The following is a 56,264-nucleotide window of genomic DNA, read 5'->3' as shown; positions in this document are numbered from 1 at the left end:
AGCCGAAGATTTCCGCAAGAATGGCCAATTGTCGCAGGGACCGTCAGGCGTTGCGAACGATTTCCAGGCTGACCTGGGCCTTGCCGGCACCGAGCATCGCGATCTCGCGCGCGGCGGCGAGAGAAACGTCGATCACGCGGCGCTTCAGGAACGGACCGCGATCGTTGATGCGAACGATCACCGACTTGCCGTTGGCCTTGTTGGTAACGCGCAGCTTTGTGCCGAGCGGCAGAGTGCGGTGGGCGGCGGTCAGATCGCCTGGGTTGAACCGCTCGCCGCTGGCGGTACGATTGCCGGCGAGTTCCTTGCCGTAATAGCTCGCTTCGCCGCCGCCAATCGCCTCGAATTGCTGCTGAATTACGTCCTCGGAGGGAACCGCGACGGGGCTGGCGGGTTCTGCTTCCAACGTCGGGACAATGGTCGCGACGGCATCGATGCGGCTGGCGTCGGCTGCGACGGCGTGGCTCGGTCCGGTGGCCAGGAGGCCAGCAAGGACTGCGGTCACGGCGGCGGTCGTGGCGCCTTTGCGCATCGAAGAAAGCATATGGGAACCCCTCGGCTGTTGACGATGGGATCGGGCTAACCTGCGTTTCTAAACGAGTCTCGGTCGTTACGGCGACGTGAACCGATTCCGGGATGAACGGATGCGGTTCCGCTCGTCCTCGACAACTCATCGCATGCCTGCCACGCTTCGCCGATGCTTGAGAAGGAATTGCGGCTGGCGCTGATCTGTTACGGCGGAATCAGCCTCGCCGTTTACATGCACGGCATCACCAAGGAAGTCTGGCGGCTCGCCCGTGCCAGCCGCGCGCTGCACGCTGGCGAACCGTCCACGCGCGGTAGCGAGGAGGTCTATCGACGTCTGCTCGAAACGATCGCGGCCGAGTGCGAGATCGAACTTCATGTGCTCGTCGACATTCTCGCCGGCGCGAGCGCAGGCGGGATCAACGCGGTCTTCCTCGCCGAAGCGATCAGCAGCGGCCGTTCGCTGGATCCGCTGACGGACCTCTGGCTGGAGACGGCAGACGTCGACCGGCTACTCGATCCCGAAGTCAGCACCGTCTCGCGCATCGCCAAAGCGGCGGCGGTGCCGTTCGCCTGGGCGCTGTCCGCACGCCGCGGCGGCAACGTCGAGAAGACGGTGGAGCCGGAGCATCGCGAGGAAGTCCGCACAAAGCTCGCCAACTTCGTCCGCGCCCGCTGGTTCGCCCCTCCGTTCGGCGGCGCCGGCTTTACCGCGCTTCTGCTCGACGCGTTCGACGCAATGGCGGCGGCACCGGCCGGGCCGCCCCTGCTCCCCGACCACCAGCCGCTCGATCTGTTCGTCACCGTCACCGACTTCCACGGTTATCCCGAGCGGCTGCGGCTGCATTCGCCGGCCGAGGTGGTCGAGCGCGAGCATCGCCTGACCCTCGCTTTCTCCGATCCCGGCGGCCAGCGGCGACATCTCGGCGACGCAGCGGAGCTCGCCTTCGCGGCGCGGGCGACGGCAAGCTTTCCCGGCGCGTTCCCGCCGTTCAAGGTCGGCGAGCTCGACGCGGTGCTGGACGCCCGCGGCCGGCCTTGGCCGGGCCGCGACCGCTTTCTCGACCGCGCCTTGCCGCGCCACGCGGCAATCGGCGAAGTCGAGGCGGCGGTCCTGATCGACGGTTCGGTGCTCGCTAATGCGCCCTTCCGTCCGGCGATGCGCGCGCTGCGCAACCGTCCCGCCCGGCGCGAGGTGGACCGCCGCTTCGTCTACATCGATCCGAAGCCGGGCACCCGCGCCGTCCGGCTCGGCGCCAACGGTGACAGCGATCCGCCCGGTTTCTTCGCCACCCTGTTCGGAGCGCTCTCCGACATTCCGCGCGAACAGCCGATCCGCGACAATCTCGAAGCCATTGAAGGACGTTCGGCGCGAATTCGACGCCAGCAACGGATCGTCGCGGCCATGCGGCCGCAAGTCGAAGCAGCGATCGAGCGGGCGTTCGGGGCAACCCTGCTGCTGCTGCGTCCCTCCGCCAAGCGCCTCGCGGGCTGGCGGGCCAAGGCGCAGACCGTCGCGTCGCGGGAGGCGGGCTATGCCTATGCCGCCTACGGCCACCTCAAGCTCAGCACGGTGGTGGAAGAGGTCGCCGCTCTGCTGCTCGGCGATGCCGGGGACCGCGTGCGGCGCGAACAGATCCGGCAGGCGCTCTGGACATGGGTCCGCGCCCACGGCCTCAACGCGGCCGAGGCGATCACCGCCCTTGGTGCCCGCGAAGACGTGATCCTGTTCTTCCGCAATTTCGATCTGTCCTTCCGCGTACGCCGTCTTCGCTTCCTCGCCCGGCAACTCGGCGAGGCGGGCGCACGCGAGGGTTCGCCGCGCGAAGCGATCGAGCGTGCCCGCGAGACCGTATACCGCCTGATCGGCCGCTACACCGCCGCCGCGGCCGCGGTGGAGGGCGCGAGCTTCCCCGATGTCGAGGCGGCAACCGAGGATATGCTCGCCGCGCTGGCGGCGAAGCTCGGCCTCAAGGGGATCGACGATGCGGCGGATGCGGAGCTTACCGAGGTGCTCGGCCTGTTCCCGAAGTCCGAACGGCGGGCGCTGATTCTCGCCTATCTTGGCTTTCCCTTCTACGACATTGCCACTCTGCCCCTGCTGCAGGGTGAGGGCCTCGACGAGTTCGATCCGATCAAGGTCGATCGTATCTCGCCCGACGACGCCGGGGCCATTCGCTCCGGCGGTGCCGCGGCGACCCTCAAAGGCATTCAGTTCAACAGCTTCGGCGCCTTCTTCAGCCGGGCCTATCGCGAGAACGACTATCTTTGGGGGCGGCTGCACGGCGCCGACCGGCTGATCGAGATCGTCGTCTCCACGCTGCCCGACGGCGTGCACCTGCCGCCCGGAACCGTCGCCGCGTTGAAGCGCGACGCCTTCAGAGCGATCATGGCCGAGGAACGTCCGCGCCTCACTGCGATCGCCACCTTGTTCGAGGCGCTGGACGAGGAGATCGGCTGACCCTGCCCAAGCGGTGCCGAGCATGAGGTTGCACGCCGCCGCCAGCCGCCATAAGCAGGGCGGGACGCGCACGGGAGGCGCTGGAACGGATGCAATTCCTCAAGACCCTGTTCTGGGTGGTTCTGGCGGTGATCGCCGTCCTGTTCGCCAAGGCCAATTGGCTGAACGTCGAACTTCGTCTGTGGGGCGGCCTGGTCGCGGACGTGAAGCTGCCGGTGCTGATGCTCGGTTTCCTGCTGCTCGGCCTGCTGCCGACGATGCTGTTCTACCGCGCCCGCATCTGGGCGCTGCGTCGCCGGCTGGAGCCCCACGAGCGCAACGCCGCGATGACCGCTGCGTCGATCGGCGCCCCCGCGCCCTCGCCGGCGGCCCCCGTTGCGGTGGACAATGGCGAGCAGCGCCTCGCCACCGACAGCAAGGTGTGGCCGACGCCATGAAGAGCCCGATCTACGTCGCCATCGACACGCCCGATCTCGACCGCGCCAAGGCGATCGCCGCCCGTGTGCGCAACCATGTCGGAGGCTTGAAGCTCGGCCTGGAATTCTTCTGCGCCAACGGCCGGCAGGGCGTCCGCGAGATTGCCGACCTCGGCCTGCCGATCTTCCTCGATCTGAAATTGCACGACATTCCCAATACGGTCGCGAAGGCGGTGCAGGCGCTGCGGCCGCTCGATCCGGCAATCCTGACCGTGCACGCCGCCGGCGGCCGCGCGATGCTGGAGGATGCCAAGGCGGCGGCGCCTCAAGGGACCAAGGTCGTCGCGGTGACGGTGCTGACCAGCCTTGACGGCAGCGATCTCGAAGCAGTCGGCATCTCGGCCGATCCGCATGCGCAGGTCGAGCGCCTGTCCGCCCTTGCTCGGGAAGCAGGTCTCGACGGCGTGGTCTGCTCCGGCAACGAAGTCGCCGCCGCGCGCAAGGCTTGGCCCGACGGGTTTTTCGTGGTGCCGGGCGTTCGCCCCGCTGCGGCCCATGCGGGCGACCAGAAACGGGTGATGACGCCGCGCGCGGCGCTCGACGCCGGCGCCAGCATCCTCGTCATCGGCCGGCCGATCACCCAGGCGCAGGACCCTGACGTCGCCGCCCGCGCGATCGAGGCGACGCTCTGAGCCGGCGGCCCGGCTCCGGCGCACGGTAGACAAGACTCCCTTCCTGCCCCTATCCGACGTTCGATCAAGGAGCCCGAGTCCGGTCGACCCGGCGCGCGCGCCGCGCCGTCGATCCGAGGCTCTCAGGAGACATTCGACATGAGCTGGCTGAACCGAGTCCGCAACAGCATTCCGTTCCTGCCCAAGCGGGAAACGCCCGACAATCTCTGGCACAAGTGCCGGCAGTGCAACGCGATGGTGTTCACCAAGGAGTGGGAGGACAATGATTCGGTCTGTCCGCGCTGCGATCATCACGGCCGGATCGGGCCCAAGGCACGCTTCGACCGCCTGTTCGATCCCGGCTATAGCGTGCTGCCCTCGCCGCAGGTCCGGGAGGATCCGCTCAAGTTTCGCGATTCCAAACGCTATCAGGATCGAATCAAGGCGGCCCGGCAGGCGACCGGCGAAAGCGACGCGCTGCAGAATGGCCGCGGCACCGTCGACGGCAAGCGCGCCGTCATCGGCGTCCAGGATTTCGCGTTCATGGGCGGATCGATGGGCCTCGCCGTCGGTGCCGCCTTCGTCGAAGGCGTGCGCGCCGCCATCCGCGACCATGCGCCCTACATCATCTTCACCGCCGCCGGCGGCGCCCGCATGCAGGAAGGCATCTTGTCGCTGATGCAGATGCCCAAGACGACGGTTGCGATCGCCGAGCTGCGCGAAGCCGGTCTGCCCTACATCGTCGTGCTCACCGATCCGACCACCGGCGGCGTCACCGCGTCCTACGCAATGCTCGGCGACGTCCAGATCGCCGAGCCCGGCGCACTGATCGGATTTGCGGGGCAGCGGGTGATCGAATCGACCATTCGCGAGAAGCTGCCCGAGGGCTTCCAGCGCGCCGAATATCTGCTGGCGCACGGCATGATCGACATGGTCGTTCACCGCAAGGAGCTGAAGGCCACCCTCGCCCGCCTGATCGACTATCTCGTCCCGGAAAGACAGGCGGCGTGAGAACCCTCCCCTCCCCTTCAGGGGACGGGTCGGGGGCGGGGCAGAGCCGGGTACCAATCCGCCGAACCTGCGACTTCCGACTCCCCCTCTCCCCGGTCCTCTCCCCTGAAGGGGAGAGGGAGAAGAGGCCGTAATGGCCGATCGTGCCGTTTCGGACGATCCGGCGGTCCAGCGCCAGCTCGACCGGCTCGCGACGCTCTCCCCCGGAGCAGACATTCTCGGGCTCGAACGCATCTCGGCGCTGCTCGCCCGGGTCGGCAACCCGGAGCGCGACCTGCCGCCGGTCTTTCACGTCGCCGGCACCAACGGCAAAGGCTCAACCTGCGCCTTCCTGAGGGCGGCGATCGAAGCGGCGGGGCTCAGTGCTCACGTCTACACCAGCCCGCATCTCGTCCGCTTCAACGAGCGCATCCGGATCTCGGGCTCGTTGATGGAGGATGCCCTCCTCGCCATATTGCTGGAAGAGGTGCTCGACGCCGGAGCCGACATCGGCGCCAGCTTCTTCGAAGTGACGACGGCGGCCGCCTTTCTCGCCTTCGCCAGAACGCCGGCCGACGCGTGCATCGTCGAGGTCGGGCTCGGCGGCCGGCTCGACGCGACCAACGTCGTGCCCGCGCCGGCTGTTTGCGGGATAGCCCAGCTCGGCCTCGACCATCAGGCGTTTCTAGGCAACCGGATCGAAGACATCGCGGCCGAGAAAGCCGGCATCGCCAAGCCCGGCGTGCCACTGGTCACGCTCAACTATCCCGAGCCCCTCGCCGCGCGGATCGACGCCGCAGCCAAGCAGGCGGGCGCCCCATGGCTGCCTCGCGGCAGCGTGTGGGACGCGGCAAGCTACCGCCAGCGCCTCCATTATCGCGACGAAGGCGGCAAACTCGACCTTCCCCTGCCCCGTCTGGCCGGCGCCCATCAGGCTGCCAATGCCGGGCTTGCGATCGCCATGCTCCGTCACCAGCAGGCTGTCCCGATCCGCGATTCCGCCCTGCGCGCCGCGATGGGCTGGGCCGACTGGCCGGCGCGGCTGCAGCGGCTCGAGGACGGTCCGCTCCACGCCCTGCTGCCCAGGGGCGCCGAGCTCTGGCTCGACGGCGGCCATAATCCGGCGGCGGCCCGCGCGATCGCCGATTTCTTCCGCGGCCACGTGCCAAGCGATCGCCCGTTCCACGTCGTCTTCGGGCTCTTGTCCAACAAGGACGCGGCGGGGGTGCTGAAGCCGTTCGGCAACCGCGCGATGACGCTCCACGCCATCCCGGTGCCGGGGCACGAGCATCACGCGCCTGCCGACCTCGTCCAGGCGGCGCGGGGCGCAGGCATCAGCGCGGTGGCGGCAAGCGACGTCGAGAAGGCGCTCGGCTGGATCGGCCGCCATGCCGATCGCAGCCAGCCGCCGATCGTGCTGATCATGGGGTCGCTCTATCTCGCCGGCGACATCCTGCGCCGCAACGAGCAGCCGCCAATCTAGGCGCTGCGCAGCTCGGCGAGCGTGCGAGCGGCCCAATCATACATTTCGGCGTCGCGGCTGCGCTCGAAGCGGTCGATGCGCTTGGCGCGCCGTTCCGCTTCCTCGAGCACCGGTACGGCCTCGGCGTGGCGGTCTAGGCGGATGAGCAAGGCGGCTTCCCGACACTGCGCCTCGGCGCCCGCGAGGCGTTCGCCGACGTCCCGGTAGAGCGCCAAGGCGGCCTCGCTCTCGCCGAGATCGTCGAGGCTGCGCGCCAGCAGCAAGGCGGTGCGGTCATTCTCGCTCGGCGATCCCGACGGCGCGAGGCTTTCGAGCAACTCCCGGGCGCCCGTGGCCTGCCCGGTTTCGAGTTCGGCGCGGGCCAGCTTGACCTTGGTCGCCCGGTCATTGCCGCCGGCACTCTTGGCCAAGGCCTGGTTATAGTGGACGATCGCATCGTCCCACGCGCCCGCGTCCGCCAGAGCATCGCCGAGCGCGATCCTGTTCGCTGCGGTGTCGGCCGTCTCCAGCGCCTCGCGGGCATTGCGGATGTCGCGTTCCGGATCGAGCTTCCGGCTCGCCGCCGCCTTGACCGCCCGCACCTCGCGCCGGCCGGCATATGCGGGCAGGATCTCGAACCAGGCGTAAGCGAGGCAACCGAGCACCGAGAAGAACAGGATTACCATCAGCCACATGGAATTGCGATGGTTGCGCACGCAATGCACCGCGCACGCGATCTGCAGCAGCAGCGACAGGCCGATCAGATGCATGAATATCCCCCCAAGACGCCGTTCAGGCCGGCTTGACCTCGCCCGGCGGCGGTGCCGCGTCCTCCGCCTCGCTCTTGGGCTGGCGCACGGTCTCGACGACGAACCCCTTCCGCCACAATGCCCACAGCAGGATCATGCCGGGAAGCGCCACCACCATCGTCATCATCCAGAAGCCGGGCCAACCGAGCTTCTCCGCGGCGATCCCGGCCGGCGAGGACAGCCAGGTGCGGCCAACCGCTGCGAAGGACGAGAGCAAGGCGAACTGGGTCGCCGTGTAGGCGAGATTGGAGAGGCCTGACAGATAGGTGACGAAGACGGTGAGGCCCATGCCGCTGGTCACCTGCTCGGTGACGACTGCCGTGGTCAGCCAGAAGTTCGAATGCCCCTGCATGGCCAGGATCGCGAACACCAGATTGCTGAACATCATCAGCAGGCCCGAGATGAACAGAGCGCGCCCCATGCCGAGCCACGCCATGAATGGCGCCGCGAGGCCCGTACCGACGATCAATCCCCAGAAGCCGACGCCCTTGTTGATGACGATGAACTCGGTATCGCTGAAGCCGAGTTCGACGATCATCGGGTTGAGCATGATCTGCCCCATCGCGTCGCCGAGCTTGTAGATCAGCACGAACAGCAGGATCAGCACCGCGCCGCGGCGGCGGAAGAATTCGCGGAAGGGCCCGACGATTGTGGTTTCGAGCCACAGTCCGAAGCTCTGCCGCGGCTCGGTGGCGAGCACCCGATCGTGGAGGCCCGGCCCGGCCCACAACGCCGCGAGCGCCCCCGGCAGGACACAAAGGCCGGTAAAGCCATAAGCCTGGGCCCAACCGAGATTCCATCCCTCGGGCGAGGCCATCGCGATGGTGCCGACGCCGGCGATGAACGCGCCCAGCCGATAGCCGAACTGATTGTTGGCGGTGCCGTGCGGCAATTCCTCGTCGGACAGGATCTCGATACGATAGGCATCGACGACGATGTCCTGGGTCGCGCCGAGGAACGAGGTTGCGATCGCCCAGAAGGCAAAGGCGCCGAGATGATTCGCCGGATCGCTCGCGCCAAGCATCCACACCGATCCGAACAGCAGGGCCTGGATGAAGAACAGCCATGCGCGTCGCTGCCCGAACAGACCGGTGAGCAAAGGCAGCTTGACCCGATCGATGAACGGCGCCCACAGGAACTTGAGCGTGTATGGCGTGGTGAGGCCCACGGCGAAGCCGATTGTCTTCTTGTCGATGCCGACCTTGGTCAGCCAGAAGGTCATCGTTCCGAGCAACAGGGCAAGCGGGAACCCGCTCGAAATGCCGAGCAAGAGGGCTGCGATCGGACGCGGCCGCACATAGGGCGCCATGGTTGCACGAAATCCACCGCGACCCGCGGTGGCAGAGCCTGCTATATCGTTCATGGCGCCTTTTTAACGAAGGATCGCCGGCCGCCTAGCCATTTCGTCCCGGCTCGCACGGGCTTGCCTTCCGCGCAGCGCGGACGCAGTCTCGGGGACATGGACATGCAGAGCAGCCGTCGCCCGACATCGGGCCAGATCGCGCTTGCCGAGGTGGTTGCACGCGGCGAAAGCATGCATGGCGATCGGATCACCACGATCCCCGCCTCCGTCTACACCGATGCCGGGCGCTACGCGGCCGAAGCGGCGGATATCTTTGCCCGGATGCCGCAAGTGATCGCGCCCTCGGCGTTGCTGCCCCGCGCCAACATCGCAGTGCCGCACGACGGATTCGGCATCCCGCTGCTGCTCACCCGTGATCGGGACGGCACCGTCCATGTCTTCTACAATGTCTGTCGCCACCGCGGCACGCGGCTGGTGGAAGGCGCGGAGCCGCAATGCGCGCCCCGGCTCGTCTGCCCCTACCATGCCTGGGCCTATGCTCTGGATGGAAGGCTCGCCGGGGTGCCGCGCGGCGACAGCTTTCCGGGCCTCGACAAGGACGGCTTCGGGCTGCGCGAGCTGCCCTCGGTCGAAGCCGGCGGGCTGATCTGGTTCGCCCGCGATGCGGCGGAGTTCGGCGATGCGCGGGCGCTCGCCCCCGAATTCGACGCCTTCGGGCTTGCCGACCATCATCTCTATCGTCGCAATGTCCACGACGTCGCCGCGAACTGGAAGCTGATCATGGACGCCTTTCTGGAAGGCTATCATGTTCAGCGCCTGCATGCGCCGACGATCGGCAAGTTCTTTGCCGACGGAGTCACTGCGGGCGATGCGATCGGCCGCCACCAGCGCTCAGCCGTCGGCCGCGCCGAACATCTCGCGGCGATCGATCCGGAGGACTGGCCTTCGCTGAGGAGCAGGATCACCTTCGCCTACCAGCTCTTCCCCGGAACTGTGGTGGTGGTCAGCCCCGATTACGTGAACCTGATGGTGCTGATGCCGCAGGCGGTCGACCGCACCCTGGTCGAGGATTTCATGCTGATCCCCACTCCGCCCGCCTCGCCCGAGGAAGAAGCACATTGGGCGAAGAGCTGGACCTTGCTCGACCAAGGCGTGTTCGGCGGCGAAGATTTTCGGGCGGCGGCGCTCGGCCAGCAGGGGCTCGCCTCGGGATCGATCGAGCTTGTGACGCTCGGCACGCTCGAGACCGGGATCCGGCTTTTCCACGACGAGATCGAGAAAGCGCTCGCCTAAGCCGTTCGTTTCAGACCGGATGCTGATAGAGGCTGAGCCCGGCCGGGACCCTCTTCACCTCGCCGCCCTGCAATTTCCTGTCGAGCGCGGCGAGGGCGTTCTTCAAAATCTTGTCCGTATAGGGCTTGGCCAGGCAGCCGATCCCGAGGCTGTGTGCCTCGACGGGGCAATTGCCGGTGACGAACAGCACCGGCACGTTCTTGGCCGCGGCGGCGCGAGCGACGTCCATGCCGTCGCCGTCGCCGCGCAGCTTGATGTCGGACAGAACGAGATCGATCGCTTCCTCGGCGAGCACGCGCACCGCCTCGGCAAGACTGTCGACCGTCGCGATCACCTCGTAGCCCGCATCCGTCAGCAGATATTCGTTGTCGAATGCGATCAGAGGCTCGTCCTCCACGATCAGGATCCGCCGGATAGCTCTTTCGCGTTTGCCGAACAGCATTATATGCGCAGTCGCCCTCCGTTGATCGGTGTAGGTGCGTAACGAGCGAAGAGGCTGCCGGTGCCGCAGCCAAATCGTCGATCTGGCGCGATTTTCCGCCTATCCGGCTTCAACGTGGAGACCTCCCCTGCAACCGCCCCGCCGCCCCTCCGGACCCAAGAGCCCCAAACCCCCGCGCCGCGGCGCCGCAGCCCGTGGCAGACCCCGCGATGCGGCTGGTGCGGCCGAGCGCCCGATCGGCAGAATCGCCCTCCCGAAACGCGCGGCGTCGTCCGATCGGGCGGCCAGACCCAAAAGCGACGAGCAGGCCCGGCCCGACCGTCAGCGGCAGGAATCGCCGTCCCGTGATCGCCCCGACCGGGCCGCTGGGAAGCGGAGCGGAGCGGTGCGAGCCGACCGTGCACCCCGTTCCGAAAGCGCACGCGATCCTGCCGATTCGCGACCGGCACGGCGCGGCGTGCGGGGTGATCATGCCGACCCGCGTCGCGGCGCCGAGGGCGAGCGCGAAGCTCGTGCCTCGCGGGCCGAGGGTGGTGGACGCGCAGATCGTTCCGCCGTGCGTCGCGGCAGCGAAGGCGAACGCGCCCGGCCAGGCGCACGCACGCCGCGCGGAGACAGGCCGGAAGAGCGATCCGCTCCCGTCCGAGGCCGACGCGGGCCGGCCGAAGCCAAGCCTGCGGGACGCGCCGAGCGCGCCGAGCGCGGCGCGAGCGATGCTGCGCCGCCCGCCAAGAGCCGCCGGGTGCGTGCCGACGGATCGGCAGCCGTATACGGCACCGGCAGGCCGAACGTACGGGCGGAGTCGCGCTCCCGCGGTGAGCGAACCCGGGAGCGTGGCCCGGCCGCGGTCGCACCTCGCGAAACCCGGTCGCGCGGCGAGGGACGACTGGCACCGGCGCGGCGAGCCTCGGTGGAGCCGGTCGCTGCCGAGCCGGCGGCGATCAAGAGCGCGCCGCAGCGTATCGCCAAGCTGCTCGCCCGCGCCGGGGTCGCCTCGCGTCGCGAGATCGAACGGATGATCGAGGAAGGCCGGGTCGCGATCGGCGGAGTCGCGGTAGAGACTCCGGCGACGATCCTCAGCAGCCTCCAGGGCGTCACCGTCGACGGCAACCCGGTACGCGCGCCGGTTGCTGCGCGCCTGTTCCGGTACCACAAACCGACCGGTCTGCTCACCACCGAGCGCGATCCGGCCGGGCGTCCGACCATCTACGACCGCCTACCGCGCGAGCTGCCGCGGGTGGTTCCGGTCGGACGGCTCGATCTCAACACCGAGGGTCTGCTGCTGCTCACCACCGACGGCGAGTTGAAGCGCCAGCTCGAATTGCCATCGTCCAAGATCCCGCGCACCTACCGTGCTCGTGCTTTCGGAGAGATCAGCCAGAGCCAGCTCGAGGATCTGATCACCGGGGTGGAGATCGAGGGCATACGCTACGGATCGATCGATGCGAATCTGGAGCGCCGAACCGGTCGCAACGCCTGGATCGAAATGACGCTGACCGAAGGCAAGAATCGCGAGGTCCGTCGAGTCCTCGAATATCTCGGCCTCCAGGTCTCTCGCCTGATCCGGGTTCGCTACGGTCCCTTTCACCTCCAGGACCTGCCCGCCGGCGGCGTCGAGGAGGTTCGGCAGCACGAACTCGTCCAGTTCCGGAAGGAATTGAAGTGAGCGGAAGCTGTGATCCTCCCCGTTCCGGGGAGGGGAACCGCACGCAGTGCGGTGGAGGGGGCTGGTTGCAGCGCCGTGCGAGTGGAGACCCCCCTCCACCCCCGGCTGTGCCGGCGGTCCCCCTCCCCGTTCCGGGGAGGATCTGATGCGCATCATCGCCGGCAAATGGCGCGGACGGGCGATCGCTGCGCCCAAAGGACAGGCGACCCGTCCAACCTCCGATCGGGCACGCGAGGCCTTGTTCTCGATGCTCGCCAGCCGCGTCGGCAGCTTCGAGGGGCTGCAGGTTGCCGACATCTTCGCCGGCTCCGGCGCACTCGGCCTCGAAGCGCTGTCACGCGGCGCGGCCCATTGCGTGTTCGTCGACAATGATCGCGCGGCCCTTGATGCGATTCGCGCCAATCTCGACGCGCTCGGCGGCGATGGCGACATCCGCGCAGGCGCAGCGGAGCGAATCCGCCTCGTCCAGCCGCTCGACCTCGTCTTCCTCGATCCGCCTTATGGCAGCGGTCTCGCACTCACCGCGCTGGCCAACCTTCCGGTGGCGCCCGGCGGCTTCGCGAGCATCGAAACCGCGCGCGACGAGACCGTCGAGATGGAAGGCTTCGAAAAGGAGGTCGAGCGCGTCTACGGAAAGGCGAAGATAAGCCTGCTTCGTCGCACGCCCTGAATCAGCCCGAGCGGCAAGGGAGATCGGTGCATCGCGCTTGCCGCGCGGGCCCATGTTCCCTACCTGTTCAGGCGTGACCCAAAGCATCGCCACCGCCCACGAGCCCGGTTACCTCCGCGGCCTCAACGAACCGCAGCGCGACGCCGTGCTGACCAGCGAAGGGCCGGTGCTGGTCCTCGCCGGCGCCGGCACCGGCAAGACGGCGGCGCTGACCGCACGGCTGGCCCACCTGATCGCCACCCGTCGTGCCTGGCCGTCCGAGATCCTGGCGGTCACCTTCACCAACAAGGCCGCGCGCGAGATGAAGGAGCGGGTCGGGCGCATCGTCGGAGACGCGGTCGAGGGCATGCCCTGGCTCGGCACCTTTCACTCGGTGGCCGCCAAGATGCTGCGCCGTCATGCCGAGCTGGTCGGGCTGCAGGCGAACTTCACCATCCTCGACACGGATGATCAGCTGCGGCTGCTCAAGCAGCTGATCGCCGCCGCCGACATCGACGAGAAACGCTGGCCGGCGCGGCTGCTCGCCGGCTGCATCGACCGCTGGAAGAACCGGGGCTGGATCCCAGCCCAGGTCGACGCCGGCGAGAGCGAGACCTATGCCAACGGCAAGGGCGCCGAGCTTTATGCACGCTATCAGGAGCGGCTGAAGACGCTCAACGCCTGCGATTTCGGCGATCTCCTGCTGCACATGCTGACCATCCTCAAGACCAACCGCGAAGTGCTGGAGCTTTATCAGCAGCGCTTCAAGTATATCATGGTCGACGAATATCAGGACACCAACCAGTCCCAATATCTCTGGCTTCGATTGCTCGCCCAGGAGCGCAAGAACATCTGCTGCGTCGGCGACGACGATCAGTCGATCTACTCGTGGCGCGGTGCCGAGATTGCCAACATCCTGCGCTTCGAGAAGGACTTCCCGGGCGCCAAGATCATCCGTCTCGAGCAGAATTACCGATCCACCCCGAACATCCTCGCCGCCGCGTCCGGCCTGATCGCAAACAATGGCGGGCGTCTCGGCAAGACCCTTTGGACCGAGCATGACGAGGGCGAGAAGGTCCAGGTCGTCGGCGTCTGGGACGGTCCTGAGGAAGCGCGGCGGATCGGCGAGGAGATCGAGGCGCTGCAACGCCGCGGCGGCCACATTGCCGACACTGCGATCCTGGTTCGGGCCCAGTTCCAGACTCGCGAATTCGAGGATCGCTTCATCGCGATCGGCCTGCCCTACCGGATCGTCGGCGGCTTCCGCTTCTACGAACGCGCCGAAATCCGCGATGCCCTGGCCTATCTCCGGATCATCGCCCAGCCCGCCGACGACCTAGCCTTCGAGCGGATCGTCAACACGCCCAAGCGCGGCCTTGGCGACAAGGCGGTGCAGAAGATCCATGCCGTCGCGCGCGCCTCCGGCCTGCCATTGCTCGGCGCCGCCGCGCAGATGCTAGACACCGACGAGCTCACGCCGCAGGCGCGCCGGGCGCTCGGCAATTTCGTCGGCGATTTCGCGCGCTGGCGGAGCAAGCTAAGCGAGCTTCCGCACGGCGAGCTCGCCCGCCTGGTCCTCGACGAGAGCGGCTACACGGCGATGCTTCAGGCCGATCGCTCGGCCGAGAGCGCGGGCAGGCTCGAGAACCTTGCCGAGCTCACCCGGGCGATGGAGGAATATGAGACGCTCGGCGCCTTCCTCGAACATGTCAGCCTGGTCATGGAGAATGACGCCGAGCGCGATGCGGAGAAGGTCACGATCATGACCATCCACGCGGCCAAGGGCCTGGAATTCGGCACCGTCTTCCTTGCCGGCTGGGAGGAAGGCGTGTTCCCGTCGCAGCGTTCGCTCGACGAGGGCGGCAACAGCGCGCTCGAGGAGGAACGCCGCCTGGCTTATGTCGCGATCACCCGCGCGCGGCACAAATGCTTCATCTTTCACGCGGCCAACCGTCGCATCTACGGTCAGTGGACCTCGTCCATCCCATCCCGCTTCGTCGCGGAGCTTCCCGCCGCAAATATCGAGCAGGAAAGCAGCATGTCCGGCGGCGAAAGCCTGTGGCGAGCGAACTGGTCGGAACGCGCCGATCCGTTCGCCGACGTCGCCCGCGGCAACAGCCGCGGCCCCGGCTGGCGCCGCGCCGTCACCGGCGGCTTCGACCGCAACCCGCCCCGCATCGTCGAGGTCAAGGCGAGCGCCGTCTCGCTCGGCAACAAGGGCCGCGACGACATCAGCCTCGGCCAGCGGGTCTTCCACAGCAAGTTCGGCTACGGCAAGGTTGCCGAGATCGAAGGCAACAAGCTCGAGATCGACTTCGAACATGCCGGACGCAAGCGGGTGCTGGACAGCTTCGTCGATCTGGCATGAGGTAAGGGGACGGCTGAAAGCCCTCTCCCCTTCAGGGGAGAGGGTTGGGAGAGGGGGAGAGTTCGTGCGCGACCACAACCTCATCGAATATGCGAAGAAGATGCGCCGCGAAATGACCTCGCCGGAGCAGGCGCTTTGGCTCGCATTGCGGGCTAAGCGTTTCGCCGGCGCGAAATTCCGTCGGCAGGTCGTGATCGACAGATACATCTTTGACTTCGCATGCCGCCGGCCACTCATGCTGGTGATTGAAGTCGACGGTGACACGCACGCGGAGAGCCGCGCCTACGACGCAAGCAGGACAAGCACGCTCGAGGAACGCGGCTACCGCGTGGTTCGGTTCCTTAATTCCGACGTCATGAGCAACCTTGAAGGTGTCCTTCTCGCGATCGGCGAAGCACTTGGGACTCCCCCTCTCCCCGACCCTCTCCCCTGAAGGGGAGAGGGGGGAAGTCCTCGTCAGAAAACCGCATCGGGATCCCCGCCCATCATCTGCGCCCGCACCAGCGGCAAGGGTGGACCGCCATAGCTCAGGAAGCGATCGTGGAAGTCCTTCCAGGCACTGCGGCCACCGTGGCTGCGTGTCCAGTCGTCGCGAAGCTTGCGGATCATCAATTTGCCCATCGTGTAATTGAGATAGGCCGGATCGTAGGTCCCGCGCGCCGCCTGCTGCCGGGCATTGCCTTCGTCCTGATAGCATTGGTCGAGGAACAGCTGCCGCGATTGCTCCATCGTCATGCGGCCGGTGTGCATGCCGATCGCCGAAAGAAAGCGGCAGTCACGCAGCAAGGCGTTGGAAATCTGGCCGATGTGGATTTCGGGCGCGCCGTTGCCGAGCCCGGCCTCCCACATCATCTCCTCACTATAATGGCCCCAGCCTTCGGCATAGGCATAGCCGACGAACACCTTGCCGAACGTGAAGCGGCTGCGGTTGGCGTGCAGGAAGTTGAGGAAATGACCCGGCCACACTTCGTGGACCGAGGTGAAGAGAAGATCGGCCTTGCCGGGCACGAAACCGTCCTGGACATCATTGGGCCAGCTCGGATCGGGCGGGGCGATATAGTAGGTCGAGGGCAGACCGCTCTCATAGGGGCCTGGGATATCGATATAGGCGAAATTCTGCCGATTATAGGGCGGCGCCTCCTCGACCTGCGCTTCCTCCGTGCCCGGAATCGACACCAAATTCTTGTCCTCGATGAAGCGCTTCAAGCCGGCGAGCTGATCGCGTGCGCCCTTCACTGCGCCGCCCGCGGGCTTGTCGGCATTCATCTTCGCCATGCAGGCCGCCATCGTCGCGCCCGGTGCATAGGTGCCGCACGCGTTTCGCAAGGCGCGCTGGTTGCGGTCGAGGTCGGCTCGGCCGATCGCCTCCAGCTGATCGAGCGGCAAATCGACCATCTCGGTGTCGCGCAGCATCTGCGCGAACCTGTTCGCGCCGAGCGCGAAATCCTCGGTTGCATTCGCGCGCTGGGCTTCGAGCCAATCCGCCAGCCCCCTGGTCGCGGTTACCGCGTCGCGGGTTGCGCGATCCAGGTCGGCCTGCAGCTTCGCGTCCTGCACCGACGCGAAGGCAGCCTTGCCATCAGTCGGGAAGTATTCGGCATAGCCGCCGAAGCCCGCCTTGCCATACTCGATGAACGAGAGCGGCAACGGCGTCTTCAAATTGGCACGGATGTTTCGCGCCGCCGCCGGGATCGCCTTCAGATAAGCGATATAGGCGCGCAGCCGGGTCTCGGCCGGGGCGTAATTACGGGTGACATAAACCGCAGGCCCCATCGCATCGACGTAGTAAGTGGGATTGCGGTGGGGCTGGTCGGCGGTTGAGAGCCAGAACAGATCCCCTTTGGCCCGCGCGATAAGATACGCGCGCTCGAACCGTTCTTCATCGGTGAGCGTCGCCGGATCGAAGCGCTCCGCCGTTTCGATCGACCCGTGCAGAAAGGCGATGCTGGCGGCGAGGCCTGTCCCGCTCCAGTCGGGCAGGCGCCCGTCATATTCATGCCGCCCCTGACTGACCGCGAAGGCGGGATTGTGTCGAAAATAGCCGTCGATGAAGCTTTGCGAGAAAGCCGACCAGCGCGAGGGCAGCGGCTGCGCCGCGGCCGCAGGCTCGCTCGGAGCCGTGGCGCAGCCGCCAGCCGTAAGGGCGACGGCGGAGAGAAGCAATCGGGCGAGACGAGCGGCCATCATTCACTCCAGCGGGGGACGCGAGTGGCCATTCCTGCACCCTTGGTCGGCCGCGCGCCAGCCCCGCAGATGGTTGCACCGTGTCGCCCTCGGTTGCCGCAACGTCTCGGCGCCGCTACATGGCCGGGCAATGACCTCCCCCGCGCCCGCGCACCCACTCGCCGTCCCCGATTTCCGCTTCTACTGGACGGCGCGGCTCGCCTCCACGGTCGCGCAGATGGCGATGGTGATCGTGATCGGCTGGCAAGTCTACGACATCGCTCGAGCGACCATGACTCAACGCGAGGCGGCCCTGCAGCTGGGGTTGATCGGAGTCGTCCAGTTCGTGCCTTTGTTCCTGCTGACGCTGGTTACCGGGTGGGCGGCGGATCGGGTCGACCGGCGCTTCATCGCCCGTGCTTCGATCGCTCTCGAGCTGCTCTGCGCCGGGACGCTCGCCTGGTTCACCTACACCGGACGCACGACCTTGCTGGAGCTGTTCACGATCGCGGGTCTTCTCGGCGTCGCGCGCGCCTTCGCGGGACCGGCGATCGGCGCGCTGGCGCCGAACCTGGTGCCGCGGGAACTGCTTCCGCGGGCAATCGCGCTCAGCTCCATGTCCTGGCAAGGCGGCGCAATCGCCGGCCCAGCGCTCGGCGGCTATCTGTATGCGATCGCCCCGTATGCGCCCTATACCGTCAGCGCTCTGCTGTTCCTGGTCTCGCTCTTCTGCATGTTCATGATCGGACCGAAGCCGCGGACCGCAATCGTCGGCTCCAAGAATCCGTGGCGGCAGATGATCGACGGGCTCCATTACGTACGCCAGAACCGGCTGGTGCTCGGGGCGATTTCGCTCGACCTTTTCGCCGTGCTGCTCGGCGGCGCGACCGCGATGCTGCCGGTCTTCGCGCGCGACATCCTCCATGCCGGGCCGGAAGGGCTCGGCCATCTCCGCGCGGCACCGGCGGTCGGCGCCACGCTCACCGCAATCTATTTTTCGTGGAAGCCGCTCAAGACCAATGTCGGCGTAAAGATGCTGGGCGCCGTCGCCCTGTTCGGCGCCGCCACCGTGGTGTTCGGCTTTTCGCGCCACATGCCGTTGTCGCTGATCTGCCTTGCCCTGCTCGGCGCGGCCGACATGTTCTCGGTGTTCGTCCGCCAGTCGCTGATCCAGCTGTACACGCCCGACGAGATGCGCGGCCGGGTCGGCGCCGCCTCGACCCTGTTCGTGTCCGCCTCCAACGAGCTCGGCGAAGCGGAATCCGGTTTTCTCGCCGCTTTGATCGGCCCCGCTACAGCCGTCATCGCGGGCGGGTTCGGCGCAATTGCGGTGACATTGTTGTGGGCCAAGATCTTCCCCGAACTTCGCCTTGCGCGAACCTTCGATCCCCCCGAAAAAGGCGATGAGCCGAAGAAGGAGATAAAGATATGAGAGCGGGCAGCATTCTCGATACGATCGGCAACACCCCGCACATCCGGATGAACCGGCTGTTCGGCAATGCCGAGGTGTGGGTGAAGTCGGAGCGGTCCAATCCGGGCGGATCGATCAAGGACCGGATCGCGCTGGCGATGGTCGAGGATGCCGAGCGCTCCGGCGCGCTCAAGGCCGGCGGCACGATCGTCGAGCCGACCTCGGGCAATACCGGCATCGGTCTGGCGATGGTTGCCGCGGTGAAGGGCTACAATCTCATTCTGGTGATGCCGGAGAGCATGAGCATCGAGCGCCGCCGGCTGATGCTCGCCTACGGCGCCAAGTTCGATCTCACCCCGCGCGAGAAGGGCATGAAGGGCGCGATCGAGCGGGCCAAGGAACTGCTCGGCGAGATCGAGGGCAGCTGGATGCCGCAGCAGTTCGAGAATGCGGCCAATATCGAGGTTCACACCCGCACCACCGCGCAGGAGATCCTGAACGACTTCCGCGACTCGCCGATCGACGTGCTGATCACCGGCGTCGGCACCGGCGGCCACATCACCGCCTGCGCCGAAGTGCTCAAGAAGGAATGGCCGAACCTCAAGGTGTTCGCGGTCGAGCCCACCTTGTCGCCGGTCATCTCCGGCGGCCAGCCCGGCCCGCATCCGATTCAGGGCATCGGCGCCGGCTTCATCCCCGCCAATCTGCACACCGATGCGATCGACGGCGTGATCCAGGTGGATGCCAACGACGCCAAGGAAATGGCGCGCCGCGCCGCCCGCGAGGAAGGCACGCTCGTCGGCATCAGCTCGGGCGCAAGCCTTGCCGCCGTCGCCCAGAAGCTGAAGGAAGTGCCAGAAGGCACCCGCATCCTCGCCTTCAACTACGACACCGGCGAGCGCTACCTCTCCGTACCCGACTTCCTGCCGGAGGAATGATCGGAGCGCGTGACCCGTTCTCGGGTCACGCGCCTCCCCGCCGACGCGCCGCGAGCCGCCGCGCGGCAATCTCGGCGGCAAGCATCCGGGCTGTTTCCAGTGGCAGATCAATGATGCTTGGCGACTTGGTGAGCGAAGCGCCAGCCGTGTCGATCATCACGCTGGCGACTCCGAGCCGGCGCTGCAGCCACCCCCGAACGATGCTCACCGTCTGCATGCTGGCTACGGGAACCACGAACAGCCGTTGCTTCAGCACCCCGCGCGCGACGAACAGCAGATCGCCATCGAGCGCATAGCGGTGAAAGCGGCGTTCGATGGCAGCGACCAGGCCGACGACCGGCAGTCCGGCCAGGAAGAACAGGGCCGGGCGCCACCAGAATGCCGCAACCACGATGACGATGGTCGGCGGCAACAATTTGCGGATCAATGCGCGGACGACATGCCGCTGCGACACCATCTGCAGCGTGGGCGGCGGCGGCAGCCGGAAACGCACGGTTTCGTCGAGGATCAGGTCGATTTCGTCCCGCTGCGCGAATGGCGCGGCGACCTGATGGCCGCTTCCGTCGGCGCCTTCGCCCAGCGTCTGGAACGACAGCCAGAACCAGCCGAAGCGGCGCCGGACCAATCCCGTTTCGACATAAGCGAGCTGGATCCGCTTCTTCGCGATCACGGCCTCTGTCCGAGTCAGCAGCCCGCGCTCGCGACGAAAGCGATCGCCCTCGGCGGTCAGACGAAATCCGAAATCGCGAGCGAGCACGCGCAGGATCGAGGTGATCACGCCGAGCAGGATCGCAAGAATCGTGACGAACGCGATCGCCGCCAGCGAAATCGAACTGTGTGCGGCCTTGTCCGCAAGGCCGATCCAGCGCCCGGCATCGTAGATGTCGATCCCGAACAGCGCCTTCAAAGGATCGTCGAAGGCCTGCAAGGCTGCGAACACGCCGCCGATATAGACGAGCGAGAAATCGAACAGGCCGAAGAGGAGGACGCGATCGAGCGGCATGGTGAACAGCGGCCGTTGAAGCAGGTCGTCCGCCTCGCCGCCGGCCGCAAGCTCCACGGCCGGAGCGAGATGTCTCCCGGCATCGTCGCGCCAGGCGCGCACCGCTTCCCGCAGCCGAGCGGCTTCGCCGGTGCTGACGCTGTCGAGTACGCCTTCGTCCTTGCCGCCCGCTCCCGTCTCGATCTTGACCTTGGCGAGACCGAACAGGCGCGCCAGCAAGGCGCGCTCGATATCGACGTCCTGAATCCGATCGAAGGGGATCGAACGGCGGTTGCGGTTGAGCAAGCCGCTTTCGATGACGATCTCGTGGGCACCGACACCGTAGCGAAAATGGTACCAGTGCAGCCATTGTCCGAACAACAAGGCCGCGCCGATCACGGCGGCAACCGCGAGCCCGCCGAGGAGCCCCCGATCGGATGCAAAGGCGACGGCCGCAGGTATCGCCAGCACCGTTCGCGGCGCCGCGCGCAGGAAGCGCAGCGCGATCGCGCCGGGATGGATGCGCCGATCGGCAGCGACGTCGCTCACCACGCCTCCTGCCGGATCCGCGCACGGATGTCGTCGCGCATGCTTTCGGCGGCCTCGCGGCTGAGCCCAGGCACCACGACCTGGCTGTTGGCGGTACCGGCGGTATGGAGAACCAGCCGGCTGACCCTGCAAGCCCGCTCCAGCGGCCCCTGCGCAATATCGATATGTTGCACGCGATCGAGCGGCACCACGGTCTCGATCTCGGTCAGGATGCCATGCCGGACATGGAGTTCGTCCTGGGTGCGTTGATAGCCCCAGGCCCGGAAACGCCGTGCAGGCGAGATCGCAACCAGCCAGAGCAGCGGCACCAGCACCGGCAAAGTGATCGCACCCCGCGGCACCACGCCTTTTTCGTGCAGCAGCGCTTCGCCGACGGCGGCTGCAGCGAAGACGGCGAGCGCAAGTGCGAATGCGCGCACCCGCATCACCAAGAGCTGGCCCCGCTCCAACGGAATCATGTCGTCCCCTTCCCCCAGTCGCGCCCAAGCGTAGACGGCTCCGCCGGTTCCTGTCGAGCGCGCCAGTAGGAACTCGATCCGATACGATTGCGTTAAGCCTCCGAAACAAACAGGAGAGTTGCCATGAGTGATCATGATCGCGAGCGCGAGACGACGATCATCCAGACCACGGAACGCCGCGGCGGCGGTGGCACGATCATTGCCGTCGTGCTGCTGATCGTCGTTCTCGGCCTGCTCTTCTTCTTTTTCGGCGGCAATCTGATGAAGAGCGGCCCCGAGAAGACCGACATCAACGTCGACATCTCGGCGCCGACCGGCGGCGACTCCGCCAAGTGATCCCTTTTCCAGTCGCGTGCCCCCTGCGGGGCAGCCCGTCAGGAGGAGCATATAGATGAGCGACTACGATCGACCCCCGGGACAGGCGCCCGATCCGCCGCCCATTCACGATCATGTCACCGAGCGGACGACGATCGTCACCACGGAGACCGGCCATCGCAGCAGCGGCGGGTGGATCGTCGCGATCCTGCTCGTCGTCGCGCTGCTGGCGATCCTGTTCCTCGTCTTCGGCGACCGTTTCGGCCGCGCGGCCGAAGATGTCGGAGTCAACGTCAACATCGATGCGCCCAAGGTGGAGATACCCGACACGGTGAAGATCGAGGTCCCGGAGAAGGTCGAGGTAGACCTTCCAGACGCGGGGAAGGACAACGGCAACAGCGCGAAATAGTTGAACGGCAGCTGCCGAGCCCGTTCAGCAGCGGCTAAACCGAGCCGCGGCATAGGAGGATTGCCGATCGCCGGTGCCCGGCCGGGTTGCGTATGGGCCAGGTGTCGCGATCGGTCCCTCGTTTAGTGTTTGAGGGAGGGGCCGGTGCGCAGAACGTCGCGCCGGCCCCTACCCTCTAGGACGATCTTGTCCTGCTCAGATGTCCTCGTTCTGCCCGCTTTTCGTCTTTTCGGTCGGCGAATTAGCGTTTTCACCGGTCTTCTCCTCGCCGAGCTGGCCGGTGCCGTGATAGGGCATTTCGGTCTGGCCGCCGTGGCCCATCCAGCCTTCGTTCTTGCCGCCTTCCTTGCCGCTGTGCGGATTGGGATACGCGCCGCCGCCCGACTGGCCGCCGCCCGTCGAACCGTTGAAGCTGGCCTGCTGATCGGGGTCGCCGCGGGCGACATCGCCCGCCTGGCCCCAGGATTTGGCGTTGTCAGGCGTATCGGTGCTTGCATTGGGTGTTTCGGGATTGCTCATCGCTCGGCTCCTTCGCATCTCCAATGGGCGGGGCATGCACCCGGTTCCTTGGTCCGCCCTCGGTGGCCTCGCAAGCAAGGATCAGCTGCGCTCGCCACGCCGCAAACATGCGGCGCGATGACGCAACGCATGCCGCCGAGGGCCGTTATGCGCCCATGAAGCCGATGACGGAGCAGCATCTGGCGATCCTTCGACGCCACATGGTCGAGGTGATCGACATCCACTTCGATCTCGCCGCGGACGAGATCGGCACTGGCAAGCTCGATCCGCACCTTCGCAGCGCGCTGCTCGAAGCGCCTCGCCATCTGTTCGTACCGGCCCAGATCGCAGCCGCGGCCTATCAGGATTCGCCCCTCCCGATCGGTTTCGACAAGACGCTCTCGCAGCCCTTCATCGGCGCGCTGATGCTGGAGCTGCTCGACGTCGCGCCCGGAGACCGGGTGCTCGAAATCGGCACCGGGCTCGGCTACCAGGCGTGCGTACTGGCCGAAATGGGTGCGGAAACCTGGAGCGTCGAGATTGTCGAGGAGTTCGCGGAAGGCGCACGCCTCCGGCTCGCGGCCCTCGGCCATGCCGTCGAAATACGGGTCGGCGACGGCTCGCGCGGCTGGAGCGAGCATGCTCCCTTCGATCGGATCCTGGTCACCGCCGCAGCGCAGGAGGTTCCTCGGCCATTGCTCGATCAGCTCGCTCCCGCCGGCCGGATCGTCATTCCGCTGGGCGGCAAGGACGTCCAGCAACTGAGCGTCGTCGCAAAGGAGCAGGACGGCACGATCGACGTGCGCAGCATCATTCCGGTGCGCTTCACCCTGCTCGAGACGATGGCCTGATCCAGCACAGCATTGCGCCTGCAGCCTCCATCCGCCGACGCGCTCCCCTCTACCAATTTCCTCCATTCCTGCTTATGTGGGCACCAATCCCAAAGGCATGACATGCAGGCGGCGGCTTGGCGGCTCCCGCGGCGACGGAGTTTTGACGATGAGCGAAGCGGCCCTTCTGGCGCGGACCGATGATCAGCCCGCCGAGCGGCGCACCTTCGCGATCATTTCGCACCCCGATGCCGGCAAGACGACCCTGACCGAGAAATTGCTCTATTCGGCCGGCGCGATCCACGAAGCCGGCGAAGTGCGTGCCCGCGGCGACCGCCGCCGCGCGCGTTCGGACTGGATGGCGATCGAGCAGCAACGCGGCATTTCGGTGACCTCGTCAGTGATGACCTTCGAAGTCGGCAACATCCTGTTCAACCTCCTCGACACGCCGGGCCACCAGGATTTCTCCGAGGATACCTATCGCACCCTCACCGCCGTCGACAGCGCGATCATGGTGATCGACGCCGCCAAGGGCATCGAGGCGCAGACGCGGAAATTGTTCGAAGTCTGCCGCCTTCGCAACATCCCGATCGTCACCTTCATCAACAAGGTCGATCGCGAAGGCCTTTCTCCGTTCGCCCTGCTCGACGAGATTGCAGAGACGCTCCAGCTCGACGTTTCCCCGCGCAACTGGCCGGTCGGCATGGGCGGGCTCTTCCACGGCCTCTACGATTATGCCGAGGACAAATTGCTGCTCGCCGACAAGAGCGACGGCACCGTGCCCGGGCGGGTGGTGCAGCTCAGCGGCATGGACGATCCGCTGCTGGACGAAACGCTGCCGGCGGATGCCGTCGCCCACCTGCGCGAGGAAGGCGAACTCGCCCGCGCCGCCTATCCCGATTTCGATCTCCAGGCGTTCCTGAACGGCGATCTCACGCCCGTCTTCTTCGGCAGCGCGCTTCGCGAGTTCGGCATCCGCCAACTGCTCGATGGCCTCAGTGCGTTTGCGCCCTCGCCGGGGCCGCAGCCGGCGCGCAACGGACCGGTCGCGCCGTCCGAATCGCGGGTGTCCGGCTTCATCTTCAAGGTTCAGGCGAACATGGATCCGAACCATCGCGACCGTATCGCCTTCATGCGGGTCTGCTCGGGCGCTCTGAAGCGGGGCATGAAACTCACCAATCCCCGGCTCGGCAAGGCGATCAGCATCCAGAACCCGATCACCTTCTTCGCGCGTGATCGCGAACTCGCCGAGCTTGCCCGCCCCGGCGACATCGTCGGCATCCCCAATCACGGCACCCTGCGGGTCGGCGACACATTGTCCGAACGCGGCGACATCGCGTTCACCGGCCTTCCCGATTTCGCCCCCGAAATCCTGCGCCGGGTCCATCTCGGCGATCCGATGAAATCGAAGCAGATGCGCAAGGGCCTCTCGGATCTCGCCGAGGAAGGCGTGATCCGGATCTTCAAGCCGGCGCTCGGCTCCAACTGGATCGTGGGCGTGGTCGGCTCGCTGCAGCTCGACGTGCTCGCGACGCGGATGGAGGCGGAGTACGGGCTGAAGCTCGGCTTCGAGCCTTCGCCCTGGGAGGTCGCCCGCTGGGTCGCCGCCGACGACGAGACCGAATTGAAGCGGCTGATGGCCACCCATCGCTCCAGCATGGCCGAAGATGGCGACGGCGAGCCGGTGCTGCTGATGCGCAACGAGTGGGAAATGGGCCGCTTCGCCCAGGATTGGCCGAACATCCGCTTCGCCAGCGTCCGCGAGCGGAGCTGAGTCCTTCTCCCCGAGCAGGCTCGGCGAGGATTTTGTTGCGCGCATCTTCGCGTTCGGTATCAGCCTTTCCCAACCTCAAGTCCGGGAAAGCCAGCCATGAAAACCCGCGCCGCGATCGCCGTCGCTCCGAACCAGCCGCTCGAGATTCACGAGGTCGATCTCGACGGGCCCAAGGCCGGGGAAGTGCTGGTCGAGATCATGGCCACCGGCGTCTGCCACACCGATGCCTATACGCTCGAAGGCAAGGACAGCGAGGGCATCTTCCCGTCGATCCTCGGCCACGAAGGTGCCGGGATCGTCCGCGAAGTCGGCCCGGGAGTCACCTCGGTGAAGGTCGGCGACCACGTCATTCCGCTCTACACGCCGGAATGCCGGCAATGTAAATCGTGCCTGAGCCAGAAGACCAACCTGTGCACCGCGATCCGCGGCACCCAGGGCAAGGGGCTGATGCCGGACGGGACCAGCCGGTTCAAACTCGGCAACGACACGATCTACCATTATATGGGCTGCTCGACCTTTTCGAACTTCACGGTGATGCCCGAAATCGCCGTCGCCAAGGTCCGCGAGGACGCGCCGTTCGACAAGATCTGCTACATCGGCTGCGGAGTCACGACGGGCGTCGGCGCGGTGATCTGGACGGCCGGCGTGGAGCCGGGTTCGAACGTGGTGGTGTTCGGGCTGGGGGGCATCGGGCTCAACGTCATCCAGGGCGCCAAGCTGGTCGGCGCCGACAAGATCGTAGGCGTCGACATCAACCCCGCCAAGCGGGCGATGGCCGAGGCGTTCGGCATGACCGACTTCATCAACCCGCGCGAAATCGGCAACGACAAAGTCGTCCAGGCAATCCTCGACATCACCGACGGCGGCGCCGATTACAGCTTCGATTGTACCGGCAACACCGACGTGATGCGTCAGGCGCTCGAATGCTGCCATCGCGGCTGGGGCGAGAGCGTCATCATCGGAGTCGCCGAGGCGGGCCGCGAAATTTCGACTCGCCCGTTCCAGCTCGTGACCGGCCGGGTGTGGAAGGGCTCGGCGTTCGGCGGCGCGCGCGGCCGGACCGACGTGCCGCGGATCGTCGACTGGTACATGGACGGCAAGATCGCGATCGATCCCCTGATCACCCATCTGCTGAAGCTCGACGACATCAACGATGCGTTCGACCTGATGCACAAGGGCGAGAGCATCCGCAGCGTCGTCGTCTACTGACGATGGCAGCGTCGCCGCCGCCGAGCTACATTCTCACCTTCACCGCGGTGGACCGTGTGGGGATCGTGGCGGCTGCGAGCGGCTTCCTCGCCGAGCGGGACGGCTTCATCCTCGACAGCCAGCAATATGCCGACATCGAGAGCGGCCGCTTCTTCATGCGGGTTGCGTTCAGCCCGGCAGGGGAACGCTTCCCGGCGGACCTGGGCGCCCTGCGCCGCGACTTCGCACCCGTGGCGGAACGGCTCGGGCTCGACTGGACAATCGGCGACGGTAGCGCGCCGATGAAGGTGATGATCGCGGTGTCGAAGGGCAGCCACTGCCTCAACGACCTGCTCCACCGCTGGTCGACCGGCGGACTGCCGATCGACGTCACGGCCGTGGTTTCGAACCACGACGCCTGCCGCGCGCTCGCCGAATGGCACGGCGTGCCCTATCATCACCTGCCGGTGACCGCCGAAACCCGCGCTGCGCAGGAGGCGGAGATTGCCGCCCTGTTCGAGCGAACCGGGTCTGAGCTGCTCGTGCTCGCCCGCTACATGCAGGTGCTGTCCCCGGCGCTTATCGCGAGTCTCGGCGGGCGGTGCATCAACATCCACCACAGCTTCCTGCCGAGCTTCAAGGGGGCCAACCCCTATCACCGCGCGCATGCGCTCGGAGTCAAGCTGATCGGCGCGACATCGCATTACGTCACCCCCGACCTCGACGAAGGACCGATCATCGAGCAGGCGGTGGAGCGGATCGATCATCGCGCGAGCGTTGGCGACATGATCCGGATCGGCCGCGACACCGAGGCGCAAGTGCTCGCCCGCGCCGTCGCCTGGGCGGCCGAACGCCGCATCCTCCTCAACGGCCGCAAGACCGTCGTCTTTCGATAGGACACAAGATGATTCTCGACACGCTTTCCGTCACCCGATCGTTCGGCGGCACCGTGCACGTCGTCCGGCACGACAGCCTCGCCACCGGCACGCCGATGACCTTCTCCGTCTTCGTACCGCCGCAGGCGGAGGGCGGCGCCGCCTGTCCCGTCATCTGGTATCTGTCGGGGCTCACCTGCACCCATGCCAACGTGACCGAAAAAGGCGAGTATCGGCGTGCCTGCGCCGAGCTCGGCCTGATCTTCGTCGCACCCGACACCAGCCCGCGCGGCGATGCGGTTCCGGACGATCCCGCCTACGATTTCGGCCAGGGTGCGGGCTTCTACGTCGACGCCACCCAGGCGCCCTACGATGCCAATTACCGGATGGAACGCTACGTCGTCGAGGAACTGCCGGAGCTGGTCGCGTCGGCCTTCCCGATCGACCGCGATCGTCAGGCGATCACCGGTCATTCGATGGGCGGCCACGGCGCGCTCACCCTCGCCCTCCGCCATCCGGACCGATATCGCAGCGTCTCGGCCTTTGCGCCGATCGTGGCGCCAAGCCAGGTTCCCTGGGGCGAGAAGGCGCTCGGCGCCTATCTCGGCGTCGACCGCGCCGGCTGGCGCCGGCATGATGCGGTGGCGCTGATCGAGGACGGCGCACGCGTCGCCGAGATCCTCGTCGATCAAGGAGAGGCCGACAGCTTCCTCAGCCGCGAGCTGCGACCCGACCTGCTCGAAGCCGCATGCCGGGACGCCGGGATCGCCCTCACCTTGCGCATGCAGCCCGGCTACGACCACAGTTACTACTTCATCTCCAGCTTCATGGAGGATCATCTCCGCTGGCATGCCGCACGGCTCGCTTCATGAGCCCTTCTCCCTTGCTCCGCACGATGATCGATGCGGCGCGCGCGGCGGGCGAGGACATCGCCTGTGTCTACGCTGCCGGCTGCGCGATCGAGGAGAAAAGCGACGGCTCCCCGGTGACGATCGCCGATAGACGGGCCGAAGCGATCATCCTGGCGCGGCTGGCCGACGCCTATCCCGAAATCCCGATCCTCGCCGAAGAGGAAGCCGCGGCCGGGCGCATTCCGGCGCTCGACGGGCGTTTCTTCTGCGTCGACCCGCTCGACGGCACCAAAGGCTTTGCGCTGCGCAACGGCGAGTTCACCGTCAATATCGCGCTGGTAGAAGCGGGTGCACCGGTCGCGGGCGTGATCCTGGCGCCGGTAACGGAGCTGCTTTATTACGGTGCGCGCGGCGAAGGCGCGTTCCGGGCGCGGGGCGGCGGCGCCGCAGAGAGGATCGCCACCCGCCCGCCTCCGGCGGAGGGGCTGATCGGCATCGGCAGCCGCAACCATGCGGCCACGGACACCGATGCGCGCGCCGCCCGGCTCGGCATCGTCGACTATCTGCCGTCGGGATCGTCGCTTAAATTCTGCATGCTCGCTGAGGGCGCCGCGGACGTCTATCCACGGTGGGGCCGGACGATGGAGTGGGACACCGCAGCGGGCCAGGCCATCCTTGAGGCTGCGGGCGGCCGCGTGCTTGCGCTCGACGGAGACCGCGAAGCCGGCCGGCTTCGCTACGGCAAGAAGGAGGACGGGTTCGCCAACCCGCATTTCATCGCCTGGGGGCGGTGACGCGCTACAGCCCCCACCACGGCATCGTGCCCCAATAGGAGCTGACCTTTTCCTGGTAATCGCGGTCGATCGGCCGGTCGGTATCGTCCAGGCGCATCGCCGGCGCTTTGGCGAGCTGATCCCGGGTCATCTCGACGACATAGCCGTCATGATCGACATCGTAGGTCAGCAATTGCCAGGGGATCGGATGGACGTGGGTGCCAACCCCCATGAAGCCGCCGAATTCGAGCACGGCATAGGGAACGCTGCCGCGCCTTTTCTCGATCATCACGCTGTGGATGGCGCCGAGCCGCTCGCCGGACCGGCCGAACACCGGCGTGCCCTCCACCCGCCGCGAGGAAATGAGTTCGTGCCGATAATCGACGTCCTCTGGCGCAGCCTCGACGCTCGCCTGCTGCGGCTCCACGATCTGATGTTCAGACATCACGCTTCTCCTGCCGGCGTCCGCATCGCTTGCGGCCAGCACACAGGAGCGCCCCGGCCGAGGCCGGGACGCTCCCGAAGCCGCCTCGCGGCGGACCCTGTGCTTTTCTCGACCGGTAATGGGGGAACGAATTGACAGCGTCCGAGTTCCGCCGCTCGAAGCCCGGCGCGCCCTGACCCCGTTCGTCGCGGGACTGCTTGGAAGGCGGCTCCCCAGACGCTATCGCGCCTTCCGAAAAAGCAAGGAGAGGACATGGCCGAGGCCTATATCGTCGCCGCGGCGCGGACCGCCGGCGGCAAGCGCAACGGCGCACTGCGGAATTGGCATCCGGCCGACATGGCCGCCGAGATCCTGGACGCCCTGGTCGCACGGGCCGGGATCGACCCGGCAGCGATCGAGGACGTGATCATGGGCTGTGTCGGCCAGGCGGGCGAGCAGGCCTTTCACGTCGGCCGCAACGCGGTGCTCGCCTCCTCTCTTCCACAAAGCGTACCAGCGGTGACGATCGATCGTCAGTGCGGATCGTCGCAGCAGGCGATCCAGTTCGCTGCGCAGGCGGTGATGAGCGGCACCCAGGATGTCGTGATCGCCTCCGGTGTCGAATCGATGACTCGGGTGCCGATGGGCCTGCCATTTACGCTGCCGATGCAGCACGGCATCGGCAGCGGCCCGTTTTCGCAGCGTATCCAGGACAGGTTCGGCGTAACCATGTTCAGCCAGTTCGATGGTGCCGAGATGATCGCCGAAAAACATCGTTTCAGCCGCGAGATGCTCGATGGCTTCGCGCTGGAAAGCCATCGCAAGGCGGCGGCCGCCACGGATGCGGGCGCGTTCGATGCGGAGATCGTGCCCCTCGCGGTCGTCGCGGCGGACGGCACGGAGACGCAGCATCGGCGCGACCAAGGCGTTCGCGCCGATGCGACGCTGGAAGGCATCGCCTCGGTGAAGAGCCTGCGCGAAGGCGGCAGGATCAGCGCGGCCAACGCTTCGCAGATCTGCGACGGTGCGAGCGGCGTGCTGGTTGTCAGCGAGAGCGCGCTCAAGACGCACGGCCTCACGCCAATGGCCCGGATCGTCAATCTGACCGTCACCGGCGGCGATCCGGTGATCATGCTCGAGGAAGTGATCCCCGCCACGCGGCGTGCGCTCGATCGCGCCGGGATGAGGATCGGGGACATCGACCTGTATGAGGTCAACGAGGCCTTCGCCCCGGTGCCCCTGGCCTGGCTTCGGGAGGTCGGCGCCGATCCCGAGCGCCTCAACGTTCATGGCGGCGCGATCGCGCTCGGACACCCGCTCGGCGCCTCCGGCACCAAGCTGATGACGACCTTGCTCTATGCCTTGAAGTGTCGCGGCGGCCGCTATGGCCTGCAGACGATGTGCGAAGGGGGCGGGCTCGCCAACGTCACCATCGTTGAAAATCTTTCCTGATCAAGCGCCGGTCGCGCCGCCCTCAGGCCGCCAGCGCCTGATCCCAGCCGACGGCAGCGGCCGAGGCGATCGCCTCCTCGGCTGCGGCGCGGGCGTCGGCGAGCGCATCGCCCTTCGGGCCCGGCGCGGTCCAGCCGCAGCGTGCGCAACTCTCGTCGTTTCTGACAACGCCATGGATTCCCCATGGCCGCTCGGTCGAACATTCAAGGCTCATCTGCCACACCCCAGAAGCGTACAACCCCCGTTGCAGGGCTATGTATAATTATGCAGGCAAATGCATACAAGTAGTTGATCGACATTAGGTACTTCTACCCAGCGTCTGTGGTCGAATGCGCAGAGCGCTCAATCGGGACCTCCGCCCCGCCGGGATGCGCCAGGCTCGGACGGTGGTCCGCCCATTGCTGATCGTCCTTCTTCCACTGGCGAAGCATGCAGCCGGTAGAGCCGCCGGGACCGACGGTCGAACAGCTGCCGATGCCGACGTCGCCATGATCGAGCAGGCCGTTGCGCTCGCGCGAGACGCTTTCCACGGTACCGCCGGGATCGAAACGGTCCGGCGGTTCAGGAATGCGGTAGGGCGAGCGTTTCTCCTCGCGCCTGGCGCAGACGACGATCTCCTCACCGCTGCCGCTTCGGCACGGCCGATCGAGCGTGCGGACGATCGGCCGCAAGGGATTGAGGTTCGGCCCTGGACCGGCGGATTGTGCCTGAACCACGGTCGCCAATGCCGCCGCGACCGTCGCTGTCGTCCCGGCGCCTGCGCGTACCCACCTCATCCGAGCGTCCCCCTGCTGCCGGCTGCAAGTGAGCCTCAAGGCAATGAACGGCGGGTGAAGCGGTCGATCGCTTGCCGTCCGCGGTGGCTTCCCTCTACAGCCTGAAGCAAGGCGGCAGCGGGCGAGCAAGCGCCGCGCCGATGAGGAGGACTGACATGAAGCTCGACGCCACCATCTCCGCAATCGTCACTGGAGCCGCTTCCGGCCTCGGCGAAGCCACCGCCCGCGCATTGGCGGCACGCGGCGTCAAGGTGGCGGTGTTCGACCGCGATGCCGATAGAGGGGCGCAGGTCGCCGCGGATATCGGCGGCATCTTCGCTGCGGTCGATGTCACCTCAGACGAAGCGGTAGCAGACGGGTTCGCTGCGGCGCGGGCGGCGCACGGCCAGGAGCGCATCCTGGTCAATTGCGCCGGCATCGCCAACGGGGTCAAGACCGTCGGCCGCGACAAGGCGACCGGTGCGCTCAAGGCCTATCCGCTGCAGCAATTCGAGCTTGCGATCCAGATCAACCTGATCGGGACGTTCCGGATGATCGCGCATTCGGCGCTCGGCATGGCGGGCCTCGAGCCGATGGAGGATGGCGAGCGCGGTCTGATCATCAACACCGCGTCGGTCGCCGCGCAGGATGGGCAGATCGGCCAGGCCGCCTATGCGGCGTCCAAGGCCGGCGTGCTCGGCATGGCGCTGCCGATCGCCCGGGACCTGATGAACGACGGCATTCGAATCAACACCATCCTTCCGGGCGTGTTCAAGACGCCGATGGTCGCGGGCATGCCGCAGAACGTCCAGGACGCGCTCGGTGCCCAGGTGCCCTTCCCCAAGCGCCTCGGCCAGGCGCAGGAATATGCCCGGCTGGCGGTGTTCATCGCGGAAAACACCTACCTCAACGCGGAAGGCATCCGCCTAGACGGCGGCATCCGCATGGGGCCGCGCTGACGCCGATCACGCCACGCCCTAAGGGGCGGCAGCGCCGGTTCAGAGCCAGAAATCGGCGGCGCTGAGCGGGTGGTCCGGGGCCGTGACGACCGTGATCGCCAGGTCCGGGAGGCGATCGCCGTTGGTGTCGGCCTCCACCGTCCAGAGCCGAGCATCCTGCGAATCCTGCTGAACGCGCAGTTCGCCGGCCATTCCGCTGAAGGCGGCAGGTCCGACGAAGCGAAACCCGGTGTTCCCATTGGCCATATTGCCGTCGGCATCGACCGGGATCAGATTGATCCGGTCGCCCGCGCCGAAATCCGCAATGACGTCACGCGCCGATCCACCGGACTCGCCCGCGCTTCGATATTCGAACATGTCGCTGCCGGCGCCGCCCCGCAGCGTGTCGGCGCCGAGCGCTCCCCAGATGCGATCGGCGCCGGCGCCGCCCGTGATCGTGTCGGCACCGCGGCCGCCGCGGACGTTGAAGCTGCCGTTGGTTTCGGCGGTGCCGTCGAAAAGCAGTGTTTCTGCGGGTTGCAGCGACTGGGCGACGACCATCAACTGGATACCGGCGGCGACGTTCGCATCGCTCATCGTGATCCGGTACTCGGAAGGCGCGGCCGGGTTGCCCGAGCTGTACAAAGCCAGCTTCTCGATCGACACGAGATCGTCTGCTTCGAATGCGATCGCGTAGTGCCCGACCAGCCCCACCGTATCGAAGCCGGCGCCGCCGTCGACCGCATCGTCATTGGTGAAGGCACCGCCGAAATAGAGAAAGTCGCTGCCACCCCCGCCGGCGACCCGGTCGTTGCCGCCATCGTCGAGTGCCGCGAGATCACCGCCCGCACCCAGCATGACGATATTGTCGAGCGCATTCAGCCGCACGCCCTGCGCCGCGGCCGAACTGCCGGTGAAATTCTCGATCGCGTCGCCGAGGACGTACATCCGGCTGTAGTCGCTGCGGCTGCCGAGCGCGGTGCGGACCTCGTCCACCCCTTCTCCCGGACGCTCGAAGACCAGGTCCGCGAGATCATCGGCGACGTAGAGATCGTTGCCACGGCCGCCGGCGAGATGATCCGCGCCGGTACCGCCGTCCAGCCGGTCAGCGCCGGCGCCGCCGCGCAGCACGTCATCCCCCGCCCCGCCCGTCGCCACGAAGCGTCCGTCCCGCTCGGCGCTGCCGTCGAAATCCAGGGTCTCGCCCGGCGCCAGATCCGACGCGTCGATCGTCAGCACAGCGGCGCCGATCACATTGGCATCGACCGTCGTCAGCGCATAAGCCGTGCCGCCGCCGAGCAGGACGAGCGTCTCGACATCGACCAGCTGCGCAGCGGTGAGATCGAGGGCGGAGGCGCCGACATAGCGCCCCTCGAGCGTGAGCGTGTCGGCACCGGCGCCGCCGTCGATCCGATCCGCGGCATCGAACGCGGCCGCGAAGGCGAAGACATCGTCGCCGCCACCACCCGAGACACGGTCGGCGCCGCCGCGAGTCATCTCGATCCGGTCGGCGCCTTCAGTGCCGAAGCGAAGATCCGCCCCGTGCGTGTCGAGCGCCAGCAGCGCCGTCACATCCAGCCTGCCGCCCGTGGCGGTGACCCCGGCGAGCGACGGCGTCGGCACGGCGGAGGCCAGCAGATTGGCACGGATCTCGGCGGCGCTTGCATCCGACACCGAGGCGTAGAGCGCGATCGCGCCGGTCACGTGCGGGGTGGCCATCGACGTGCCGTTCAGCGTGCCGTAGCCGCCCCCGGGCAAGGCCGACAGGATCGCCGAACCCGGTGCGCCGAGATCAACGGTCGCCGCACCATAGTTCGAGAAAGAGGAACGTTGCCCGGCGCTCGTGATCGAAGCGACCGCGACGACCGCGTCGTAGCCGGCCGCGGCGCTTGTGTCGTAGTTCGAGGGATAGTTGCCGATGCGGTCATTATTGTCGCCGACACCGTCGAGGCCGCCATTCCCGGCGGCACCGACGAATAGGATGTCGCGTGCCGCGCCGCGGGCGATCGCGTCGGCAAGCGGCTGCGCATAACCGCCGCCGCCCCAGCTGTTGTTGGTCGCGACGAACTTCTGGCCGGTCGAGGCGGCGGAGGCCGCGGTGAAATAGTCTATCGCCTGCAGCGCGGCCGAGATCGGTCCGGTGCCCGACGCGGACAGAAATTTGAGCGGTACGATTTGTGTCGACCAGGTCACGCCGGCCACTCCGACGCCGTTGCCGCCGCTCGCCGCGATCGTCCCGGCGACGTGGGTGCCGTGGCGGTTGTCGTCATAAGGATCGTTGTCGCCATTGACGAAGTCCCAGCCGATCAGATCGTCGACAAAGCCGTTGCGGTCGTCGTCGACGCCATTCTCCCACCGGGCATCGCCGAGCAGATCGCCGCCGTCGATGCGGCCATTGGCGTTCACGTCGGCCACGTACAGAGAGTTGGCGGCGGCGTTGAGATCGAGAAAGGAGATCAGCCCGTCCGCATTGACGTCGGTCAGCGAGGCGCGGAAGGCCGCCGGTATCTCGAGTGGATTGAGCCAGATGTTGAGGTAGAGATCGGGATGGGTGTAGTCGACTCCGCTGTCGACCACGCCAACGACCACCTTTGCGGATCCGGTGTAGCCAGCCTGCCAGGCCTCGCCCGCGCCGCTGCCGAAGGCGTTGGCGGGATTGGTCTTGTCGCCGTACAATCCCCACAAGCTTCCGCCGGTATAACCGGGATCGTTGCTGACCGCGTCGACATGCAGCATCCGGTCCAGATCAGCACCGGCGACGCCCGGCTGGCGCGAGAGGATGTCCAACGCCTGCTCGGCCAACATCCGATCCGAAAGCTGCGCCCTGAGCACGGCGGAACCACCTTCGGAGGCATTCGGAACATGCACCCAGCCGCCGTCGCGCGCGCCTATGGCGGCAAGCGCCGCCGCGACCGTGGCCGCATTCGTCTCCTGTCCAAAGGTGATCATAAGATCGGCCTGAGACGCTGGGAAAGCGAGGCTGCCGTGCACCGGCATTCCGTAAGCGCTCGTCGCGTCAAGAGACGCAGAGGCAGCGCTGCGGGCAAATTTGGGCATGCGTGGGCAATCCGATCCGCTGCGGAGAAATTCCGCGTTCGATCAGCGCGTTAAGCCGCGGGAGCGCTGCCAGATATCCCGGGAGATTGCGTATGCGAATGGACGATTCCGGCGCTCGGCCTTTCCATGGCGCAAGATCAGATGCTGGGAACGACCTCGGCACGTACGGCTGCCGCGGCTGCGATGCGGCCGGTCTGGACCGCCCCGTTCATGTAACCGGGCCAGGCGTCGGACAGCCACTCGCCGGCAAACAGCAACGGTCCGGCCATGCTGGCACGTGCGGACCCTTGCTCTTCCACGGCGAGCAGGCTGCCGAAGCGGGTGAGCTGCCCCGGGCGGAAGCCGATATAGGCGCCTTGCGCGAGCGGGTCCTCGCCCCAGCGGGTCCGCCGGACGCGACCGTTCGGAGGCGGCAGTTCCGGTACGACGCGAGCGGCCATTGCGGTGAAGCGATCCCGCAAAGCCGCATTGTCGGTCCCTGCCTCTGCAGCGACTTGCGCGCCGCCGAGGAAGTAGGTCAGGGCGCCAGGCCGATCGCGTCCGCCTGTCCGCGAAGAGGCCGCGTCCCAGGCTTCGGAGAAACCCTGCGCCGACCAGAGCGCGCCATCACCACCGAGGATCTGGTGCCACGGCTGGCGATCGTAGCCGACGATCAGCTTCTCGTTCGCACCGAGCCTCACCACTTCGATCAGTTCGCGCCACAAAGGCGGCAGCGGCCCCTCCATGCTGAGCTCCCGCAACAGAGGGGCCGGCAGTGCGAGGACCACCCGATCCGCTGCAACCTCTTCGCCATCTGCGAAGCCGAGGCGCACGCCCGATCCCTCAATGACAACGCGGCTGAGGCGCTTGCCGAGCCGGATCGCGGAGCCCATCCTGGCGGCAAGCGCTTGCGCCACGCGCCCGGCACCGCCTTCGACCAGATAGCGCTCATCGGAGAGACTGAGCCGGGTCAAACGATGGCCGTCGACGGTCGGTAGGTTGAACAGCAATTCCAGTGCCGACGCCTCATTCGGTTCGAGACCATATTCGGTCCGGATACCGGCTTCGAGCGCGTCGCGCACGTCGCCGGGAGCGAGGCCGTGGCGGTCAAGATAGGCGCTGACCGACAAGGCGTCGATCTCCACCGCCACGCCCTGATAGTCGTGGTCCAGCCGATCGGAGTCGCCGGCGATCGCGGCGGCAATCGCGCGCAGGCCTTCGGCGAGCTCGCTCTCCGCGACGGCATTGCCGTTGCGGCCGATCTGGATCTCGCGGCCTCCGCCGCCGGCGTTGCGATCGATCAAGCGAAGGCCGAGATCGCCGATCAGACGGCGCATGTCCGCATGATCGGCATTCACCAGCTGACCGCCTTCGTCGAACGCGAAATCCGGCGCGAACACGCCCCCCACGCTACGCGTCCGACCGCCGACCGCCTGCCGGGCCTCGTACAAGGTGGCGTCCGCGCCCATTGCCCGAAGCTGTCGCAAGGCGACCAGCCCGGCCAGACCGCCACCGACGACGACGACCCGCCGTGCTTTCGGTGCGCGTGCCCAACCGGGCGTCCGGGGCAGCATCATGCCACCCGCGCCCGCGACGAGCGCCCCCAGCACGCGCCGCCTGCTCACCCCGTCGCCGCCCCGAAGCGGCAAGGGCTGCCCTGCCGCTTCAAGATTGCGCCACCGCGCCAAATCCAGCGCCCGCCACACTCCGACCGAACCCCGCATCCTGCCCCCCTTCGCGCGCGACGACGATCCCGCGCCCGCGAAAGGATTCCAGACTGCACCGTCCTTGTGAAGGGCCCTCGGTCGATTGTGTCGAGGCCCGTGCACCGATAGGCTGCGGGCCTCATCGTCAGACGGTGGAGGGAGACCGATCCTGATAAAGCCCTTTCTCTTGACCTCCAGTCGGGTGCCGATCGGAGCGGCCCTGCTCGCCGGCGTGCTGCTGTCGTCCACACCAGGGACGGCACAATTGCAGCCCCAGCCGCAGCCCCCGCAGACGCAAACGATGAGCCCGGGTCGACCGCTCGGCGTCGCAGGCGATCAGGCCTTTACGCCGATCTCGTCGAACGTGAGGGTCTATGGCGGCATCGTCAGCGCAGAGAGCTGCGTCTATGACCCTTCGCGCAAGCTGATCCTCGCGGTCAACCGCGGTGCGCCGCCGGATCGCGTCGCGAACGACGGTTTCATTTCGCTGATCAACCCTGACGGCACCGTCCATACGGCGCGCTGGATCGGCCTCGAGAGCAAGGATCCCGTGCTCAACCAGCCGTTCGGCAGCGCGATTCACCGCGGTCACCTGTATGTAGCAGACAGCGTCGGTGGCACGGCCGACGGGGCCAAGCGGAGTGCGATCGTTCGAGTCTTCGATCTCGCAACCGGCGGTGTGATGGCGACCCTGCCCGTGCCGGACTCGCCATGGTTGAACGATATCGCGGTCGCGTCGGACGGCACGATCTTCGGATCACAGACCGGCGCCGCGGACGGCTCGGTCCCCATGCGCATCTACCGTATCGGCCCGAACGGCACGTCGAGCATCCTTGCAGAAGGGGCGCCGCTTTCCCGTCCGAACGGTGTGGAGATCGACCCGCAGGGGAATATCGTCGTGCTCAATCTGAGCGATGATGCGGTGATGACCTTTTCGCCCGCGGGCACACTGCTCCGCACCGAACGCGCAGCCCAGGCCGGCAATGACGGGCTCGTGATCCTGGCCGACGGCACCAAATACATCAGCAGCGTCGTCAATGGCGGCGTGTCGCGTATCCGTCCAGGACGGCCTGCGGAGCTGGTCGCCACCGGCATCCCGAATGCCGCCTCGATGTGCTACGATCCCGATGACGACCAACTCGTCATCCCGATGAACGCGAACAACGGACTCGCCTTCATCAAACTCTCGCGCGGAAGAAAGCGCTGATGGAGGACGACTGGCTTCGCCGGGCAAAGCGCCTGCACGCCATCGCCTCGACGGGCCTGGGCTTCTGCCGCGATTCGTTCGACAGGGAACGCTATCAGGAGGTCGCCGCCATTGCGGCGGCGATGCTGAGCGATCTCGGCACCGTGCCGATCGAGCGCATCCCGGGCCTCGTCTCCGATTTCGCCCAAGGCTATGCGACACCGAAGGTGGACGTTCGCGGCGCCGTCATCGAGAAAGGCGAAATCCTGCTCGTCCAGGAGCGCAGCGACGGCCGCTGGACCCTGCCCGGGGGCTTCGCGGACGTCGGCCGGTCGGCGTCCGAGAATGTGATCAAGGAGATCGAGGAGGAGGCGGGCATCGGGGTGCGTGCCCGCACCCTCTACAGCATCCGCCACAAGGCCAAGCGGGCCTACGAGCCGGATGCGCGCGACTTCTACAAATTGTTCTTCTTGTGCGACACGCTGGACGAGGCGGTGGCGCGGCCCGGCCTCGAGACGCTCGATGCCCGATTCTTCCCACCGGACGCCCTTCCCGAGCTTTCGCTCGGGCGCGTGATCGAAAAGGACATTTACGACGCCTTCGCCTATGACGGCACGATCCTGTTCGATTGACCCGCGCCGCACCTGCCGAAGGACCCGTGCATGAAGATCATCGGAAGCTATGTCAGCCCCTACGTCCGCAAGGTGCTCGCCTGCATGGCGCTGAAGAAGCTGGTGTTCGAGATCGATCCGATCACCCCCTTCTTCGGCAACGACGACTTCGAGCGACTGAGCCCGCTGCGCAGGATTCCCGTCCTGATCGACGACGATCTCACCTTGTGCGATTCCTCGGTGATCTGCGCCTATCTGGACGAGGCTTATCCCGGGCCGCCGCTGCTGCCCGAGGATCCGAAGGATCGTGCGCGCGCACGCTGGCTGGAGGAATATGCCGACACGCGCCTCGGCGACGTGTTCATCTGGGGCCTGTTCTACCAGAAGTTCGTCCACCAGGCGGTGTGGGGAAAGCCGGGCGACGCGGCACGGATCGAGCAGACGCTTGCCGTCGACGCACCGGCGGCCCTCGACTATCTCGAGGGATATCTGCCGGAGCAGGGCTGGCTGTTCGGCGCGTTCGGGCTCGCCGACATCTCCGTCGCGACCTACTTCCGCAATGCTTTCTACGCCGGCTTCACGATCGACGAGGAACGCTGGCCGCGGACCGCCGGTTTCGTCGCGCGCGCGCTGGACCATGACGCGTTCGCGCGGTTCCTGCCGTTCGAGCAGACCCAGATGCGCACCGATCCGAAAGGCCGGCGGCAGGCGCTCCTGGCAGCAGGTGCGCCGCTGACCAGCGAGACCCTGGGTCTGCGGGAACCTCGAAAGGGCATTATGCGCCTGTAACGTCCACCGTCTCGCACAGAGAACCGACCACCACGATCTGCCGCTGGCGAGAAGGATGAGCATCGATGCTGGATCGAACTCCTTCCAATCTCGACACGGCGGCCGAGGCGACCTTGAGAGCCATCGGGATCGCCTCCGGCCACTATTCCGCGCGTGCGCTGCACCTGGTTGCCGATCTGGGTCTGGCGGACCTCATCGGCAGCGATCATGTGTCTTGCAGCCAACTCGCTGCGACGGCGGGGGTCGACGAACGCGCATTGCTCCGCATCTTGCGGATGCTCGCGCCTCATGACGTTTTCGTGGAAGCCGAAGACCAGCTGTTCACCCTCGGGCTCGTCGGCCATGCCTTGCGCTCCGGCGGCCCGTTCGACGCAGCGACTGCGGTGCGCATGCTGGCACGGTCGGGCATGTGGGCTGCGGCGGACAATCTTGCGGAGAGCGTCCGCTCAGGAGCGCCGACACTCGAATCGCGACGGAACAAGCCGTTGTACCAGGCCGACGCGCCGGACCGTGCGGATCGGCTCGCGGCTGCGATGGCGGCGTTCAGCGCGGGATTGCACGAGCGTGTCGCCACAGACTGGGATTTTTCCTCCGCTTCGTTGGTCGTCGACGTCGGCGGCAGCACCGGGCTGCTGCTGGAGAGCGTGTTGCGGGCAAATTCCCATCTGGGTGGCTTGCTCTTCGATCGGCCGCCGACCGCAGACCTGGCCGAGCGCCGTCTCGCGGCCGTGGGGTTGGCCGATCGCTGTCGTGTGATCGGCGGAGACTTCTTCCACGCGGTGCCGGCCGGCGGCGATGTGTACGTGCTGGCGCACGTCGTCCTGGATTGGGGTGACAGCGACGCCGTTCGCATCCTCGCGAATATCCGGCACGTACTCGGCCCGCAGGGGCGCTTGCTGATCATCGAACCGATTTCCGGCGAAGCCGGCAGCGAGCTGCACGCCGGCATGTTCGACGCGATCCTGATGACGGCAACCTGGGGCGGGTGCCGGAGCCGGCAGGAACATGGCGAACTCCTTGCGAGAGCAGGATTGACGCTTCGCAGCGTTACGCCGCTCGGACGTATCGCATCGCTGATCGAGGCTGTGGTTGCGGATTGAAGCAGCCGGATCCGAAGAGGGGGCGAGAAGCGGATACGTCCATCGTGCACGCGCCTCGTAACATCGGTTAAGTTGTCCCAGGCCCGGACCTTCCGCCGAACATGATCGTTATCGCGTCACACCCCAACCATTGGAGAGAAACGTGATGCTGAACAGCGATCATGACGTGACCGTGCTCAACACCCTCATCACCACCACCATCGACAGCGCCAACGGCTTCGAGCGCTCGGCGGAGGACAGCGAAAGCGGCACCTTCGCGACGATGTTCCGCGAGTTCGGCGCCGAACGCCGGGAAGCGGTGGGAGCATTGCAGGAGCGCGTTCGCCAGCTTGGCGGAACCCCGAACGACGACGGCTCGCTCAAGGCGGACGTTCATCGCCGCTTCGTCGATCTGAAGAACGCCTTCAGCGGCGGCAGCGACAAGGCGGTGATCGAGGAAGTCGAGCGCGGCGAGGATTACATCAAGGACAAATATGAGGTCGCGCTGCGTGACGAGCAGCTTTCGCCCGAGACTCGCGCCGTTGTCGAACGTGCCTACCAGTCGGTCCGCCGCGGCCATGATCGCGCCAGTCAGCTGAAGCACAGCATGCAAGGCGTGTAATCCCTCGGCGCGGCAACGCTCGCCGCGCCAGGACCTAGCAAGAGGAAGCGCGCACCTGAAGAGGTGCGCGCTTTCTTTTTGCCAGGATCGACGGCCGTCAGCGAAGCTTCGCGAGCATCTCGTCGAACTCGGTTGTCTGCCCCTGCTCCTCGAATGCCGATTGCAGCAGGGTTCCGACGGCCCTCTGATCAGCCTCGTAGCGCCCTGCCCCGGCGCCCTCGTAGACCGGCTCGAGCAGGAAGCGGCGGCGGCCCCGCGAGCGGATGAGATCGCCGGCGGGGAAACTGACCGCCAGCCGCAGACCCGCCACCGAGGACGCGTTGCGCAAGGTCCGGCGTGCCGACGAGAAAACGTGCTGGGCGATCTCCCTCGGTGCGACCGCGCCCGGTTCCTCGATCGCCGACAGCCGGTGAAGCGTGTAGAGCCCCATCGCGGCGGAAAACAGGAAGAAGAACTCCCAGTGGCTGAAGGCGACGCCGATCAGCTCGTCGACCCCGGTCGGGCTCTTCCACTCCAGATTGAGCTCGAGCCGCCGGCGCGAGAAAAAGTCGGCGGTCCAGCCGCCGATGATCGGCGCCACCCCGGCGGCGACCGCGCCGACCAGTGCATTGGTCGCCATGTAGCTCGTCGCGGATCCTTCCGGACTCATCTTCATGACGATGTTCCCCGATGCGAGACCGACGCCGGCGCCGGCCGCACCCATCACGATGTGGAGCAGGAACAGATAGGCCGCACGCGGCGTCCCCTCGGCAAGCTCGCTGGCGAACGCCATTCCCGCGATCGAGAAGATGAACAAAGGAGTCGCGGCGGCGATCACGCTCTTGTTGGTGAAACGATCGCTGAGCTGGCCCCAACCGCGCACCACCAGCACGTTGGCGACCTGGCTGGCGAGGGTGAGGCAGAGAACGAAACTCATCCCGAAGCCCAGTTCCCGCACGATGTAGACGGTGAAGAAGGGCGTCGCCAGATTGACCGCAAACTGCCAGCTGGCGAGATAGCGCAGGATGTTGCGAAAGTTGCGGTCCTTGAGCGGCTGCCACAGCAATTTGCCGAGGGACGCGGGGGGACCCGCCGGGCCCATCATCGGCTCGGGCACCCGCGCGAGCGCGACGATGCTGAGCAAGCCGCAGCAGAAACCGAGCAGATAGAGGCCGCTGAAGATCATGTTGCCCAATCGGGCGGAGGTTTCCGCCTGCTCGAGCGCGAATGCCGCGGTGATCGTCGCACCGGCGCTGACGGCGGTGCCGACCAGAGTTCGGCGTGCCGTGAACCGGCCGAGCACGTCCGCCGGGATGAGATCGCGAATCCAGCTGTTCCAACTGCAAGCGGCGACGGCGTTGAGGCCGTAATGGAGCAAGGCCGCCGCGAGCAGAACCCCGGTCGCGAAATCGCGATCCGGGATAAACGGCACGCTCGCGTAGAGAGGCAAAGCGAGCCGCGCCAGGAACAGCGACGTCACGGAGATCAGCCGGCGGCGCCGCACCCGTTCGACCAGCTTGACGGCCGGCGCCTGCAGAACCTGGGTGATCAGCGGGATCGATGCGAGAAGGCCGACCTCCACGGTCGAGGCGCCGATGTGCAGCGCAAGCGCGAGCAGCACGACGCCGCTGTTGATCGCGCCGATCGCAGTTCCGCCGGCGGCATCGACCAGCAGGTTGGTGACCGCGCGCACCCGCTGCTCGGCAGTAACCACCGCCTGAGGGGCGAGGAACCCGGATCGGCCGTGTCTGGTCGGGCGCACACCGTCCATCGCTTGCAACTCCCGAATACGCGTGGAGAGGAGAATGTGCGGCCCTTAAGACTCGGCGGCGCGCTCCGAAACCCCTGAAAGAGGCGAAGAAATCTCACGTTCGCAATGCGCCAGCGCCGATGAACCGTGGCGATGGCTGCGACTGGGCCCGCATACCGCCACCCGGGAACGCAGCCCTAACCTGCGGACCACTCCCACGGCTTGTAAACGACAGGGTAACGCCCATATCGGCACAAGCCTTCCCGCTCACCCCGGAAGCGCTTCGCCTCAGACGCCGCTCAAAGCGCAGCGATTGAAGGGTGATATCTCGAAACTAGGCAGACACGACGCCGATCGGATGCGGACAAGTTCCGGCACGCGGCGTCCGTTGCGATATTAAGGGCGGACGGGATCCGCCCGAGGATCAGAATGACATTGCAAGTACAACCGAAACTCTTTCCGCCCAAGGCTTTGCTCTGGCAGGGGCCACTCCCCTACCAGACCAAGCCGCCACGAAAGCCAAGCCAGGTGGCCGGGCTCTCGCGGACCGAGCTTCGCAAGATCGTTTCGGAAATGATCGATTGACAGGAAGGCCTCCGTTACGGAGGCCTTTTCTTTGTTCTTTACTTCTTCTTGCGCTCGTCGATCAGCACGTCGACCAGGCTCGGATCCGCGAGGGTCGATGTGTCCCCCAGGCTCGAATAATCGTTCTCGGCGATCTTGCGGAGGATTCGTCGCATGATCTTGCCGCTGCGCGTCTTGGGCAAAGCCGGCGTGAAGTGGATGATGTCAGGGCTGGCGATCGGACTGATCTCGGTACGCACGTGCGCACGCAAGGCCTGTTCGAGCTCCGCGCTCGGCTCGACCCCCTCCATCAAGGTCACATAGCAATAGATGCCCTGGCCCTTGATGTCGTGCGGGTAGCCGACGACCGCCGCCTCGGCGACAGCAGGGTGGCCGACGAGAGCGCTCTCGATCTCCGCGGTGCCTAGGCGATGGCCCGAGATATTGAGCACGTCATCGACCCGCCCGGTGATCCAATAGTAACCGTCCGCATCGCGGCGGCAGCCGTCACCCGTGAAATACTTGCCGGCATAGGTCGAGAAATAGGTCTGCACGAAACGATCGTGATCTCCGTAGACGCTGCGCATCTGGCCGGGCCAGCTGCGGGTAATGCACAGATTGCCCGACGCCTCGCCGTCCAGCTGCTCTCCATCCGGCCCGACCAGTTGCGGCGCCACGCCGAAGAAGGGCCTGCCCGCAGAACCGGGCTTCATCGGATGCGCGCCCGGCAAGGTGGTGATCATGATCCCGCCCGTTTCCGTCTGCCACCATGTGTCGACGATCGGGCAACGCCGTTCGCCGACCACTTCCCAATACCAGCGCCATGCCTCGGGATTGATCGGCTCGCCCACCGAGCCGAGCAGGCGGATGGAAGAGCGGTCATGCTTCTTCACCGGCCCCTCGCCTTCGCGCATCAAGGCCCGGATCGCCGTCGGAGCGGTGTAGAAGATGTTGACCTTGTGGCGCTCGACCACGTCCCAAAAGCGGCTGAAATCCGGATAATTGGGAACGCCTTCGAAGATCAGGCTGGTCGCGCCGTTGGCGAGCGGCCCGTAGACCACATAGCTGTGGCCAGTCACCCAGCCGACATCGGCCGTGCACCAGAAGATCTCGCCATCCTTGTAATCGAACACATAATAAAAGGTCGCCGCCGTCCAGACCGCATAGCCGCCGGTGGTATGGAGAACGCCCTTCGGCTTTCCTGTGGACCCTGACGTGTAGAGGATGAACAGAGGATCCTCGGCGTTCATCGGTTCGCACGGACATTCGTCGGGCACGGTCTCGCCGAGCTCATCGTACCAATGATCCCGGCCTTTGCTCCACGCGACCTCGCAGCCGAGATGGCGCACGACGAGCACGGCCTGGACGTCCGAGCCTCGCGCCAGCGCCGCATCGACATTGGCCTTGAGCGGCACCGTCTTGCCGCCCCTTTTGCCGCCGTCCGCGGTAACCACGAAGCGGCTCGCCGCATCCTCGATCCGGCCGTGGATTGCGTCCGGCGAAAAGCCGCCGAAGACCACGCTGTGAACAGCCCCGATGCGGGCGCATGCGAGCATCGCCACCGCGGCTTCCGGGATCATCGGCATGTAGATGGTGACCCGGTCGCCCTTGCCGACGCCCATTGCCTTGAGGCAGTTCGCCATCCGTACCACGTCTCGGTACAGCTGGCCGTAGCTGATCGCGCGGCCGCTGCCCGGGGCGTCCCCTTCGAACAGGAAGGCGGTCTGATCGGCCCGCGTCTCCAGGTGCCGATCGACGCAGTTCCAGCAGAGGTTCAGCACCCCGTCTTCGAACCACTTGATGCCCACCGGATCGAAGGAGGCATTGGCGATCCGCGTCGGCCGCGTGATCCAGTCGATCCGTTCCGCCTGGTCGCTCCAGAAGCCGTCCGGGTCGCTGAGCGACTGCTGATAGAGCCGATCATAGTCGGCGGGCGTGCAATGGCTGGTGGCGACGAGGGCTTCGGGCGGCGAGATCGCTTCGGTCATGTCCATCCTCTCGGCGCGGCGCTGGGGCCGCAATCACGGCGACGCTCCTGCCACTTCGATGCGCGGGCTTCAACGGCTTCGAACCCGATCCGGAGCGGCCCGTGCGCGCTGCCGCGACACCGTTCCGTCACGGGACCGGCTGATCTGGATCAGCTTCTTCTTCCGGAACTCCGCTTCGCTGCCGGAGGTTTAACAAGATCATGTCGGCTCCGAACCAGTCCATGTCCGTACCGGACCCGGGTGGGCCCTCCACAAGCAGATTCGAACAGGGGAATTCGATGTTCTTCGGCACCAAGACCGATCCGGCCACGACGCTGTTGACCCAGGAGATGAAGGTCACCGAAGTCGGCGTGTACCGGGGCCCGCATTATTGGAGCAAGACTCCGATGGTGCGGATCCAGGTCGACCTCGGCCGCATGGAGGAGTTTCCGACGAACCGTATCCCGGGGTTCACGGAGGGCCTGCTCGCAGCCTTGCCGGGCGTCGGCCGCCATGCCTGCTCCCTCAAGGTGCGGGGCGGCTTCCAGAAGCGGCTGATCGAAGGCACCTGGCTCGGCCATGTCGCCGAACATGTCGCGCTGGAATTACAGACGCTGGCCGGCTCGCGTGCCACCCGTGGCAAGACAAGATCGGTGAAGGGGCAACCCGGCGTCTACAACATCATGTTCGCTTACAATGAGGAGAGAGTCGGCCTCGCCGCCGGACGGATCGCGCTCGAACTGGTGAATTCGTTGCTGCCGTCCGATCTCCAGGGCGTCGGCGGGCTCGGCCGCATCGCCGAGTTCGACGGCGAATTCGATCTGGAGCGACGTCTCAACGAGCTGAAGCGGATCGTGCGCCGCAGCGTGCTCGGGCCGACGACGAAGGCGCTGGTCGACGAAGCCAGGCGCCGCGGCATACCGGTGATGCGGCTGGACGAGCAAAGCCTGATCCAGCTCGGCCATGGCCGCTTCCAGCAGAGGATCCGGGCGAGCATCACCGGCCGCACCAGCCAGGTCGCAACCGACATCGCCGGCAACAAGAACCTGACAAAACGCTTGCTCGACGACAGCGGCATCCAGGTGCCCCGCGGTGTCGTCGTCCGCAACGTCGAGGATGCGGTCCGCAGCGCCCGCCGGCTCGGCTTTCCCCTGGTCACAAAGCCGCTCGACGGCAATCATGGCCGCGGCGTCACCATCGGCATCACGTCCGAAGAGCAGCTTCGCTTCGGCTTTGCCGAGGCGCAGAGCCAGGCGAAGGGCCGCGACGTCATCGTCGAGCAATTCTTTGCCGGCAACGATCATCGCATATTGGTGGTGAACGGCAAGATGATCGCGGTCGCCGAGCGGGTGCCGGCGCAGGTGGTCGGCGACGGATTCAGCACGATCCGCCAGCTGGTCGCCGAGATCAACAAGGATCCGCGCCGCGGCGACGGCCATGAGAACGTCATGACCCGGATCAAGATCGATGCGCTGGTCGAGGAATATATCGGGCGGAACGGCCTCACGCCGGACAGCGTGCCGGAAGCGGACCAGATCGTCCTGCTGCGCGCGACCGCCAATCTCTCCACCGGCGGCACCGCAATCGACCGGACGAACGAGATCCACCCCGACAATGCGGAGATTGCCCGCCGGGCAGCGACGATCGTCGGACTCGATGTGGCGGGTGTCGACTTCGTCTGCCCCGACATCACCCGCTCCGTGCGGGAGACCGGCGGCGGCGTGATCGAGATCAACGCTGCGCCGGGCCTGCGCATGCACATCGATCCCTCGCAAGGCGCACCGCGCGACGTTGCCAAACCGATCATCGAGATGCTGTTTCCGCGCGGGGCTCAGAGCCGGGTTCCGATCGTTGCGATCACCGGTACCAACGGCAAGTCGACGGTCGGACGCATGGTCAAGCACATCATCCGCTACACCGGCTGCACGGTCGGACTGACCTCAACCACCGGTGTCTATATCAACGACATATTGACCCACGAGGGCGATGCCACCGGGCCACGATCCGCGCGTATGATCCTGCGGGATCCTTCTGTCGAAGTGGCGGTGCTGGAAACCGCTCGCGGCGGACTGCTGCGCGAAGGGCTCGCCTTCGACGAAGCGGACATCGGCATCGCCACCAACGTCACCGCGGACCATCTCGGGCTGAAGGGGATCGACACGGTCGAGGACCTTGCCAACGTCAAATCCGTGGTGGTCGAAGCTGTCCGGCGTGGCGGTCACTCGATCCTCAACGCCGACGATCCGCTGACCGTAAGGATGGCGCGCCGCGCCGGCGGCCAGATCATCTGGTTCTCGCTATGCGGCGGCGCGGAGATGTCACCCCTGGTTCGCGAGCATGTGGACGAAGGCGGCATGGCCGTGGTGCGCGAACCCGGCCCAGACGGCGGCACCATCGTCCTCTACGAAGACGGCCGCCGCGAAACCATCATGAAGGCCGGCGACATTCCGGCGACCCTCCATGGAATGGCCGAGTTCAACGTCGCGAACGCCTTGGCGTCGATTGCCGCTGCGATCGCGCACGGCGTGCCGATCCTCACCATCCGCTCGGCGATGACCAACTTCCGCTCGACCTTCGAGCAGAATCCCGGGCGGCTCAACGTGCACGACGCGCACGGCTTTCGGGTGATCGTCGACTATGCCCACAATGCGGCGGGACTGGAAGCGCTCGGCAAGGTCGTTCGCGGTCTCTCGAGCCGCTACAAGCGGACGATTGCGTCCGTTTCGATGGCGGGTGATCGCCGCGACGAAGATCTGAAGGAAATGGGCCGTATCGCGGCCGGAATTTTCGACGAGCTCATCTTCCGCGAGGATCCGTCGACCCGAGGCCGTCCGCGCGGCGAAGTGATGCGGCTGCTGAACGAAGGCGCTCTGGAGGCCGGCCGCTCGCCCGACCATATCCACCTGATTGCCGGCGAGGCCGCGTCCACGGCCGCAGCCCTCGCAATGGGGCGGCCGGGCGATTTGATCATCGTCACGCCCACCGACGTTCAAGCGGCCTGGGCGCAGGTCAACGACTTCAAACCGGCGGCCTTGCGCACCGCATCCCGCGCTCCCTTCATAGCTGCAGAGTAACGACATGTTCGAAAATCCGTCGGGGCCCTGGGCCCTCATCGTTCACGGCGGCGCCAAGGAAATGGGGCCCGGCGAAGAGGACGCCAATCGTCAGGGCGTGCTCGAAGCGCTCGCCGAAGGGCGCAAGATCCTCGAACGCGGCGGAACCGCCGTCGATGCGGTCGAAGCCTCGATCCGCAAGCTCGAGGATCTCCCGATCTTCAACGCCGGCCACGGATCCAGCCTCAACGAGGAAGGCGAGGTGGAGATGTGTTCCGGGATGATGGACGGACGCGATCTCAGTGTCGGCGCCGTCGGTGCGATCAAGGGGGTTCGCAATCCGGTGTCGGTTGCCCGGGCGATGCTCGGAGAGAAAGAGACACTGATCGTCGGCGAAGGCGCAAGGACCTTCGCCAGGAACAAGAACCTTCCCCTCGTTAACAACGACGCGTTGATCACGGAGCTGCGCGAGAGCGAGCTCGCCGAGCATGACACGGTTGGCGCGGTTGCGCTCGACAAGGGCGGCAACATCGCCGCCGGCACCTCGACCGGCGGTCTGACCGGCGCGCATGTCGGACGGATCGGCGACAGCCCGGTGCCGGGCTGCGGCTTCTACGCCGACAACCACGTCGGCGCGGTCGCCTTTTCCGGTGACGGCGAGACCATCCAGCGGCTGGCGCTCGCCGGCCGGGTCATGGCGGCGCTCGACCGCGGCGAGCATCCGGAGCAGGCGGTGGCCAAGGCGGTCGCGATGCTCCCCGGCACCGGCGGCGCGGATGCGGACGGCGGCGGCATAGCGATCTCCAAGGATGGACGGGTCGGCTGGGCGCACAACAGCCCGGATTTTGCGGTGGCGATGATCACCAGCGACATGAACGAGCCCAAGGCATGGCTCGGCAAGAAAGAAGAGAAGAATGGCTGATCAGGAAACACAACCCCGCGGTACGTTGATCATCATCGGCGGGCACGAAGACCGGGATCCCAAAGGAAAGCGTACCATCCTCCGCGAATTCGCCCGGCGATCGAAAGGCGGCAAGGTGGTCCTCGCCACCGTCGCTAGCCATCAGCCGGAGGGCTATTTCGAGGAATATGAAGCCGCATTCGGCGATCTCGACACCGGCGAACTGGTCGAGCTTTATGTTGAGGAGCGCAGTGAGGCATCGGACCGCGAGAAGCTCGACGTGCTCGACGACGCCACCGGAATCTTCTTTTCGGGCGGCGACCAGCTTCGCATCACGAGCCAGATCGGCGACACCAGCATCGAGGACAAGGTCAAGCGACTGTACGCGCGCGGCGGCGTGATCGCCGGCACGTCGGCGGGCGCCTCTGTGATGAGTGAGACCATGCTGGTGCAGGGATCGAGCCGCGAGACCCACCGCATCGGTGATCTTCACATGGCCCCTGGCATGGGGCTGGTTCGCGACGTCATCATCGACCAGCATTTCGCGGAACGCGGCCGCATGGGTCGCCTGCTCGGAGCCGTCGCCCACAATCCGCGCGTCCTGGGTCTCGGCATCGACGAGGATACCGCAATCGTGCTCGAAGGCGACAGGTTCGAAGTGATCGGCAGCGGCGGCGTCTATGTCGTCGACGGCAGTCACGTCAGCTACTGCAACGTCGCCGAGGCCCGCGCCGAATGTTCGCTGTCGATGCACGATGTGCGAGTCCACGTGCTGTCGAGCGGAGACCGCTTCGATCTGAAGACCCGGCAGCCGAGCCGCCCGAAAGATTGAACGCGAACCGCTTCCCACCGTCAAAGGAGGATGTAGAAGGCTCGGTGCATGCCGGCCGGCCGCCGCGCGACCAGGGAGAGACGGACGTGACCGACCATATCAAGACGAGCAAGGCCGAAGGCGTGCTGACGCTGATGATGGACCGGCCGGACAAGAAGAACGCGTTGACCGACGCCATGTACAAGGTGCTCGCCGATCAGCTGGAAGCCGCGCAGGAGGATGGCGAGGTCCGCGTGATCCTGATCCGCGGCGCAGGTGAAGCATTCACCGCCGGCAACGACATCGGCGAGTTCGCGGCCGCGGCCGCCGGCGGCGGAGCGCTTGGGAACGTGGTTCGCTTCATCAAGGCACTGGCGAACAATGACAAGCCGCTCGTCGCCGCCGTTCAAGGCCGCGCCGTCGGCGTCGGGACGACGATGCTGCTGCATTGCGACCACGTCATCCTTGCCGACGATGCCCAGTTGAGCACGCCCTTCGTCAGCTTGGCGCTGGTGCCCGAAGCGGCCTCGAGCCTGTTGCTGCCGGCCCGGATCGGCCATCTTCGGGCATTCTCGATGCTCGCGCTCGGCGAGCCGGTGAGCGCCGGTGACGCAGTCGCGTGGGGGCTTGCCAATGCCACCGTTCCGGCCGCGCAACTCGGCTCGGCAGCCGCCGAGATCGTGCAGCGCCTGGCACGCCAGCCGCTCGGCGCATTGATCGCTACCAAGCGCCTGATGCGCGACGCCGGCACGGTCACGGCGCACATGGATGTGGAAAGTGCGCAGTTCGTGGCTCGGCTCTCTTCCCCGGAAGCCCGCGAGGCGTTCATGGCGTTCGCGCAGCGCCGGGCTCCCGATTACACGCCGTTCCGCTGACGGGGCGTGCCAGTGAAAGCGGTTCACCGGATCGGCCGCTCTTCGACGACGTGCAGCGACTGAATGAGATCGGCGCGCGGCTCGACCACCTCGAATTGCGACCAACGGCCAGGCAGCAGCGCGCAGGTCTCATCGTCGACCTGCGGCCCGATCGGCCCAACCTTCACCCTGATCGGACGCACGACTTCGTACGTGACCACGCGATCGATATTCTTTTTCCAGTTCGATCGAACGGCCAGTCCTTCCCGCACGTCGGCGACCGAGCGGATCCTGTCGAAGGTGCCGAACCGTCCGGGCTTCTCCGTCGGCTGCCCGGCCGCAAGCGCCATCTGGAAACGCGTACCCGCCGGCAATGTCCTTTGCGGAACCTGGTCGTCCGACGCGAACCAGTCCGGCCACGGCGAAGGCGATGCCGTGGCGAGCCGCGCATAGGCCTGTTTCGCCTCCTCGTCCGATCGATAGCGCCACCGTTGCTCCGCCCACCAGAGCTTGCCCGGCGCGGATCCGACCGATTGCCAGTCGGGGCAGCCCGCAGCGGCCAGTCTCGCCGCGGGCGCGACCACGGCACCGGTCGGTGCGCAGGCGCCCAGAGCCAAAGCTCCGATCACTATCGTACCCCGGTCCATCCCCATCGCCGTCGGCCTCCCCTGCCCGCATCGAAGAATGCCAGAGGCCGCGCGAGGACTCCAGTCATGCGTGGTGCGGAACAATGGCCAGGTTGCGCGTTCAGGCAGAACAAGGTCTGGAGGTGATATGGAGATCGTCAAGCTGCCGCCTGGGGTACGCGCGTCCGAAGAGACCGACTGCATCCGGATCCAGGAAGTTTCGGGAGGCTTCAGCCTCGGCGGCTCGGTGCTGTTCCGGTGCGGCGATGTCGATGCCGCGGAATCCGTTTCGCTGATCGGTGGCGATCTGTACCCGAGCTACGAGGATGCCGAGAGCGCCGGCCTTGCCTGGGCGAGCGAGCATTGCGTGGAAGTGCTTTATGTCAGCCGTTCGGAAGGTACAGAGCCGCTCCCCGACGTGGCCTGATTCCAGCCACCATCCGAGATCGTTTCGTCCGGGGCCTGCCGCTATCGCCCGCGCGCATCATGGATTAGCGTCGGCCACAGGGATGGCAGCGAAAAGTCGGGTCGATGGGGCGGGTGCGAAGGAATGCGGGGGCGGACGCCTGATATGGCGGACCTCGAGCATGATCCCGACGGCGCCCTGATCAAGGCTGCGGCGGCGGGTGACCGAAATGCCTTCGGTCAGCTGCTCGAGAAGCATTATGATCGCATTCACGGCCTGGCATGGCAGATCACCGGATGCCGCGCCGATGCGGACGACATCGCGCAGGACGTCTGCTGCACCCTGATCGAGAAGGTCGGCACCTTTCGCGGCGAGGCGAAGTTCACCACCTGGCTGTGCGGAATCGTGTTCAACGCCTGCCGAGACCTGCGGCGTCGGCGACGCTCGCTGGGCGGATTGACGGAACGGTTGGCGATACTTGCCGGCCTCGCGCGCGGCCCGGACGGGCGCGACGCCTATGACGCGATCTGGCTGAACAGCGCGATCGCGCGGCTGAAGCCCGCCTATCGTGAGACGGCGGTGCTCGTCGCCGGACAGCAGCTCAGCCATGCTGAGGCCGCCGAAATCCTCGGCGTCAGCGAGGCCACGATCTCCTGGCGCATGCACGAGATACGGCGGCGCCTCGGCGTGGAGCGAGGCTGATCAAAAAAACTCTCAAGAAAGTTTCAAAGGAATCCCGTGCGAGCCGCGTCCCAGTGTCGGGCGGATGGTGATCCGCCTCGTCACCAGGGAGACAATCATGGTTCGTTTGCATCCTGCTATCGGCATCGGGATCGCCGTTGCCGCACTTGCCGCCTGTTCGGGAACCGCCGTCGAACAGCCGCCTGCCCCGCCGCCCACTCCGGCAGTCGCGGAGGCCAGCGAGGACATCGTCGTTACCGCCCAGCAGGTGGGATCCACGGCGGACATGTCGGCGGTCAGGCCTGCGCCGCGGCAAGGGCTGATGATCAGCGGATCGCGGGTGGCGATGCGATCCCCGATGTACGAACGACCGTTCATGCCGCTGCCACCGCCACAAGGTCGCGACCGTTTCGCCGCCGCGAACGAAAACCCGTTTCGCGTCGCCACCGAGGAGCCGATCTCCACCTTCTCGATCGACGTCGATACCGCTTCCTATGCGTTCGTCAGGGCATCGCTGACCAACAATGTGCTGCCGCAGAAGGCAGCCGTGCGCACAGAGGAGATGATCAACTATTTCCCCTACGATTATCGGACACCACGGTCCGCTTCGGAGCCGTTCAGTAGCGCCATAAGCGTGTTTCCGAGTCCGTGGTCGCCGGGACGCAAGCTCGTCCGGATCGGCATCAAGGGCTTCGCCGTCGAACAGACGGCGCGTCCGCGCGCAAACCTCGTCTTCCTGATCGACACGTCCGGATCGATGAACGCCCCGAACAAGCTGCCGCTGGTGCGTCAGTCGCTGTCGATGCTGCTTGACCGCCTCGATCCGGACGACAGGGTCGCGATCGTGACCTATGCGGGCAGCGCCGGCACGGCGCTCGAGCCGACCCCGGCGCGGGAGAAGGCGCGGATCCGAGCCGTCATCGACGGGCTCGGTGCAGGGGGGAGCACCGCAGGCGCGGAAGGAATCCGGCAGGCCTATGCCCTGGCGGAGCGCAATATCGACCCGGACGGCGTCAACCGGGTGATCCTTGCCACGGACGGCGATTTCAACGTCGGCATCACCGACCCCGCCGAGCTCAAGGGCTTCGTCGAGCGTGAACGCGGCAAGGGCGTGTTCCTGTCGGTGCTCGGCTTCGGCATGGGCAATTACAATGATGCGCTGATGCAGATGCTGGCCCAGAACGGCAACGGCGCCGCAGCCTATATCGACACGATCGCCGAAGCCCGCAAGACGCTCGTCGAAGAGGCCAGTTCGACCCTGTTCCCGATCGCCAAGGACGTAAAGATCCAAGTCGAGTTCAACCCGGCAATGGTCGCCGAGTATCGCTTGATCGGCTACGAAAGCCGGCTGCTCCAGCGTGACGATTTCGACAATGACAAGGTCGATGCCGGCGAGGTCGGTTCCGGACAGAGCGTTACTGCGCTCTACGAGATCGTGCCGGTTGGCGGGCCGCGTACGATCCCGCCGCGTCGCTATGGAAATCAGGCTGCCCCTGGCCGCGGAACCGCGACTGCGTCGGAATACGGTTTCGTCAAGATCCGCTACAAGCTGCCGAAATCCGACACCAGCCGGCTGATCTCGACTCCGATCGACCGGCGTTCGGAAGTGGCCCGCTTCATCGATGCGCCGACGGATGCCCGCTTCGCCGCAGGCGTCGCCGGATTCGCCGAGCTGCTGCGCGGCGGGCGCTATACGGGAAGAATGAGCTATGACGAGGTGCTGCAGATCGTCTTGGCCGCGCGGGGCCGCGACGACTATGGCTATCGTTCCGAACTGGTCCAGCTGATCCGGGCCGCCCAGGCCGCGCGATCGCTGCCGAGCTGAGCGGCGCCGCCGGTCGGCGCAGACGATCCTGCGTTCGACCGGCGGCCGCAATCCGCTATAGCTGTCCCTATGCCGGCCGTCACACCTCCCTGTTTCCGTCCAGCCGACACAACAATGGTGGCTGCTGGCGCTGCTACGCAGGGCCATGATGAGCGTTGACGACGACATTTCTTCCGCATTGCCGGCGGCTCCGCAGCCCTCCCCGGTGCGCCGCCAAGCTGCGATCGACCAGGCGCTCCGGCGGTTCGATGCGCACGAGCAAGGCGTTGCAGCCCCCCGTCGCCCGGTGTCCTGGAGGAACGCTCCGTGGTCGCTCGCCGGTCGCCGTTATGCCGGGGCGGTCGCCACCGCTGCGCTCGTCGCCCTGATCGGCGTTCCGGCCTGGAACGCACTTGCTCCGCCGCCCGGCTCGCCGGAGGCGATCCCCGAAGCCGCGCCCACCCGGCGCGAACGTGCCGCCTCCGCAGCAACCGAGACCGCGGATGCATCGGCGACGCCGCCTGCAAGACCGAAGGCGAGCACGTCGCCTGCCGCCGCCACTGTCGATTCAACCGAACCGCGCTCCGAGACCGTAGCCGTGGCTCCAGAGCCGGAGACGGCTGTACCTGCGCGCCAAGCGCAGCCCGCACCGGCACCAAAGTCCGAAGCTCTCGCCGAGAGCTCCGTCCAGCCCCTCAGTGCTCCTGCGGTGGTCGCTCGATCCGCCACGGCGGCCGACATCGTGGTGACCGGTTCGCGTGCGGCGCGGCCGGCCGCGCCCCGTGCCGCGCTCAGCCGGAGGGGTGAGATCGCGGAGACGTCGGCGGCGGTGAGCACGCCGGCACGCGGCGACTGGAACGCCTGTACCGTTGATGATCCGAACCGCAGCCTCGATTCGTGCAAGGCGCAGCTCGACGCCTCGGCGAAGGGCGCCGGTCATGTCGCGGATGGCCTCACCCGTGCCTGGAGCGGCGACCTGACCGCGGCGATCGAGGCGTTCGACCGTGCCGTGGCTTTCGCGCCGCGTTCGGCCCTGGCCTACCTCAACAGAGGCCTGGTATATCGCCGACGCGGTGACCTGAACCGCGCGCTCGCGGACCTCGACCGGGCCGTGGCGCTCGCGCCGCACAGCGCGCGTGTGCATTACAATCGCAGCCTCGTCTACCGGCAGATCGGGGCGATCGCCCGCGCGCAGGCCGAC

At 66.6% G+C, this 56,264-nt stretch carries 51 protein-coding genes (1 of these 51 only partly in view); 35 read left to right on the top strand and 16 right to left on the bottom strand.

The features are described from left to right. Window positions 1-43: 43 nt before the first annotated feature. Window positions 44-505, bottom strand: a complete 462-nt coding sequence (locus ETR14_RS21580) for a septal ring lytic transglycosylase RlpA family protein (RefSeq protein ID WP_243455630.1) — start codon at window positions 503-505, stop codon at window positions 44-46. Window positions 506-697: 192 nt separating this feature from the next. On the opposite strand from ETR14_RS21580, the gene ETR14_RS21575 reads away from it, so the two are divergent. From ETR14_RS21575 to ETR14_RS21555, 5 genes are all read left to right on the top strand, one after another. Beyond that, entirely contained in the window at window positions 698-2,986 is a 2,289-nt protein-coding gene (locus ETR14_RS21575) for a patatin-like protein (protein WP_129388781.1), read from the top strand. A gap of 89 nt (window positions 2,987-3,075) precedes the next feature. After that, window positions 3,076-3,423, top strand: a complete 348-nt coding sequence (locus tag ETR14_RS21570; protein ID WP_129388778.1) for a hypothetical protein — start codon at window positions 3,076-3,078, stop codon at window positions 3,421-3,423. Next, window positions 3,420-4,094 (top strand): orotidine-5'-phosphate decarboxylase, encoded by a 675-nt coding sequence (gene pyrF / locus ETR14_RS21565; RefSeq protein ID WP_129388775.1) that lies wholly within the window; start codon window positions 3,420-3,422, stop codon window positions 4,092-4,094. Before ETR14_RS21570 ends, pyrF begins: the two co-directional genes overlap by 4 nt. Window positions 4,095-4,232: 138 nt before the next feature. Then, window positions 4,233-5,084, top strand: coding sequence for an acetyl-CoA carboxylase, carboxyltransferase subunit beta (gene accD, locus ETR14_RS21560; RefSeq protein ID WP_129388773.1), 852 nt, complete (start codon window positions 4,233-4,235; stop codon window positions 5,082-5,084). 133 nt (window positions 5,085-5,217) lie between these two features. Continuing rightward, a complete protein-coding gene (locus ETR14_RS21555) occupies window positions 5,218-6,546 on the top strand; it encodes a folylpolyglutamate synthase/dihydrofolate synthase family protein (RefSeq protein WP_129388770.1) in 1,329 nt (442 codons plus the stop codon). On the opposite strand, the gene ETR14_RS21550 is transcribed toward ETR14_RS21555, so the two are convergent. Both ETR14_RS21550 and ETR14_RS21545 read right to left on the bottom strand, forming a co-directional pair. Beyond that, window positions 6,543-7,295, bottom strand: a complete 753-nt coding sequence (locus tag ETR14_RS21550) for a tetratricopeptide repeat protein (RefSeq protein ID WP_129388767.1) — start codon at window positions 7,293-7,295, stop codon at window positions 6,543-6,545. The genes ETR14_RS21555 and ETR14_RS21550 overlap by 4 nt on opposite strands. A 22-nt stretch (window positions 7,296-7,317) precedes the next feature. Then, the gene (locus tag ETR14_RS21545; protein ID WP_129388764.1) at window positions 7,318-8,697 is read right to left on the bottom strand and encodes an MFS transporter; all 1,380 of its coding nucleotides are present in this window, start codon (window positions 8,695-8,697) and stop codon (window positions 7,318-7,320) included. A 96-nt stretch (window positions 8,698-8,793) separates the two neighbouring features. Here ETR14_RS21545 and ETR14_RS21540 point away from each other — a divergent pair, with 96 nt between their 5' ends. Beyond that, complete coding sequence (locus ETR14_RS21540) at window positions 8,794-9,930, top strand: aromatic ring-hydroxylating dioxygenase subunit alpha (RefSeq protein WP_129388761.1); 1,137 nt, start codon at window positions 8,794-8,796, stop codon at window positions 9,928-9,930. Between the two features lie 10 nt (window positions 9,931-9,940). On the opposite strand, the gene ETR14_RS21535 is transcribed toward ETR14_RS21540, so the two are convergent. Next, window positions 9,941-10,327, bottom strand: coding sequence for a response regulator (locus ETR14_RS21535; protein ID WP_371416717.1), 387 nt, complete (start codon window positions 10,325-10,327; stop codon window positions 9,941-9,943). Window positions 10,328-11,114: 787 nt separating this feature from the next. Between ETR14_RS21535 and ETR14_RS29370 the strand changes: the two genes are divergently transcribed. The 4 genes from ETR14_RS29370 to ETR14_RS21515 all read left to right on the top strand — a co-directional run bounded on the left by ETR14_RS29370 (window position 11,115) and on the right by ETR14_RS21515 (window position 15,488). Continuing rightward, a complete protein-coding gene (locus ETR14_RS29370) occupies window positions 11,115-12,038 on the top strand; it encodes a pseudouridine synthase (RefSeq protein ID WP_243455629.1) in 924 nt (307 codons plus the stop codon). A gap of 145 nt (window positions 12,039-12,183) precedes the next feature. Next, window positions 12,184-12,708 carry a 16S rRNA (guanine(966)-N(2))-methyltransferase RsmD gene (rsmD, locus tag ETR14_RS21525; RefSeq protein WP_129388752.1) on the top strand — a complete coding sequence of 175 codons (525 nt, stop codon included), beginning with the start codon at window positions 12,184-12,186 and terminating at the stop codon, window positions 12,706-12,708. A 73-nt stretch (window positions 12,709-12,781) separates the two neighbouring features. Further along, window positions 12,782-15,055: an ATP-dependent helicase gene (locus ETR14_RS21520; RefSeq protein WP_243455628.1), complete on the top strand. Its 2,274-nt coding sequence runs from the start codon at window positions 12,782-12,784 to the stop codon at window positions 15,053-15,055. Between the two features lie 64 nt (window positions 15,056-15,119). Further along, window positions 15,120-15,488: an endonuclease domain-containing protein gene (locus ETR14_RS21515; RefSeq protein WP_371416716.1), complete on the top strand. Its 369-nt coding sequence runs from the start codon at window positions 15,120-15,122 to the stop codon at window positions 15,486-15,488. Between the two features lie 23 nt (window positions 15,489-15,511). On the opposite strand, the gene ETR14_RS21510 is transcribed toward ETR14_RS21515, so the two are convergent. Further along, complete coding sequence (locus tag ETR14_RS21510) at window positions 15,512-17,239, bottom strand: DUF885 domain-containing protein (RefSeq protein WP_129392238.1); 1,728 nt, start codon at window positions 17,237-17,239, stop codon at window positions 15,512-15,514. 130 nt (window positions 17,240-17,369) lie between these two features. Between ETR14_RS21510 and ETR14_RS21505 the strand changes: the two genes are divergently transcribed. Together ETR14_RS21505 and cysK are read left to right on the top strand one after the other, a co-directional pair. Next, window positions 17,370-18,650: an MFS transporter gene (locus ETR14_RS21505; RefSeq protein WP_129388743.1), complete on the top strand. Its 1,281-nt coding sequence runs from the start codon at window positions 17,370-17,372 to the stop codon at window positions 18,648-18,650. After that, the gene (gene cysK / locus ETR14_RS21500; RefSeq protein WP_129388740.1) at window positions 18,647-19,567 is read left to right on the top strand and encodes a cysteine synthase A; all 921 of its coding nucleotides are present in this window, start codon (window positions 18,647-18,649) and stop codon (window positions 19,565-19,567) included. The genes ETR14_RS21505 and cysK overlap by 4 nt, the downstream gene beginning before the upstream one ends. A gap of 25 nt (window positions 19,568-19,592) precedes the next feature. Here the strand turns inward: cysK and ETR14_RS21495 are convergent, their stop codons facing one another. Both ETR14_RS21495 and ETR14_RS21490 read right to left on the bottom strand, forming a co-directional pair. Continuing rightward, the gene (locus tag ETR14_RS21495) at window positions 19,593-21,098 is read right to left on the bottom strand and encodes a PH domain-containing protein (RefSeq protein WP_165356565.1); all 1,506 of its coding nucleotides are present in this window, start codon (window positions 21,096-21,098) and stop codon (window positions 19,593-19,595) included. Then, window positions 21,095-21,556, bottom strand: coding sequence for a PH domain-containing protein (locus tag ETR14_RS21490; protein WP_165356564.1), 462 nt, complete (start codon window positions 21,554-21,556; stop codon window positions 21,095-21,097). Before ETR14_RS21490 ends, ETR14_RS21495 begins: the two co-directional genes overlap by 4 nt. 123 nt (window positions 21,557-21,679) lie before the next feature. On the opposite strand from ETR14_RS21490, the gene ETR14_RS21485 reads away from it, so the two are divergent. Further along, window positions 21,680-21,892 carry a hypothetical protein gene (locus tag ETR14_RS21485; RefSeq protein WP_129388731.1) on the top strand — a complete coding sequence of 71 codons (213 nt, stop codon included), beginning with the start codon at window positions 21,680-21,682 and terminating at the stop codon, window positions 21,890-21,892. Window positions 21,893-21,947: 55 nt separating this feature from the next. Next, window positions 21,948-22,280, top strand: a complete 333-nt coding sequence (locus ETR14_RS21480; protein WP_129388729.1) for a hypothetical protein — start codon at window positions 21,948-21,950, stop codon at window positions 22,278-22,280. A 195-nt stretch (window positions 22,281-22,475) separates the two neighbouring features. On the opposite strand, the gene ETR14_RS21475 is transcribed toward ETR14_RS21480, so the two are convergent. After that, window positions 22,476-22,799, bottom strand: a complete 324-nt coding sequence (locus ETR14_RS21475; RefSeq protein WP_129388726.1) for a hypothetical protein — start codon at window positions 22,797-22,799, stop codon at window positions 22,476-22,478. Window positions 22,800-22,954: 155 nt separating this feature from the next. Between ETR14_RS21475 and ETR14_RS21470 the strand changes: the two genes are divergently transcribed. The 6 genes from ETR14_RS21470 to cysQ all read left to right on the top strand — a co-directional run bounded on the left by ETR14_RS21470 (window position 22,955) and on the right by cysQ (window position 29,090). Then, the gene (locus ETR14_RS21470) at window positions 22,955-23,629 is read left to right on the top strand and encodes a protein-L-isoaspartate(D-aspartate) O-methyltransferase (protein WP_129392235.1); all 675 of its coding nucleotides are present in this window, start codon (window positions 22,955-22,957) and stop codon (window positions 23,627-23,629) included. Between the two features lie 148 nt (window positions 23,630-23,777). Next, window positions 23,778-25,382 (top strand): peptide chain release factor 3, encoded by a 1,605-nt coding sequence (locus ETR14_RS21465; RefSeq protein WP_129388723.1) that lies wholly within the window; start codon window positions 23,778-23,780, stop codon window positions 25,380-25,382. Window positions 25,383-25,478: 96 nt separating this feature from the next. Further along, the gene (locus ETR14_RS21460) at window positions 25,479-26,591 is read left to right on the top strand and encodes an S-(hydroxymethyl)glutathione dehydrogenase/class III alcohol dehydrogenase (RefSeq protein ID WP_129388720.1); all 1,113 of its coding nucleotides are present in this window, start codon (window positions 25,479-25,481) and stop codon (window positions 26,589-26,591) included. A 2-nt stretch (window positions 26,592-26,593) separates the two neighbouring features. Then, window positions 26,594-27,466, top strand: a complete 873-nt coding sequence (gene purU / locus ETR14_RS21455) for a formyltetrahydrofolate deformylase (protein ID WP_129388717.1) — start codon at window positions 26,594-26,596, stop codon at window positions 27,464-27,466. A gap of 8 nt (window positions 27,467-27,474) precedes the next feature. Continuing rightward, window positions 27,475-28,317: an S-formylglutathione hydrolase gene (fghA, locus tag ETR14_RS21450; RefSeq protein ID WP_129388714.1), complete on the top strand. Its 843-nt coding sequence runs from the start codon at window positions 27,475-27,477 to the stop codon at window positions 28,315-28,317. Then, a complete protein-coding gene (gene cysQ / locus ETR14_RS21445) occupies window positions 28,314-29,090 on the top strand; it encodes a 3'(2'),5'-bisphosphate nucleotidase CysQ (RefSeq protein WP_129388711.1) in 777 nt (258 codons plus the stop codon). The genes fghA and cysQ overlap by 4 nt, the downstream gene beginning before the upstream one ends. A gap of 4 nt (window positions 29,091-29,094) precedes the next feature. Here cysQ and ETR14_RS21440 read toward each other — a convergent pair whose 3' ends face one another. Further along, window positions 29,095-29,514 (bottom strand): PRC-barrel domain-containing protein, encoded by a 420-nt coding sequence (locus tag ETR14_RS21440; protein ID WP_129388708.1) that lies wholly within the window; start codon window positions 29,512-29,514, stop codon window positions 29,095-29,097. Window positions 29,515-29,766: 252 nt separating this feature from the next. Between ETR14_RS21440 and ETR14_RS21435 the strand changes: the two genes are divergently transcribed. Continuing rightward, complete coding sequence (locus ETR14_RS21435) at window positions 29,767-30,945, top strand: acetyl-CoA C-acetyltransferase (protein ID WP_129388706.1); 1,179 nt, start codon at window positions 29,767-29,769, stop codon at window positions 30,943-30,945. Between the two features lie 22 nt (window positions 30,946-30,967). On the opposite strand, the gene ETR14_RS21430 is transcribed toward ETR14_RS21435, so the two are convergent. Together ETR14_RS21430 and ETR14_RS21425 are read right to left on the bottom strand one after the other, a co-directional pair. Further along, the gene (locus ETR14_RS21430) at window positions 30,968-31,159 is read right to left on the bottom strand and encodes a hypothetical protein (RefSeq protein WP_129388704.1); all 192 of its coding nucleotides are present in this window, start codon (window positions 31,157-31,159) and stop codon (window positions 30,968-30,970) included. Window positions 31,160-31,253: 94 nt separating this feature from the next. Further along, complete coding sequence (locus tag ETR14_RS21425) at window positions 31,254-31,721, bottom strand: hypothetical protein (RefSeq protein ID WP_129388701.1); 468 nt, start codon at window positions 31,719-31,721, stop codon at window positions 31,254-31,256. Window positions 31,722-31,876: 155 nt separating this feature from the next. Between ETR14_RS21425 and ETR14_RS21420 the strand changes: the two genes are divergently transcribed. After that, the gene (locus ETR14_RS21420) at window positions 31,877-32,659 is read left to right on the top strand and encodes an SDR family NAD(P)-dependent oxidoreductase (protein ID WP_129388698.1); all 783 of its coding nucleotides are present in this window, start codon (window positions 31,877-31,879) and stop codon (window positions 32,657-32,659) included. Between the two features lie 39 nt (window positions 32,660-32,698). On the opposite strand, the gene ETR14_RS28560 is transcribed toward ETR14_RS21420, so the two are convergent. Together ETR14_RS28560 and ETR14_RS21400 are read right to left on the bottom strand one after the other, a co-directional pair. Further along, window positions 32,699-35,587 (bottom strand): S8 family serine peptidase, encoded by a 2,889-nt coding sequence (locus tag ETR14_RS28560; RefSeq protein WP_206185890.1) that lies wholly within the window; start codon window positions 35,585-35,587, stop codon window positions 32,699-32,701. Between the two features lie 245 nt (window positions 35,588-35,832). Continuing rightward, window positions 35,833-37,398: an NAD(P)/FAD-dependent oxidoreductase gene (locus ETR14_RS21400; RefSeq protein WP_129388695.1), complete on the bottom strand. Its 1,566-nt coding sequence runs from the start codon at window positions 37,396-37,398 to the stop codon at window positions 35,833-35,835. Window positions 37,399-37,582: 184 nt separating this feature from the next. Between ETR14_RS21400 and ETR14_RS21395 the strand changes: the two genes are divergently transcribed. From ETR14_RS21395 to ETR14_RS21375, 5 genes are all read left to right on the top strand, one after another. Continuing rightward, complete coding sequence (locus tag ETR14_RS21395) at window positions 37,583-38,587, top strand: SMP-30/gluconolactonase/LRE family protein (RefSeq protein ID WP_206185889.1); 1,005 nt, start codon at window positions 37,583-37,585, stop codon at window positions 38,585-38,587. Continuing rightward, the gene (locus ETR14_RS21390; RefSeq protein ID WP_129388689.1) at window positions 38,587-39,198 is read left to right on the top strand and encodes an NUDIX hydrolase; all 612 of its coding nucleotides are present in this window, start codon (window positions 38,587-38,589) and stop codon (window positions 39,196-39,198) included. Before ETR14_RS21395 ends, ETR14_RS21390 begins: the two co-directional genes overlap by 1 nt. A 30-nt stretch (window positions 39,199-39,228) precedes the next feature. Continuing rightward, window positions 39,229-39,966, top strand: a complete 738-nt coding sequence (locus ETR14_RS21385; protein WP_129388687.1) for a glutathione S-transferase family protein — start codon at window positions 39,229-39,231, stop codon at window positions 39,964-39,966. 65 nt (window positions 39,967-40,031) lie between these two features. Further along, on the top strand, window positions 40,032-41,066 hold the full coding sequence (locus ETR14_RS21380; RefSeq protein ID WP_129388684.1) for a methyltransferase: 1,035 nt from the start codon (window positions 40,032-40,034) through the stop codon (window positions 41,064-41,066). 145 nt (window positions 41,067-41,211) lie between these two features. Then, the gene (locus ETR14_RS21375) at window positions 41,212-41,667 is read left to right on the top strand and encodes a PA2169 family four-helix-bundle protein (RefSeq protein WP_129392232.1); all 456 of its coding nucleotides are present in this window, start codon (window positions 41,212-41,214) and stop codon (window positions 41,665-41,667) included. Window positions 41,668-41,764: 97 nt separating this feature from the next. Here ETR14_RS21375 and ETR14_RS21370 read toward each other — a convergent pair whose 3' ends face one another. After that, window positions 41,765-43,417, bottom strand: a complete 1,653-nt coding sequence (locus tag ETR14_RS21370) for an MFS transporter (RefSeq protein WP_129388681.1) — start codon at window positions 43,415-43,417, stop codon at window positions 41,765-41,767. A gap of 602 nt (window positions 43,418-44,019) precedes the next feature. Continuing rightward, the gene (gene acs, locus ETR14_RS21365; protein WP_129388678.1) at window positions 44,020-45,948 is read right to left on the bottom strand and encodes an acetate--CoA ligase; all 1,929 of its coding nucleotides are present in this window, start codon (window positions 45,946-45,948) and stop codon (window positions 44,020-44,022) included. A 278-nt stretch (window positions 45,949-46,226) separates the two neighbouring features. Here acs and cphA point away from each other — a divergent pair, with 278 nt between their 5' ends. The 4 genes from cphA to ETR14_RS21345 all read left to right on the top strand — a co-directional run bounded on the left by cphA (window position 46,227) and on the right by ETR14_RS21345 (window position 51,567). Beyond that, window positions 46,227-49,001 carry a cyanophycin synthetase gene (cphA, locus tag ETR14_RS21360; protein ID WP_206185888.1) on the top strand — a complete coding sequence of 925 codons (2,775 nt, stop codon included), beginning with the start codon at window positions 46,227-46,229 and terminating at the stop codon, window positions 48,999-49,001. Window positions 49,002-49,005: 4 nt separating this feature from the next. After that, window positions 49,006-49,902, top strand: a complete 897-nt coding sequence (locus ETR14_RS21355) for an isoaspartyl peptidase/L-asparaginase family protein (RefSeq protein WP_129388675.1) — start codon at window positions 49,006-49,008, stop codon at window positions 49,900-49,902. After that, window positions 49,895-50,713 carry a cyanophycinase gene (locus ETR14_RS21350; RefSeq protein WP_129388672.1) on the top strand — a complete coding sequence of 273 codons (819 nt, stop codon included), beginning with the start codon at window positions 49,895-49,897 and terminating at the stop codon, window positions 50,711-50,713. The genes ETR14_RS21355 and ETR14_RS21350 overlap by 8 nt, the downstream gene beginning before the upstream one ends. Window positions 50,714-50,799: 86 nt before the next feature. Beyond that, complete coding sequence (locus ETR14_RS21345) at window positions 50,800-51,567, top strand: enoyl-CoA hydratase (protein ID WP_129388669.1); 768 nt, start codon at window positions 50,800-50,802, stop codon at window positions 51,565-51,567. A gap of 23 nt (window positions 51,568-51,590) precedes the next feature. Here the strand turns inward: ETR14_RS21345 and ETR14_RS21340 are convergent, their stop codons facing one another. Next, window positions 51,591-52,193: a hypothetical protein gene (locus ETR14_RS21340; RefSeq protein ID WP_129388666.1), complete on the bottom strand. Its 603-nt coding sequence runs from the start codon at window positions 52,191-52,193 to the stop codon at window positions 51,591-51,593. A 127-nt stretch (window positions 52,194-52,320) separates the two neighbouring features. Between ETR14_RS21340 and ETR14_RS21335 the strand changes: the two genes are divergently transcribed. The 4 genes from ETR14_RS21335 to ETR14_RS21320 form a co-directional block, all read left to right on the top strand. Continuing rightward, window positions 52,321-52,599 (top strand): hypothetical protein, encoded by a 279-nt coding sequence (locus ETR14_RS21335; RefSeq protein ID WP_129388663.1) that lies wholly within the window; start codon window positions 52,321-52,323, stop codon window positions 52,597-52,599. A gap of 144 nt (window positions 52,600-52,743) precedes the next feature. Beyond that, window positions 52,744-53,280 carry an RNA polymerase sigma factor gene (locus tag ETR14_RS21330; RefSeq protein ID WP_243455627.1) on the top strand — a complete coding sequence of 179 codons (537 nt, stop codon included), beginning with the start codon at window positions 52,744-52,746 and terminating at the stop codon, window positions 53,278-53,280. A gap of 97 nt (window positions 53,281-53,377) precedes the next feature. After that, complete coding sequence (locus ETR14_RS21325; protein ID WP_243455626.1) at window positions 53,378-55,084, top strand: VWA domain-containing protein; 1,707 nt, start codon at window positions 53,378-53,380, stop codon at window positions 55,082-55,084. Between the two features lie 286 nt (window positions 55,085-55,370). Continuing rightward, on the top strand, window positions 55,371-56,264 hold the 5' portion of the coding sequence (locus ETR14_RS21320) for a tetratricopeptide repeat protein (RefSeq protein WP_165356562.1). 51 nt of this gene lie beyond the right edge of the window; 894 of the gene's 945 nt are visible here — the first part of the coding sequence; it begins with the start codon at window positions 55,371-55,373; the stop codon falls past the right edge of the window.

This window comes from Sphingosinicella sp. BN140058, from assembly GCF_004135585.1.
GTDB lineage: Bacteria > Pseudomonadota > Alphaproteobacteria > Sphingomonadales > Sphingomonadaceae > Allosphingosinicella.
This window is presented reverse-complemented; position numbering and strand designations above follow the sequence as displayed.

What these genes read in the sequence shown, in the direction of transcription:
- ETR14_RS21575 (WP_129388781.1), top strand. Translation starts at nt 698, where the DNA reads ATGCTTGAGAAGGAATTGCGGCTGGCGCTGATCTGTTACGGCGGAATC.
- ETR14_RS21570 (WP_129388778.1), top strand. Translation starts at nt 3,076, where the DNA reads ATGCAATTCCTCAAGACCCTGTTCTGGGTGGTTCTGGCGGTGATCGCC.
- pyrF (WP_129388775.1), top strand. Translation starts at nt 3,420, where the DNA reads ATGAAGAGCCCGATCTACGTCGCCATCGACACGCCCGATCTCGACCGC.
- accD (WP_129388773.1), top strand. Translation starts at nt 4,233, where the DNA reads ATGAGCTGGCTGAACCGAGTCCGCAACAGCATTCCGTTCCTGCCCAAG.
- ETR14_RS21555 (WP_129388770.1), top strand. Translation starts at nt 5,218, where the DNA reads ATGGCCGATCGTGCCGTTTCGGACGATCCGGCGGTCCAGCGCCAGCTC.
- ETR14_RS21550 (WP_129388767.1), bottom strand. Translation starts at nt 7,295, where the DNA reads ATGCATCTGATCGGCCTGTCGCTGCTGCTGCAGATCGCGTGCGCGGTG.
- ETR14_RS21545 (WP_129388764.1), bottom strand. Translation starts at nt 8,697, where the DNA reads ATGAACGATATAGCAGGCTCTGCCACCGCGGGTCGCGGTGGATTTCGT.
- ETR14_RS21540 (WP_129388761.1), top strand. Translation starts at nt 8,794, where the DNA reads ATGGACATGCAGAGCAGCCGTCGCCCGACATCGGGCCAGATCGCGCTT.
- rsmD (WP_129388752.1), top strand. Translation starts at nt 12,184, where the DNA reads ATGCGCATCATCGCCGGCAAATGGCGCGGACGGGCGATCGCTGCGCCC.
- ETR14_RS21510 (WP_129392238.1), bottom strand. Translation starts at nt 17,239, where the DNA reads ATGGCCGCTCGTCTCGCCCGATTGCTTCTCTCCGCCGTCGCCCTTACG.
- ETR14_RS21505 (WP_129388743.1), top strand. Translation starts at nt 17,370, where the DNA reads ATGACCTCCCCCGCGCCCGCGCACCCACTCGCCGTCCCCGATTTCCGC.
- cysK (WP_129388740.1), top strand. Translation starts at nt 18,647, where the DNA reads ATGAGAGCGGGCAGCATTCTCGATACGATCGGCAACACCCCGCACATC.
- ETR14_RS21490 (WP_165356564.1), bottom strand. Translation starts at nt 21,556, where the DNA reads ATGATTCCGTTGGAGCGGGGCCAGCTCTTGGTGATGCGGGTGCGCGCA.
- ETR14_RS21485 (WP_129388731.1), top strand. Translation starts at nt 21,680, where the DNA reads ATGAGTGATCATGATCGCGAGCGCGAGACGACGATCATCCAGACCACG.
- ETR14_RS21480 (WP_129388729.1), top strand. Translation starts at nt 21,948, where the DNA reads ATGAGCGACTACGATCGACCCCCGGGACAGGCGCCCGATCCGCCGCCC.
- ETR14_RS21475 (WP_129388726.1), bottom strand. Translation starts at nt 22,799, where the DNA reads ATGAGCAATCCCGAAACACCCAATGCAAGCACCGATACGCCTGACAAC.
- ETR14_RS21470 (WP_129392235.1), top strand. Translation starts at nt 22,955, where the DNA reads ATGAAGCCGATGACGGAGCAGCATCTGGCGATCCTTCGACGCCACATG.
- ETR14_RS21465 (WP_129388723.1), top strand. Translation starts at nt 23,778, where the DNA reads ATGAGCGAAGCGGCCCTTCTGGCGCGGACCGATGATCAGCCCGCCGAG.
- ETR14_RS21460 (WP_129388720.1), top strand. Translation starts at nt 25,479, where the DNA reads ATGAAAACCCGCGCCGCGATCGCCGTCGCTCCGAACCAGCCGCTCGAG.
- purU (WP_129388717.1), top strand. Translation starts at nt 26,594, where the DNA reads ATGGCAGCGTCGCCGCCGCCGAGCTACATTCTCACCTTCACCGCGGTG.
- fghA (WP_129388714.1), top strand. Translation starts at nt 27,475, where the DNA reads ATGATTCTCGACACGCTTTCCGTCACCCGATCGTTCGGCGGCACCGTG.
- cysQ (WP_129388711.1), top strand. Translation starts at nt 28,314, where the DNA reads ATGAGCCCTTCTCCCTTGCTCCGCACGATGATCGATGCGGCGCGCGCG.
- ETR14_RS21440 (WP_129388708.1), bottom strand. Translation starts at nt 29,514, where the DNA reads ATGTCTGAACATCAGATCGTGGAGCCGCAGCAGGCGAGCGTCGAGGCT.
- ETR14_RS21435 (WP_129388706.1), top strand. Translation starts at nt 29,767, where the DNA reads ATGGCCGAGGCCTATATCGTCGCCGCGGCGCGGACCGCCGGCGGCAAG.
- ETR14_RS21430 (WP_129388704.1), bottom strand. Translation starts at nt 31,159, where the DNA reads ATGAGCCTTGAATGTTCGACCGAGCGGCCATGGGGAATCCATGGCGTT.
- ETR14_RS21425 (WP_129388701.1), bottom strand. Translation starts at nt 31,721, where the DNA reads ATGAGGTGGGTACGCGCAGGCGCCGGGACGACAGCGACGGTCGCGGCG.
- ETR14_RS21420 (WP_129388698.1), top strand. Translation starts at nt 31,877, where the DNA reads ATGAAGCTCGACGCCACCATCTCCGCAATCGTCACTGGAGCCGCTTCC.
- ETR14_RS28560 (WP_206185890.1), bottom strand. Translation starts at nt 35,587, where the DNA reads ATGATCACCTTTGGACAGGAGACGAATGCGGCCACGGTCGCGGCGGCG.
- ETR14_RS21400 (WP_129388695.1), bottom strand. Translation starts at nt 37,398, where the DNA reads ATGCGGGGTTCGGTCGGAGTGTGGCGGGCGCTGGATTTGGCGCGGTGG.
- ETR14_RS21390 (WP_129388689.1), top strand. Translation starts at nt 38,587, where the DNA reads ATGGAGGACGACTGGCTTCGCCGGGCAAAGCGCCTGCACGCCATCGCC.
- ETR14_RS21385 (WP_129388687.1), top strand. Translation starts at nt 39,229, where the DNA reads ATGAAGATCATCGGAAGCTATGTCAGCCCCTACGTCCGCAAGGTGCTC.
- ETR14_RS21380 (WP_129388684.1), top strand. Translation starts at nt 40,032, where the DNA reads ATGCTGGATCGAACTCCTTCCAATCTCGACACGGCGGCCGAGGCGACC.
- ETR14_RS21375 (WP_129392232.1), top strand. Translation starts at nt 41,212, where the DNA reads ATGCTGAACAGCGATCATGACGTGACCGTGCTCAACACCCTCATCACC.
- ETR14_RS21370 (WP_129388681.1), bottom strand. Translation starts at nt 43,417, where the DNA reads ATGGACGGTGTGCGCCCGACCAGACACGGCCGATCCGGGTTCCTCGCC.
- acs (WP_129388678.1), bottom strand. Translation starts at nt 45,948, where the DNA reads ATGACCGAAGCGATCTCGCCGCCCGAAGCCCTCGTCGCCACCAGCCAT.
- cphA (WP_206185888.1), top strand. Translation starts at nt 46,227, where the DNA reads ATGTTCTTCGGCACCAAGACCGATCCGGCCACGACGCTGTTGACCCAG.
- ETR14_RS21355 (WP_129388675.1), top strand. Translation starts at nt 49,006, where the DNA reads ATGTTCGAAAATCCGTCGGGGCCCTGGGCCCTCATCGTTCACGGCGGC.
- ETR14_RS21350 (WP_129388672.1), top strand. Translation starts at nt 49,895, where the DNA reads ATGGCTGATCAGGAAACACAACCCCGCGGTACGTTGATCATCATCGGC.
- ETR14_RS21340 (WP_129388666.1), bottom strand. Translation starts at nt 52,193, where the DNA reads ATGGACCGGGGTACGATAGTGATCGGAGCTTTGGCTCTGGGCGCCTGC.
- ETR14_RS21335 (WP_129388663.1), top strand. Translation starts at nt 52,321, where the DNA reads ATGGAGATCGTCAAGCTGCCGCCTGGGGTACGCGCGTCCGAAGAGACC.
- ETR14_RS21330 (WP_243455627.1), top strand. Translation starts at nt 52,744, where the DNA reads ATGGCGGACCTCGAGCATGATCCCGACGGCGCCCTGATCAAGGCTGCG.
- ETR14_RS21325 (WP_243455626.1), top strand. Translation starts at nt 53,378, where the DNA reads ATGGTTCGTTTGCATCCTGCTATCGGCATCGGGATCGCCGTTGCCGCA.